Annotated in this window: 52 protein-coding genes (2 of these 52 running past the window's edge); 31 read left to right on the top strand and 21 right to left on the bottom strand. The window is 66.6% G+C overall.

From position 1 onward, the window contains the following. Positions 1–750, top strand: the 3' portion of a protein-coding gene (locus B5X90_RS04525; protein ID WP_079550276.1) for a polyphosphate kinase 2 family protein. Its footprint begins 105 nt before the window's first position; the window shows 750 of its 855 coding nt (coding positions 106–855); the start codon falls outside the window, past its left edge; it ends in the stop codon at positions 748–750. Positions 751–775: 25 nt separating this feature from the next. On the opposite strand, the gene B5X90_RS04530 is transcribed toward B5X90_RS04525, so the two are convergent. Together B5X90_RS04530 and xseA are read right to left on the bottom strand one after the other, a co-directional pair. Beyond that, complete coding sequence (locus tag B5X90_RS04530; protein ID WP_018773784.1) at positions 776–1,006, bottom strand: exodeoxyribonuclease VII small subunit; 231 nt, start codon at positions 1,004–1,006, stop codon at positions 776–778. A gap of 142 nt (positions 1,007–1,148) precedes the next feature. Continuing rightward, positions 1,149–2,435: an exodeoxyribonuclease VII large subunit gene (gene xseA, locus B5X90_RS04535; RefSeq protein WP_079550278.1), complete on the bottom strand. Its 1,287-nt coding sequence runs from the start codon at positions 2,433–2,435 to the stop codon at positions 1,149–1,151. Positions 2,436–2,692: 257 nt separating this feature from the next. Here xseA and B5X90_RS04540 point away from each other — a divergent pair, with 257 nt between their 5' ends. Together B5X90_RS04540 and B5X90_RS04545 are read left to right on the top strand one after the other, a co-directional pair. Further along, entirely contained in the window at positions 2,693–3,553 is an 861-nt protein-coding gene (locus B5X90_RS04540) for a hypothetical protein (RefSeq protein WP_079550280.1), read from the top strand. Positions 3,554–3,562: 9 nt separating this feature from the next. Continuing rightward, positions 3,563–4,651: a 4-hydroxy-3-methylbut-2-enyl diphosphate reductase gene (locus B5X90_RS04545; protein ID WP_079550282.1), complete on the top strand. Its 1,089-nt coding sequence runs from the start codon at positions 3,563–3,565 to the stop codon at positions 4,649–4,651. 91 nt (positions 4,652–4,742) lie between these two features. Here the strand turns inward: B5X90_RS04545 and B5X90_RS04550 are convergent, their stop codons facing one another. Next, the gene (locus B5X90_RS04550; protein WP_079550284.1) at positions 4,743–5,981 is read right to left on the bottom strand and encodes a DNA recombination protein RmuC; all 1,239 of its coding nucleotides are present in this window, start codon (positions 5,979–5,981) and stop codon (positions 4,743–4,745) included. A gap of 210 nt (positions 5,982–6,191) precedes the next feature. Between B5X90_RS04550 and ychF the strand changes: the two genes are divergently transcribed. The 4 genes from ychF (at position 6,192) to B5X90_RS04570 (ending at position 12,262) form a co-directional block, all read left to right on the top strand. Then, a complete protein-coding gene (ychF, locus tag B5X90_RS04555; RefSeq protein ID WP_079550553.1) occupies positions 6,192–7,277 on the top strand; it encodes a redox-regulated ATPase YchF in 1,086 nt (361 codons plus the stop codon). 337 nt (positions 7,278–7,614) lie between these two features. After that, positions 7,615–9,396: an ABC transporter family substrate-binding protein gene (locus B5X90_RS04560; RefSeq protein WP_079550286.1), complete on the top strand. Its 1,782-nt coding sequence runs from the start codon at positions 7,615–7,617 to the stop codon at positions 9,394–9,396. Positions 9,397–9,575: 179 nt separating this feature from the next. Next, entirely contained in the window at positions 9,576–11,117 is a 1,542-nt protein-coding gene (locus B5X90_RS04565) for an ABC transporter permease (RefSeq protein ID WP_079550288.1), read from the top strand. Between the two features lie 26 nt (positions 11,118–11,143). Further along, positions 11,144–12,262: an ABC transporter permease gene (locus B5X90_RS04570; protein WP_079550290.1), complete on the top strand. Its 1,119-nt coding sequence runs from the start codon at positions 11,144–11,146 to the stop codon at positions 12,260–12,262. A gap of 24 nt (positions 12,263–12,286) precedes the next feature. Here the strand turns inward: B5X90_RS04570 and B5X90_RS04575 are convergent, their stop codons facing one another. Next, on the bottom strand, positions 12,287–12,916 hold the full coding sequence (locus B5X90_RS04575; RefSeq protein ID WP_079550292.1) for a PH domain-containing protein: 630 nt from the start codon (positions 12,914–12,916) through the stop codon (positions 12,287–12,289). 78 nt (positions 12,917–12,994) lie between these two features. On the opposite strand from B5X90_RS04575, the gene B5X90_RS04580 reads away from it, so the two are divergent. The 5 genes from B5X90_RS04580 (at position 12,995) to B5X90_RS04600 (ending at position 20,640) form a co-directional block, all read left to right on the top strand. After that, positions 12,995–14,821, top strand: coding sequence for an ABC transporter ATP-binding protein (locus B5X90_RS04580; protein ID WP_079550294.1), 1,827 nt, complete (start codon positions 12,995–12,997; stop codon positions 14,819–14,821). Between the two features lie 305 nt (positions 14,822–15,126). Continuing rightward, positions 15,127–16,767 (top strand): peptide ABC transporter substrate-binding protein, encoded by a 1,641-nt coding sequence (locus B5X90_RS04585; RefSeq protein ID WP_079550296.1) that lies wholly within the window; start codon positions 15,127–15,129, stop codon positions 16,765–16,767. 222 nt (positions 16,768–16,989) lie between these two features. Then, a complete protein-coding gene (locus tag B5X90_RS04590) occupies positions 16,990–17,919 on the top strand; it encodes an ABC transporter permease (RefSeq protein WP_018773796.1) in 930 nt (309 codons plus the stop codon). Beyond that, positions 17,909–18,907: an ABC transporter permease gene (locus B5X90_RS04595; protein WP_079550298.1), complete on the top strand. Its 999-nt coding sequence runs from the start codon at positions 17,909–17,911 to the stop codon at positions 18,905–18,907. The genes B5X90_RS04590 and B5X90_RS04595 overlap by 11 nt, the downstream gene beginning before the upstream one ends. Before the next feature lie 11 nt (positions 18,908–18,918). Further along, positions 18,919–20,640, top strand: coding sequence for an ABC transporter ATP-binding protein (locus B5X90_RS04600; protein WP_179129051.1), 1,722 nt, complete (start codon positions 18,919–18,921; stop codon positions 20,638–20,640). A 191-nt stretch (positions 20,641–20,831) separates the two neighbouring features. Here B5X90_RS04600 and B5X90_RS04605 read toward each other — a convergent pair whose 3' ends face one another. Next, positions 20,832–21,749: an SGNH/GDSL hydrolase family protein gene (locus B5X90_RS04605; RefSeq protein WP_079550302.1), complete on the bottom strand. Its 918-nt coding sequence runs from the start codon at positions 21,747–21,749 to the stop codon at positions 20,832–20,834. 282 nt (positions 21,750–22,031) lie between these two features. Here B5X90_RS04605 and typA point away from each other — a divergent pair, with 282 nt between their 5' ends. The 3 genes from typA (at position 22,032) to B5X90_RS04620 (ending at position 25,453) form a co-directional block, all read left to right on the top strand. Beyond that, positions 22,032–23,960, top strand: coding sequence for a translational GTPase TypA (gene typA / locus B5X90_RS04610; RefSeq protein WP_079550304.1), 1,929 nt, complete (start codon positions 22,032–22,034; stop codon positions 23,958–23,960). 27 nt (positions 23,961–23,987) lie between these two features. Then, positions 23,988–24,374, top strand: coding sequence for a hypothetical protein (locus tag B5X90_RS04615; protein WP_256860047.1), 387 nt, complete (start codon positions 23,988–23,990; stop codon positions 24,372–24,374). A gap of 272 nt (positions 24,375–24,646) precedes the next feature. After that, a complete protein-coding gene (locus B5X90_RS04620) occupies positions 24,647–25,453 on the top strand; it encodes a type IV toxin-antitoxin system AbiEi family antitoxin domain-containing protein (RefSeq protein WP_079550308.1) in 807 nt (268 codons plus the stop codon). Between the two features lie 535 nt (positions 25,454–25,988). On the opposite strand, the gene B5X90_RS04625 is transcribed toward B5X90_RS04620, so the two are convergent. After that, positions 25,989–26,237 (bottom strand): putative acetyltransferase, encoded by a 249-nt coding sequence (locus B5X90_RS04625; RefSeq protein ID WP_079550310.1) that lies wholly within the window; start codon positions 26,235–26,237, stop codon positions 25,989–25,991. Between the two features lie 150 nt (positions 26,238–26,387). Here B5X90_RS04625 and fdxA point away from each other — a divergent pair, with 150 nt between their 5' ends. The 5 genes from fdxA to B5X90_RS04650 all read left to right on the top strand — a co-directional run bounded on the left by fdxA (position 26,388) and on the right by B5X90_RS04650 (position 30,898). Next, a complete protein-coding gene (gene fdxA, locus B5X90_RS04630; RefSeq protein WP_028275689.1) occupies positions 26,388–26,714 on the top strand; it encodes a ferredoxin in 327 nt (108 codons plus the stop codon). Positions 26,715–26,726: 12 nt separating this feature from the next. Next, complete coding sequence (dapC, locus tag B5X90_RS04635) at positions 26,727–27,875, top strand: succinyldiaminopimelate transaminase (RefSeq protein ID WP_079550313.1); 1,149 nt, start codon at positions 26,727–26,729, stop codon at positions 27,873–27,875. Positions 27,876–28,103: 228 nt separating this feature from the next. Then, the gene (locus tag B5X90_RS04640; protein WP_028275687.1) at positions 28,104–29,387 is read left to right on the top strand and encodes a citrate synthase; all 1,284 of its coding nucleotides are present in this window, start codon (positions 28,104–28,106) and stop codon (positions 29,385–29,387) included. A gap of 180 nt (positions 29,388–29,567) precedes the next feature. Next, positions 29,568–30,239, top strand: coding sequence for a TetR/AcrR family transcriptional regulator (locus tag B5X90_RS04645; RefSeq protein WP_079550315.1), 672 nt, complete (start codon positions 29,568–29,570; stop codon positions 30,237–30,239). Positions 30,240–30,286: 47 nt separating this feature from the next. After that, positions 30,287–30,898 carry a hypothetical protein gene (locus B5X90_RS04650; protein ID WP_079550317.1) on the top strand — a complete coding sequence of 204 codons (612 nt, stop codon included), beginning with the start codon at positions 30,287–30,289 and terminating at the stop codon, positions 30,896–30,898. A 31-nt stretch (positions 30,899–30,929) separates the two neighbouring features. On the opposite strand, the gene B5X90_RS04655 is transcribed toward B5X90_RS04650, so the two are convergent. After that, complete coding sequence (locus B5X90_RS04655) at positions 30,930–31,727, bottom strand: hypothetical protein (RefSeq protein WP_079550319.1); 798 nt, start codon at positions 31,725–31,727, stop codon at positions 30,930–30,932. A gap of 166 nt (positions 31,728–31,893) precedes the next feature. After that, a complete protein-coding gene (gene dapD, locus B5X90_RS04660; protein WP_079550321.1) occupies positions 31,894–32,904 on the bottom strand; it encodes a 2,3,4,5-tetrahydropyridine-2,6-dicarboxylate N-succinyltransferase in 1,011 nt (336 codons plus the stop codon). A 200-nt stretch (positions 32,905–33,104) separates the two neighbouring features. Between dapD and dapE the strand changes: the two genes are divergently transcribed. Continuing rightward, positions 33,105–34,211, top strand: a complete 1,107-nt coding sequence (gene dapE / locus B5X90_RS04665; RefSeq protein ID WP_079550555.1) for a succinyl-diaminopimelate desuccinylase — start codon at positions 33,105–33,107, stop codon at positions 34,209–34,211. 141 nt (positions 34,212–34,352) lie between these two features. On the opposite strand, the gene B5X90_RS04670 is transcribed toward dapE, so the two are convergent. The 4 genes from B5X90_RS04670 to B5X90_RS04685 all read right to left on the bottom strand — a co-directional run bounded on the left by B5X90_RS04670 (position 34,353) and on the right by B5X90_RS04685 (position 37,629). Then, entirely contained in the window at positions 34,353–35,189 is an 837-nt protein-coding gene (locus tag B5X90_RS04670) for an amino acid ABC transporter permease (protein WP_079550323.1), read from the bottom strand. Next, entirely contained in the window at positions 35,186–35,836 is a 651-nt protein-coding gene (locus B5X90_RS04675) for an amino acid ABC transporter permease (RefSeq protein WP_079550325.1), read from the bottom strand. The genes B5X90_RS04670 and B5X90_RS04675 overlap by 4 nt, the downstream gene beginning before the upstream one ends. 97 nt (positions 35,837–35,933) lie before the next feature. After that, positions 35,934–36,818: a glutamate ABC transporter substrate-binding protein gene (locus tag B5X90_RS04680; RefSeq protein ID WP_079550328.1), complete on the bottom strand. Its 885-nt coding sequence runs from the start codon at positions 36,816–36,818 to the stop codon at positions 35,934–35,936. Positions 36,819–36,873: 55 nt separating this feature from the next. Beyond that, positions 36,874–37,629, bottom strand: a complete 756-nt coding sequence (locus tag B5X90_RS04685; RefSeq protein ID WP_026266498.1) for an amino acid ABC transporter ATP-binding protein — start codon at positions 37,627–37,629, stop codon at positions 36,874–36,876. A 207-nt stretch (positions 37,630–37,836) separates the two neighbouring features. On the opposite strand from B5X90_RS04685, the gene B5X90_RS04690 reads away from it, so the two are divergent. The 4 genes from B5X90_RS04690 to B5X90_RS04705 all read left to right on the top strand — a co-directional run bounded on the left by B5X90_RS04690 (position 37,837) and on the right by B5X90_RS04705 (position 40,908). Beyond that, entirely contained in the window at positions 37,837–38,724 is an 888-nt protein-coding gene (locus B5X90_RS04690; RefSeq protein ID WP_256860048.1) for an LOG family protein, read from the top strand. A 48-nt stretch (positions 38,725–38,772) separates the two neighbouring features. Then, complete coding sequence (locus B5X90_RS04695; protein WP_079550330.1) at positions 38,773–39,129, top strand: DivIVA domain-containing protein; 357 nt, start codon at positions 38,773–38,775, stop codon at positions 39,127–39,129. 101 nt (positions 39,130–39,230) lie between these two features. Then, positions 39,231–40,487 (top strand): hypothetical protein, encoded by a 1,257-nt coding sequence (locus B5X90_RS04700; protein ID WP_256860060.1) that lies wholly within the window; start codon positions 39,231–39,233, stop codon positions 40,485–40,487. Positions 40,488–40,740: 253 nt separating this feature from the next. After that, positions 40,741–40,908 carry a DUF3117 domain-containing protein gene (locus B5X90_RS04705; protein ID WP_079550332.1) on the top strand — a complete coding sequence of 56 codons (168 nt, stop codon included), beginning with the start codon at positions 40,741–40,743 and terminating at the stop codon, positions 40,906–40,908. Between the two features lie 109 nt (positions 40,909–41,017). Here B5X90_RS04705 and B5X90_RS04710 read toward each other — a convergent pair whose 3' ends face one another. Beyond that, positions 41,018–41,650, bottom strand: a complete 633-nt coding sequence (locus B5X90_RS04710; RefSeq protein ID WP_018773821.1) for an O-methyltransferase — start codon at positions 41,648–41,650, stop codon at positions 41,018–41,020. 272 nt (positions 41,651–41,922) lie between these two features. On the opposite strand from B5X90_RS04710, the gene sigE reads away from it, so the two are divergent. From sigE to B5X90_RS04725, 3 genes are all read left to right on the top strand, one after another. Then, positions 41,923–42,576 carry an RNA polymerase sigma factor SigE gene (gene sigE, locus B5X90_RS04715; protein ID WP_079550334.1) on the top strand — a complete coding sequence of 218 codons (654 nt, stop codon included), beginning with the start codon at positions 41,923–41,925 and terminating at the stop codon, positions 42,574–42,576. Between the two features lie 104 nt (positions 42,577–42,680). Next, positions 42,681–43,964, top strand: coding sequence for a hypothetical protein (locus B5X90_RS21215; RefSeq protein ID WP_079550336.1), 1,284 nt, complete (start codon positions 42,681–42,683; stop codon positions 43,962–43,964). An 81-nt stretch (positions 43,965–44,045) separates the two neighbouring features. Continuing rightward, a complete protein-coding gene (locus B5X90_RS04725; RefSeq protein WP_079550338.1) occupies positions 44,046–44,444 on the top strand; it encodes a Sec-independent protein translocase TatB in 399 nt (132 codons plus the stop codon). 99 nt (positions 44,445–44,543) lie between these two features. Here the strand turns inward: B5X90_RS04725 and B5X90_RS04730 are convergent, their stop codons facing one another. The 3 genes from B5X90_RS04730 to B5X90_RS04740 are packed head-to-tail and all read right to left on the bottom strand — an operon-like array spanning position 44,544 to position 47,777. Further along, a complete protein-coding gene (locus tag B5X90_RS04730; RefSeq protein WP_079550340.1) occupies positions 44,544–45,671 on the bottom strand; it encodes an Mrp/NBP35 family ATP-binding protein in 1,128 nt (375 codons plus the stop codon). Positions 45,672–45,682: 11 nt separating this feature from the next. Beyond that, complete coding sequence (locus B5X90_RS04735; protein WP_079550342.1) at positions 45,683–46,513, bottom strand: DUF1003 domain-containing protein; 831 nt, start codon at positions 46,511–46,513, stop codon at positions 45,683–45,685. After that, a complete protein-coding gene (locus B5X90_RS04740; protein WP_079550344.1) occupies positions 46,494–47,777 on the bottom strand; it encodes a magnesium transporter MgtE N-terminal domain-containing protein in 1,284 nt (427 codons plus the stop codon). The genes B5X90_RS04735 and B5X90_RS04740 overlap by 20 nt, the downstream gene beginning before the upstream one ends. A gap of 77 nt (positions 47,778–47,854) precedes the next feature. Between B5X90_RS04740 and B5X90_RS04745 the strand changes: the two genes are divergently transcribed. Further along, a complete protein-coding gene (locus tag B5X90_RS04745) occupies positions 47,855–48,739 on the top strand; it encodes a general stress protein (RefSeq protein ID WP_079550347.1) in 885 nt (294 codons plus the stop codon). Between the two features lie 103 nt (positions 48,740–48,842). Here B5X90_RS04745 and B5X90_RS04750 read toward each other — a convergent pair whose 3' ends face one another. After that, positions 48,843–50,426 carry an aminopeptidase P family protein gene (locus B5X90_RS04750; RefSeq protein ID WP_079550349.1) on the bottom strand — a complete coding sequence of 528 codons (1,584 nt, stop codon included), beginning with the start codon at positions 50,424–50,426 and terminating at the stop codon, positions 48,843–48,845. Positions 50,427–50,560: 134 nt separating this feature from the next. Here B5X90_RS04750 and B5X90_RS04755 point away from each other — a divergent pair, with 134 nt between their 5' ends. Continuing rightward, complete coding sequence (locus B5X90_RS04755; RefSeq protein ID WP_079550351.1) at positions 50,561–51,406, top strand: PHP domain-containing protein; 846 nt, start codon at positions 50,561–50,563, stop codon at positions 51,404–51,406. Between the two features lie 125 nt (positions 51,407–51,531). Here the strand turns inward: B5X90_RS04755 and B5X90_RS04760 are convergent, their stop codons facing one another. From B5X90_RS04760 to B5X90_RS04770, 3 genes are all read right to left on the bottom strand, one after another. Then, positions 51,532–52,404, bottom strand: coding sequence for a DNA-methyltransferase (locus tag B5X90_RS04760; RefSeq protein ID WP_028278091.1), 873 nt, complete (start codon positions 52,402–52,404; stop codon positions 51,532–51,534). 8 nt (positions 52,405–52,412) lie between these two features. After that, complete coding sequence (locus tag B5X90_RS04765) at positions 52,413–54,200, bottom strand: DEAD/DEAH box helicase (RefSeq protein WP_079550353.1); 1,788 nt, start codon at positions 54,198–54,200, stop codon at positions 52,413–52,415. Positions 54,201–54,559: 359 nt separating this feature from the next. Continuing rightward, the gene (locus B5X90_RS04770; RefSeq protein WP_079550355.1) at positions 54,560–56,053 is read right to left on the bottom strand and encodes an RNB domain-containing ribonuclease; all 1,494 of its coding nucleotides are present in this window, start codon (positions 56,051–56,053) and stop codon (positions 54,560–54,562) included. Positions 56,054–56,091: 38 nt separating this feature from the next. Here B5X90_RS04770 and B5X90_RS04775 point away from each other — a divergent pair, with 38 nt between their 5' ends. Then, on the top strand, positions 56,092–56,766 hold the full coding sequence (locus B5X90_RS04775; RefSeq protein WP_079550357.1) for a ferritin-like fold-containing protein: 675 nt from the start codon (positions 56,092–56,094) through the stop codon (positions 56,764–56,766). A 37-nt stretch (positions 56,767–56,803) separates the two neighbouring features. On the opposite strand, the gene thiE is transcribed toward B5X90_RS04775, so the two are convergent. Continuing rightward, positions 56,804–57,052, bottom strand: the 3' portion of a protein-coding gene (gene thiE / locus B5X90_RS04780; RefSeq protein ID WP_079550359.1) for a thiamine phosphate synthase. The gene runs 450 nt beyond the window's last position; only the last 249 of its 699 coding nucleotides appear in the window; the start codon falls outside the window, past its right edge; its stop codon occupies positions 56,804–56,806.

Below are 57,052 nucleotides of genomic sequence, written 5' to 3' on the forward strand. Positions count from 1 at the left end.
GGCGACAAGGCCGACGGCGAGCAGCTGCTCGGCGAACTCGACGGCAAGCTCACGCGATTGCAGGAGCAGCTGTTCGCCGAGTCCAGGACCGGCGGCAAGAAACGCGTGCTGCTGGTCCTGCAGGCCATGGACACCGCGGGCAAGGGCGGCATCGTCAACCACGTGATGGGCCAGATGAATCCGCAGGGCGTGCAGCTGAAGTCGTTCAAGGCGCCCACGCCCGAGGAACAGTCCTACGACTTCCTCTGGCGGATCGAAAAGGAAGTGCCGGCGGCCGGCATGATGGGGGTCTTCGACCGTTCCCACTATGAGGACGTCCTGATCCACCGCGTCCACCGCTGGGTGGACGCCGAGGAACTGGAGCGCCGCTACCGGGCCATCAACGAGTTTGAGGCCCGGCAGGCAGCTGCCGGAACGAAGATCGTCAAGGTTATGCTGCATATCAGCCGCGACGAGCAGAAAGACCGGCTCCTGGCCCGGCTGGATGACCCCACTAAACAGTGGAAGTACAGCAGTGGAGACCTGAAGGAACGGGCTTTCTGGCCGGACTACATGGACGCATACCAGAAGGCCTTTGAGAAGACCAACACGGAGTTGGCGCCGTGGCATGTCGTGCCGGCAAATAAGAAGTGGTACGCGCGCATCGCGGTGCAGCAGCTCCTCCTGGAGGCCCTCGACAGCCTGGACCTCCAGTGGCCGGTTCCGGACGTGGACCTGGACCTGGAACGCGAGTTGGTGCAGCGGTCCTGACCGGCGGTCTTTGAAGGGCGGCTGCCTAGTTCTTGTCGGCAGCCTGGTCCCGGGCCGCGGCGAGCCGCTTGCGGGCCCCTTCCAGCCACTGTTCGCAGCGTTTGGCCAGTGCTTCCCCGCGTTCCCACAGAGCGAGCGATTCCTCCAGGCTTGCGCCGCCGGCCTCCAGCTTGCCCACCACGGCGACCAGCTGCTCGCGGGCGTCCTCGTAGCTGAGGGCCTCGATGTCGGCGTTCGGGTTGGGTTCTGCTGCCATGTGGGTGCTCCTTGGTTGTCGCGTGTTCTGCCGCGGTGACGCTGTCTGCGGTGCTGACGGGTGGCCGGGTTCTGTGGCACCGACGGGCGGTGCCTGTTCGGGGCGCTGACGTGTGGCCGTGTGGCCGTGTCTGTCCGCCGGGTTATTCTTCGGTCGGTTCCTGGCCGCCCGTGGATTGGGCGGTGAACCGGCCGCCGGCCACCCGAACCGTGAGATCCGTGCCGGCGGGCGCCTGGGAGGGATGGCGCACCACGTCCCGGTGCGCCGCTGGGGCCGTTCCGGCGCCGGCGAGCTGGACCACCGCGTAGCCGCGATCCAGTGTCTTTTGCGGCGAGAGTGCGCGCACCTGCGCCTTGAGGTGGACCAGTTGGTCCGCTGCCCGCACGACGGCGGCGCTGATCGCCGAGTGCGAGCGGACCTTGAGCCGTTCGACGTCCTCGTGGCGCTGGCTGATCATGACGTCGGGGGAGAGCAGCACGGGGCGCGAACGCAGGGAGGCCAGCCGGTCGCTCTCGCGTTCGACGAGCCGGGTGACCCCGCGACGGAGCTGGTCCCGGGCCTGCCGGACCCTGACAAGCTCCTCGGCGACGTCGGGAACTATCCTCTTCGCGGCGTCGGTGGGCGTGGATGCCCTGAGGTCGGCGACGTCATCGAGGATAGGCCGGTCCGCTTCGTGCCCGATCGCGCTCACCACGGGGGTGGACGCGTCCGCGACGGCCCGGATGAGCTCCTCGCTGCTGAACGGCAACAGGTCCTCGAGGGCGCCTCCGCCGCGGGCGATGACGATGACGTCGACCACGGGATGGGCGTCGAGCTCCCGCAAGGCCGCGATCATCTGGGTTACGGCGGTGTTCCCCTGGACCGCTACTTCGCGGATCTCGAATTCGACGGCCGGCCAGCGCAGGGCGGCGTTGCGCAGCACATCCTTCTTGGCGTCAGAGTCGCGGCCGGTGATCAAGCCGATCCGGTGCGGGAGCAGTGGAAGCCGCTTTTTGCGGGAATCGGCAAAGAGTCCTTCGGCGGCGAGGGCCTGGCGCAGCCGCTCGATCCTGGCCAGGAGGTCGCCGAGCCCTACAGGCCGAATGTCCTTCACGGACATGTTCAGCCGGCCTGTCTTGAGCCAAAATTCGGCCTTGATCAGGGCAACAACCCGGGAACCGCGTTCCAGCGGGGCGGCCTGGCGGTCCAGCACTGTGGTCCAGACCGATGCCGGCAGCGAGATTTCGGCGTCGATGTCCCGCAGGGTCAGGTAGGCGTTGCTGCCACGCCGGTTGAGCTCGATTACCTGCCCCTCAACCCATGCCGAGGGCGCGCGGTCGATATGCATCTTGAGCTTCTGGGACAGCAACTGCAGCGGCCAGGGGTTGTCCGGACTGGTTTGGGCCGCGGTGGCCGGTAGCGTGGTGGCCGCCGCCGCGTCCTCAGGCATGCGTGGGCTCCATGGCCGGAAGTGCCTGGTGGAGTGCCTTGTGCATATGCGTGCGTGTCCTTTGCTGCGTGCCCTTTACGGCATGTCCTTTGCCACCGCGACTGCCGGCGGCCCGCTCCCCGGCGGGTGGGCCCGCCGGCAGCCGGAAGTTGTCACTGTCAACTCTATCCATAGCATTACCACCGGGCTCCGACTTTATGGCCGCGCCCGGCCCCGCCCTAGGATGGGAGGGATGCCATCAACCTCCTAGGAATCCCTTGCGCACTTTTGTCTCTGCCGTCGCCGTCCTCGTCGGGCTCCTGATGGCAGCCGTCGCCGTTCCAGCCATGTGGGTGGACCAGAACATCGTCCAGGAAGAGGGCTTCGTTGCCCTGACCGCGCCCCTGGGCAAGGACCCGGCGTTCCAGCAGCGGCTGGCCGCGGCCGCCGTCGACGGCCTGGCCGCCAGCGCCGGCATTCCCGAAGCCTTCACGGAGCTGGCCCGGCCCGTCCTGGACAGCGCGGCGCGCTCGCTGACGGGACTGCCCGGTTACCCCGAGGCGTGGGCTGAAACCCTGCGCAAGAGCCACCGCCTCACGTTCGCCGACCCCAGCACACTGCCGCCGGAGGTGGACGGCACCTCCTCGCTCACCCTGGATGTCGCGCCGCTTGCCGGGCTGGTGGCCAAGCAGGTCACTGCGGCGACCACCCTTCCGCTGGAGGCGCCCGGCCAGGTGCTGATCCATATCGGGCAGTCAGACCAGCGCCAGATGATCGAACGCGTCACCGTCTACGCCCCGATGGGCTACGCCGTTGCCGTCGGCGCGGCCATCGCCTTCATTCTGGCCTTCGTTGCGGCCCGACGCCGGTGGACGGTGCTGGTCGGAATGGGCGTTGGAACGCTGGTACTCGCGGGGGTATGGAAGCTGGCCAGCGATGCCGCCGGCGCCGCGGTCGCCGGGACCTCGAGCGGCAACGACGTGGCGGAGCTGTTCAAGAACGAATTCGTCGCGGCGTGCTCTGCCAGCTTCGGCCAGTGGATCGTCGCTGCAGCCGTCGCGGGGGCAGCACTGGTGGCCACGGGAGTGGCTGTCCGGGTCGCCGGCGGCCGCAAACGGGGCACGATTGAACACCGGTAGCATGGGAGCATGACCACCACCGCTGTCTCCGTTCCGATGCCATCCGTTCCGCGCAGGCGGCGTTCACCGGAAGACGTCCTGGCCGCGGCCCGGGTCCCCGGCCCCAAAAAAGTCCTCCTGGCAGCCCCGCGCGGCTACTGTGCCGGCGTGGACCGTGCAGTCATCGCGGTGGAAAAAGCCCTGGAACACTACGGCCCGCCGGTCTACGTCCGCAAGCAGATCGTGCACAACGTCCACGTGGTCAGCTCCCTGGAGGAAAAGGGCGCCATCTTCGTCGATGAAACCGACGAGGTCCCGGAAGGCGCCCTCGTGATTTTCTCCGCGCACGGAGTCTCGCCCGCCGTCGTCCAGTCCGCCGAGGACCGCGGCCTGCGCACCATTGACGCGACCTGCCCGCTGGTCACCAAAGTGCACCGGGAAGCCGTCCGGTTCGCCAAGGATGACTTCGACATCCTGCTGATCGGCCACGACGGCCATGAGGAAGTCGAAGGCACCGCCGGCGAGGCCCCCGAACACATCCAGATCATCAACGGCCCGCACGAGGTCGACAAGGTCACGGTCCGCGACCCGGAAAAGGTCATTTGGCTCTCGCAGACCACCCTCAGCGTGGACGAGACCATGGAGACCGTGCGCCTGCTCAAGGAGCGGTTCCCCACCCTGCAGGACCCGCCCAGTGACGACATCTGCTACGCCACCACCAACCGCCAGGTCGCCATCAAGAAGATCTCGCCCCAGGCGGACCTGGTGATCGTGGTGGGCTCCGCCAACTCCTCAAACTCCGTCCGCCTCGTGGAGGTGGCGCTGGAATACGGCGCCAAGGCCTCCTACCGGGTCGACTTCGCCAATGAGGTTGACGAGACCTGGTTCGAGGGCGTCGCCACGGTGGGCGTGACGTCGGGGGCCTCTGTACCGGAAGTCCTCGTCAAGGACGTGCTGCGGCTGCTCGCCGACTACGGCTACGGATCGGTCGAGGAAGTCGTCACGGCCGAGGAAGACCTCCTGTTCTCCCTGCCGAAGGAGCTCCGGGCAACCCTGAAGCAGGCCGGCGACGTCACCCGCGCCCTCGGCGGCCGCGGCACCCGCCCCGAACAGTCTTAGGCGCCGGACAGTCCGGACCGATGGACAGTCCTGGAACTGAACACTCCTGGGACTGAACACTCCTGGGCGCGGTGACCTGAGCGCAGTACACCTAGGCCGCGGATTCTTCTGACTCCTCACGGGACTGAAGTTCCGGGGCTGCGACTGCCCGCGGTGTGACTTCGACGGCGGGGGGAGTGGCCAGTCCGGCGGCTTCCAGGGCGTTGAGTTTCCTCGCGGTGGGCAGGACGCGGGCCTCAAGGGTCCCGACCATGGAGTTGTACCGCTCCACCGAGGTCTTCAGCGAGGACCCCAGCTTGGTGACGTTCTCGCCCAGCGTGCCCATCCGGTCGTAGAGCTGCCGGGCGAGCTCAAAGAGTTCCCGGGCGCTGTCCGTCAACACGTCCTGCCGCCACGTGAACGCCACCGACTTCAGCACCGCCAGCAGGGTCCCGGGGGAGGCCAGGACCACGTTCTTGGCCAGTGCGTAGTCCAGCAGGGCCGGGTCGGCCGTGAGGGCGGCGGCCAGGATCGATTCCGCCGGCAGGAAACAGACCACCAGCTCCGGAGAGTTGCCTGGGATGTCCCAGTACTTCTTGCTGCCCAGCGCGTCCACATGGGCCTTCAGGGCCTTGGCATGGGCGGCGAGGTGCGCCTGCTGGCTGCCGGGCAGCTGCGAGGACTGCTGGCCTGCCTGGGCGGCGCCGAGGTCCTGGGCGGCAAGATACGACGCCAGCGGGACCTTTGCGTCGACCACCAGCTGCTTGTCGCCGGGCAGCTGTACCACGAGGTCGGGCCGGAGGCTGCCGTCCGTGCCGGAGCTGTGGGCCTGCCCGCTGTGGACCTGTTCGTGGAAGTCCACGTGCCGCAGCATGCCTGCCGCCTCGACCACCCGGCGCAACTGGACCTCGCCCCACTGTCCGCGGGCGCTGTTGGAGCGCAGGGCTGACTCCAGCGCATGCGTGGACCGCAGCAGCTGCTCATCGGACAGGCGGGCCTCCTGCAGCTGCTGGGCCAGCTGGCCGTACTGCTCCAGCCGGTCGCGCTCGAGCAGGGATACCTGCTGCTGCACGGCAGTGAGCTTTTCCGCCACGGGCGCCAGCGCACGAAGGACACTGCCGTCTTGGTTCCGGGACTCGCCGAGCTCGCGGTTCTGGGCCGCGAGCAGGCGCCTCTCGGCGTCGGCGGCGGCGAATTGGGCGCTGACGTCGGACAGCCGGGCTGACACGCCGTCGAAGTCCTGTTCCACGGCCAGATAGCGCCGGCGCAGCAGGACATAGACGACGGCGGCGCCCGTGACGGCGCCCGTGAGCAGCATGAGCAGGGCGAGAATCAGTGAAAAAGCTTCCATGCCTTCACTGTGGCATGCCCCTGTGACAGTTTTGGCTTCGACGCCCGGAACACCCCGGAACGCCCCGGGGTGTACCCGCCGCAGCGCCCCGACAACGCCCCGGGAACGCCCGCACAACGCCCTGCGCCAGCGCCGGCACCATGTCACCCCACAGGCGCAGCCGCAGGCCGCCGCAACGGCCGGCGGCTGGTGCGGGTAGAATATATGCTCGTGGCTCTTACTATTGGCATCGTCGGACTGCCCAACGTCGGCAAATCAACCCTTTTCAACGCACTGACCCGCAACCAGGTCCTCGCGGCGAACTATCCGTTCGCCACGATCGAGCCCAACATCGGCGTCGTGAACCTGCCGGATGCCCGGCTTGAAAAGCTGGCCGGCATCTTCGGCTCCGCGCGCCTGCTGCCCGCCGCCGTGTCCTTCGTGGACATCGCTGGCATCGTCAAGGGCGCCTCCGAGGGCGAGGGCCTCGGCAACCAGTTCCTGGCCAACATCCGCGAGGCCGAGGCCATCGCGCAGGTTGTCCGCGTGTTCGATGACCCTGACGTCATCCACGTCGACGGCAAGGTCGATCCCAGCTCCGACATGGAGACGATCAACACCGAGCTGATCCTGGCCGACCTGCAGACCATCGAAAAGGCCGTCCCCCGGATCGAAAAAGAAGTCAAGATCAAGAAGCGGGAAGCAGCCGAGCTGGCAGCCATCCTGGCGGCGCAGGCAGTGCTGGAACGCGGCGACACCATCTTCTCTTCCATCAAGAGCGACAAGCTGGAGATGGAGCACCTCAAGGAACTCGGCCTGCTCACCGCCAAGCCCTTCATCTATGTCTTCAACTCCGACGAGGGGATCCTCGGCAGCCCGGAGAAGCAGGCGGAACTGCGCGCCCTCGTGGCACCGGCCGACGCCATCTTCCTGGACGCCAAGCTCGAGTCCGACCTGGTGGAGCTCGACGAGGCCGAAGCCCGCGAAATGCTGGAAATGAACGGCCAGGATGAATCCGGGCTCGACCAGCTCGCCCGCGTCGGGTTCCACACCCTCGGACTGCAGACCTACCTGACGGCCGGCCCCAAGGAAACCCGCGCGTGGACCATCCGCCAGGGCGACACCGCCCCGCAGGCCGCCGGCGTGATCCACTCCGATTTCCAGCGCGGCTTCATCAAGGCCGAGGTCGTCTCCTTCGATGACCTGATCGAGGCCGGTTCCATGGCCGAGGCGAAGGCCCGCGGCAAGGTCCGGATCGAAGGCAAGGAATACATCATGGCCGACGGCGACGTGGTCGAATTCCGTTTCAACGTTTGACGTCCGCCGCCCGGCAGCGCGGTAATTCTGCCAAGTAATTAAGGATTAACTGGAGGAGCCCCGATTCTCGGATCGGGGCTTTTCCTGTGTGCGGCGCTTTTATCCTTTTGTTACGCCCCCGTCAACGTTTTGTGGGAAAGCTGGCCCTGCGGAACCTGCCCAATGTTGCAGCTCCATAACGAACTTTACGGTGAGTCAACTTTGGTGGCTCCGAACGGCCTTTGGGGTTACGCTTCATGCCATGTGAGACGGGCCACACTGCCGCTGGGGGAGTGTGGACGTCTGTCTGGCGCCTTCGGCGCCGGTCTCACCCACACCACAGAAACAAGGAGGCGGAATGCGCTTGGGTCGTATTTCCAAAGCAGTGGGCGTGGCGGCAGCAGCTGCCATCGCCCTCAGCGCCTGCGCGGGCAACAGCGGCGGGACAACCCCGACCACTGCGGCGGCAGCAAGCAAGCAAGGCGGATCGGCAACCGTAGTAGAGGTCAACGCGTTTAACACGTTCAACCCGAACACGGCCGATGGAAACACTGACATCAACTCAAAGGTCAGCTACGCCACGCACTCGGGCTTCTTCTACATCGACAACAAGCTCAACGTTGTCCGCAATGAGAAGTTCGGCAAGATGGAAAAGGTCTCTGACGATCCGCTGACGGTGAAGTACACCATCAACGACGGCGTGAAGTGGTCCGACGGCACTCCTGTTACCGCAGCCGACCTTGTGCTGCAGTGGGCCGCCTTCTCCGGTTACTACAACGACGCCGACGCGGAAGGTAAGACCGGAACGTCCTACTTCTCCTACGCCGGTGACCCCACCGGTATCGCCCTCACCGACTTCCCGGAACTCGGTGACGACGGCCGCAGCATGACGCTGAAGTACTCCAAGCCCTTCGCGGACTGGGAAATCGCCATCGGCGGCCCCGGCATCGACATCCCCGCCCACGTCCTGGCCAAGAAGGCAGGCCTGGCGGACACCAAGGCGTTCATTGACCTGCTGAAGGGCATGCCCCGCGGCGATTCCAAGGCCCCCAAGCCGGCGAACGCCCAGCTCAAGGCCATGGCGGACATGTGGAACACGGGCTTTGACACCAAGACCCTGCCGGCTGATCCAAGCCTGTACCTCTCCAATGGCCCGTTCCTCGTCAAGAGCATCAACCAGGACCAGTCCCTGACCATGGTCAAGAACAAGGACTACAACTGGGGACCGGAAGCCAATCTGGACGAAATCACCGTCCGCTACATCGGTGAGGCACCTGCCCAGGTCCAGGCTCTCAAGAACGGCGAGGCGGACATCATCGCCCCGCAGGCATCCGCGGACACCGTGGAGCAGCTCAAGGCACTCGAAAGCCAGGGCGTGACGGTCGACGTCGGCAACCAGCTCGCGTACGACCACATCGACCTGAACTACTCGGGCCCGTTTGCCGACAAGAACGTCCGCGAGGCGTTCATGAAGGCCGTCCCGCGTACGGACATCGTCGACAAGATCGTCAAGAAGCTTGATCCGAAGGCTGCACCGCTTGACTCCCAGCTCTTCGTTCCGGACCAGGCCCCGTACGCCGACTCGGCCAAGAACAATGGTTCCTCCTCCTACCAGGGTGTGGACATCGAGGGTGCCAAGAAGCTCCTCAACGGCGCCACCCCCGAAGTTCGCATCATGTACAACAAGGACAACCCCAACCGTGTTGACGCTTTCTCCCTGATCAGCGAGTCCGCCACCAAGGCCGGCTTCAAGATCGTCGACGGCGGCCTCGGTAAGTCTGACTGGGGCAAGGCCCTCGGTGACGGCAGCTACGATGCCACCATCTTTGGCTGGAGCAACTCGGGTGTCGGCGTCTCCGGCGTTCCGCAGATCTTCAAGTCCGGCAACGACTCCAACTTCAACAAGTTCAGTGACCCCGCAGCCGACAAGCTGATGGACGAACTGATTGTCACCACCGACAAGAGCAAGCAGGACGGCCTCGTTGCTCAGATCGACAAGATGATCTGGGATTCGGCCTACGGCCTGCCGCTGTTCCAGTCGGTTGGCGTGGACGCATACAGCGACCGCATCACCGGTGTGAAGTACATGCCGAACCAGACCGGCGTTTGGTGGAACTTCTGGGAATGGGCGCAGAAGTAGCCCGCGACCCCAAGTAACACTGCTGGAAAGGCGTCGGGACCACAGCTTCTTCGGTCCCGGCGCCTTTCTGGCGACATCCCTGACGATGCCGTGGTCCCGCCGCCACATCGGCGGGAACCGGCCAAACTCCGCGACCGGTCCGGGCAATCCCTGGGCCCGAATTCCGAGGTTCTATTCCAATGGTGACCTACATCTTCCGGCGGCTCGTGACTGCCGCCCTCATCCTTCTCGGTGCGTCCTACCTCGTATATCTCCTGACAGCGGCGTCCGGGGATCCCCTCGAGGAATTCCGCGCCAACCCCACGCCCCAGAAGCAGCAGCTCATGGACGCGAGGACCGAGCTCTTGCAGCTGGACACCCCGGCCCCGCTGCGGTACTTCAAATGGTTCGGCGGCGCTGTCCAGTGCCTCGTTCCGTTCGCCAACTCCTGTGACCTCGGGAAAAACATCGCCGGTCAGCCCATCACCGAAGCCCTCGGCTTCGCGCTCGTCCAGACCCTGACCCTCGTCACCGCGGCAACGGTGCTCGCCATCCTGATCGGCATCACCCTGGGCATCGTCACCGCCCTGCGGCAGTACAGCACCCTGGATTACGGCGTGACGTTCATGGCCTTCCTGTTCTTCTCCCTGCCGATCTTCTGGGTCGCCGTCCTGCTCAAGGAATTCGGCGCCATCGGCTTCAATGACTTCCTGCGGAACCCGAACGTGCCGCTGCCCGCGGCCCTCGGGATCGGCGTCGTCGTCGGCGCAGTGACAGCCGTCGCGGCGGGCGGGACCATGCGGCGCCGGCTGCTGGCCGGCGCCGTCGCCTTCGCCTTCGTGACCGCGGTGCTCATTTACTTCTCCGCCACCGAATGGTTCAAGACCCCGGGCCTGGGCCCCGTGGTCATCGCCATCGCCGGTGTCGGCATCGCGTTCGCCGTGACCCTGCTCTCCGCCGGGCTGAAAAACCGCAAGGCCCTGCAGTCGGCCCTCATCGCCGTCGGCGTCGGCGTCGTGCTCTACTTCCTCCTTCAGCCGCTGCTCAACGAGGCCACATTCCTGATGATCGTGGTCCTCGCGGTCGTCTTCGTCCTGATCGGCATGGGCATCGGCTACCTGGTGGGCGGGTACGACCGCGGGCAGTCCATGCGGGCGGCAGCCATCACCTCGTTCCTGGTCGGCTTCCTGATCCTGCTGGACCGGTACATGCAGGCATGGCCCAGCTACTTCAACAACAGCCGTGTGCGCGGCCGGCCGATCGCCACCATCGGTGCCAGCACGCCGAACATCCAGGGCGACTTCTGGGTCCTGAGCCTTGACTCCTTTACCCACCTGATCCTGCCCACCCTGGCCCTGATCCTCATTTCACTGGCCAGCTACACCCGCTTCACCCGGGCCTCGATGCTCGAAATCATGAACATGGACTACATCCGCACGGCCCGGGCCAAGGGCCTGAGCGAGCGGACCGTCATCATGCGCCACGCGTTCCGCAACGCCCTGATCCCGATCGCCACGATCGTGGCCTTCGACATTGGGGCGCTGATCGGCGGTGCCGTCATCACCGAAACCGTCTTCTCGGTCCGCGGCATGGGCTTCCTCTTCCTGGACGGGATCGCGCACACCGATCCCAACCCGGTCATGGGCGTCTTCATCTGCGTGGCCATCACGGCCATGGTCTTCAACCTCATCGCGGACCTCGCCTACTCCGCACTGGATCCGCGCGTAAGGGTAAAAGCATGAGCCAGCCAAGTCAGCAGGAAGTAATCATGGCCGAAGACGAAGCCTCGCGGATATCAGCCGCGGCCGGCGTTGAGCCGGTCCTTGAGGCCAAGGGGCTCAGTCAGGGCCAGATCGTCCGGAAGCGTTTCCTCGGACACTCCGGCGCCATTATCGGCCTCGTGGTGTTCGCTTTCATTTTCGTCCTGGCCTTCACCTCGGTGGGCTACCTGGGAATCCCCGGCTGGTGGAAGTACTCCCACACGCAGGTCTCGCCACTGGTCAACGGCGGCGCACCCACCTCATCACTGTGGCCCCTGGCCTGGGGCGAACATCCGTTCGGCCAGGACCGGATCGGCCGCGACCTCTTCGCCATGACCATGCGCGGCGCGCAGCAGTCCATCACCATCATGATCGTGATCGGCCTCATCGCCGGCCTGATCGGCGTCGTGGTCGGTGCCATCTCCGGCTACTTCCGCGGCTGGTCCGAGGCCATCCTGATGCGCCTGACCGACGTCATCATCATCATTCCGGCCCTGCTGCTGGCCGCCGTCATGGCCGCCCTCGCCGGCCGCCGGGACCAGGGGAGCTGGTTCGCCTCGTTCGCCAGCACCAACGGCGTGCTGGCACTCGGAATCTTCCTGGGCCTGATCAGCTGGGTCGCCCTGGCCCGACTGATGCGCGGCGAATTCCTGTCCCTGCGCGAACGCGAGTTCGTGGATGCGGCCCGGATTTCCGGCGCCAGCAACGCCAGGATCATCTTCAAGCACATCCTGCCCAACGCCGTCGGCGTGCTGATCGTCAACGTGACCCTGACCATGTCCGCCGCGATCCTCACCGAAACGGCGCTGAGCTACCTCGGCGTCGGCGTCAAGGCCCCGGACACGTCACTGGGCCTGCTCATCTCCCAGAACCAGCAGGCCTTCGCCACGCGGCCGTGGCTCTTCTGGTTCCCGGGCATGTTCATCGTGCTCATCTGCCTCAGCATCAACTTCATCGGCGACGGCCTGAGGGACGCCTTTGACCCGCGGCAGAAGAAGTTCAATGCCAAGAAGGCGGCCGATCATGGGGGTGCCGCGGTGCAGGCCGGTACCGTCACCGGACTGGGCACCCCGGCGCCTGAGGATCCCCGCAACGACGGGCCAGCTGACGGAACACGGGGCCAGTAGATGCTGGCCCCCTGCAGGACCGCTCTAACGGGCGGTAATCGCCAGGTAGCTCGCCGCCAGAAGCAGTACGACGGCGCCAATCGCCACCCAGCGGACGGTCACCGTTGCCGCGGTGCTGGCGGCGTCGCCGGCGGCGAGCTGCCCGCCTTCCACCAGGTCATGCCACCGGGCCCGCACCAGCATGGCAGCCTGGCCGGAGTCCGTGGTCTTCAGATCTCCCGGACGGACCGACTTGCCGGGACCGTAGGTGGTTGCCGGCAGGCCGTGGAGGTCCTCCGGGCGGGCATGGCGGCCGCCCCAGATACCGGGGGCGGGCGCAGCCCAGGAGGTGTAGCTCTTCCGGGCGGTGACCAGCGTCAATGCAAAACGGGTATCGACGTGCACCAGCGCGGCCCACGGCACCTCAATCGAGCGGAACGGATTCTCCAGGGTGACGCCGGCGTCGTGAACTACAACGGACGGCATCCAGAACAGCTGCCAGCCCATGAAGGCAATGAAGGCCAGCGGGGCGATGCCGCCCAGCGCCCCCGGACCCGCCATGACGACCGTAGCCACGACACCGAACGCGGCCACCGCCCAGGACAGCAAGGCGAACCACTTGTTGGTTCGTGCTTTGAAGACTTCAACATTCCCGGCGTGCGGCGTAGAGCTCATGCCCCCAATAATTCAGTATTCCGAGCCGCAGCACTAATCCCCGGTGCACCGGCGGCCCGGGCGGAAGGATAGCCCATCATGACTGACTTCATCACCCTCGATCCGCCGGCGTCACCCGTGCCTGGCAAAGGCGAAACTGTCCTGGAGGTCCGGGATCTCAGCGTGGATTTCGGCGTGGACAAGAAATGGGTCCCGGCCGCGATCGGCCTGAACTACGAGGTCCGGGCCGGCGAAGTACTAGCCATCGTGGGGGAGTCCGGCTCCGGAAAGAGCGCCAGTTCAATGGCGCTGCTCGGCCTGCTGCCCAGTAACAGCCGTGTTAGAGGAAGTGTCAAGCTCGCCGGCCGTGAGCTGTTGGGGAGCAATGAGGCCAATATCCGCGCGGTGCGCGGCAAGGACGTCGCGGTGATCTTCCAGGAGCCGATGACGGCCCTGAACCCGGTGTACACCGTGGGCTCGCAGATTGTCGAAACTGTGCGTCTGCACAATGAAGTTTCCCCGGAAGAAGCCCGGCTCCGGGCCCTGCGCATGCTGGAACTTGTCGAACTGCCCGATCCGGAGAAGGCCTTCCGGTCCTACCCGCACCAGCTTTCCGGCGGCCAGCGCCAGCGCGCCATGATCGCGCAGTCGCTCTCCTGCGACCCGAAGCTGCTCATTGCCGATGAGCCGACCACGGCCCTCGACGTGACGGTGCAGGCCGAAATCCTTGACCTCATGCGCAACCTGCGGAACAAACTGGACAGTGCCATTGTGCTCATCACCCACGACATGGGAGTGGTGGCCGACCTCGCCGACCGGATCGCCGTCATGCGCAAGGGCCTGATCGTGGAGACGGGCACGGCAGCACAGATCTTCCACAACCCGCAGCATGAGTACACCAAGGCGCTGCTGGCTGCGGTCCCACACCTGGGCCAGGGCGGCACGGATGCCACGGCGGACGTGGACGTCACCGCCGCCCTCGCCGCCGCGACCCACGTCGAGATCCTCTCCATTCCGGAAGACGAGCTGATCCGGCGCGAACGCGAAAACGCCGCCGCCCTGGCCGCGGCCGAAGCGGCGAAGCCGAAGGGCGAGCCGGTCCTGGAGCTCAGCGACGTCGCCATCGAGTACCCGAAGCAGGGCCGGGTGCCGGCCTTCCGTGCCGTGGAAGGGGCCAATCTGGTCATCTATCCCGGACAGGTGGTCGGTCTCGTCGGCGAATCGGGCTCCGGAAAGACCACCATCGGCCGGGCCGCCGTCGGCCTGCTGCCGGTGGCGGCAGGCACCATGCGGGTAGTCGGGCAGGACATTTCCGCCGCCAAGAGGAACGGCCGGCAGCTCCACGAGATGCGCCGGCATGTCGGCATGGTGTTCCAGGATCCGTCGTCGTCCCTGAACCCCAGGCTGCCCATCGGGGAGAGCATCGGGGAGCCGATGTTCCTCGCACGGGTCGCAAGGGGCGCCGACCTGCAGCGGCGGATTGAGGCGCTGCTGGACCAGGTCGAGCTGCCGCGCGACTACCGCAACCGCTACCCGCACGAGCTCTCCGGCGGGCAGAAGCAGCGCGTGGGGATCGCGCGGGCCCTCTCGCTCAAGCCCAAGCTGATGGTCGCCGACGAGCCCACCTCCGCCCTCGACGTCTCAGTCCAGGCCAAGGTGCTCGATCTGTTCCAGAACCTGCAGAAGGAACTGGGGTTCGCCTGCCTCTTCGTCACCCATGACCTCGCGGTGGTGGACGTGCTCGCGGACCGGATCTGTGTCATGCAGCGCGGCAGGATCGTGGAGCAGGGGACCCGCGACCAGATCCTCCGCAATCCCCAGGAGCCCTACACCCAGCGGCTTTTGGCGGCGGTTCCGCTGCCGGATCCGGACAAGCAGCGCGAGCGCCGCGAACTGCGCGCGCAGCTGCTGTCAGGGGCCAGCTGAGGCTTACCCGGAGGGGGTCGGAGCAGGGGCGAAAACCGGCAGATTCCAGTTAAGGACGAGTAACCCAGGTCACTCCGCGGCCGAATACTACCAGCCGGTAGCGTGTGACTTGAAATACACTCCACATGACGTTAGCCGTCATGAGATTGTCGGATCACGGTTTGGCAACAGAGTTCCAACATTTGGACGGTTTAGGGCTAGGCTACTTCCATATGTAGGCCACGTCACAGGGGATACCCCTGTGCCTGCTTACGGGGAAGCATAAGTTTTTCCCTCACGAACTCCCACAACTCATAGGAGGCGGAATGCGTTTTTCGCGCACTTCCAAAGCACTGGGCATGGTGGCTATCGCCGCCCTCGCCCTGACCGGATGCGGTGCCAGCGGCTCCGCAACCGGTAGCGGCAGTACCGGCGGCGACACCAGCAAAGTGATCCTCGCCGACGGCTCCGAACCCCAGCGTCCCCTCATGCCCGCCGACACCAACGAAGTCGGCGGTGGCAAGGTCATCGACATGATCTTCGCGGGCCTGGTCAGCTACGACCCCAGCGGCAAGCCGGTCAACGAACTCGCCGAGTCCATCGAGGGCAAGGACGGCCAGCACTTCACCATCAAGGTCAAGAAGGGCCAGAAGTTCACGAACGGCGAGGCCATCACGGCCAAGTCCTTCGTCGATTCCTGGAACTTCGGTGCCGCAGCCAAGAACGCCCAGCTCAGCGGTGGCTTCTTCGAAAGCATCAAGGGCTACGACGAAGCCAGCGCAGAAGGCTCCAAGGTTGAGACCATGTCCGGCCTGAAGGTCGTTGACGACCAGACGTTCACCGTCGAACTGAAGCAGCCGGAATCTGACTGGCCGCTTCGCCTTGGCTACACCGCGTTTGTTCCGGTTCCCTCCGGTGCCCTGAAGGACCCGAAGGGCTTCGGCGAGAAGCCGGTCGGCAACGGCCCGTACAAGCTCGCGGACGGCGGCTGGCAGCACAACGTGCAGATCCAGCTCGTTCCGAACCCGGACTACAACGGCCCGCGCAAGGCCAAGAACGCCGGCGTGACGTTCAAGATCTACCAGAACGACGACTCGGCGTACCAGGACCTGATGTCCAACAACCTGGACATCCTGCAGACCATCCCGACCAGCGCGCTGAAGAACTTCAAGTCTGACCTCGGCGACCGCACCATCAACAAGCCCTACGCCGGCAACCAGACCATCGCCATCCCGGAATACCTGCCGGAATGGAGCGGCGAGGCCGGCAAGCTCCGCCGCCAGGCGATCTCCATGGCGATCAACCGCGAAGAGATCACCAAGGTGATCTTCAACGGCGCACGCCAGCCTGCCAAGGACTTCACGGCCCCCGTGCTTGACGGCTACAGCGACTCGATCCCCGGAGCCGAGAACCTGACTTTCAACGCCGACAAGGCCAAGGAAGCCTGGGCCAAGGCCGACGCCATCCAGAAGTGGGACGCGAACAAGACGTTCACCATTGCCTACAACGCCGACAAGGGCGGACACAAGGCCTGGGTTGAGGCAGTAGTCAACCAGCTCAAGAACTCGCTCGGCATCAAGGTTGAAGGCAAGCCGTACGCCACCTTCAAGGAAGCCCGCAACGACGCCACCGCCAAGACCCTCACCGGCTCCATCCGTGCCGGCTGGCAGGCAGACTACCCGTCGCTGTACAACTTCCTCGGCCCGATCTACAAGACCGGTGCCGGCTCCAACGACGCCAGCTACGCCAACCCGACGTTCGACAAGGCCATCTCCGACGGCCTGAACGCCGCGTCGGTCAGCGACGGCAACAAGGCCATGAACAAGGCCCAGGAGATCCTCCTGACGGACCTGCCGGCCATCCCCCTGTGGTACCAGGTTGCCCAGGGCGGCTGGAGCGACAAGGTCACCAACGTCGACTACGGCTGGGACGGCGTCCCGCTGTACTACAACGTAACCGGTAAGTAACAACAAAACGACGGCGGGGGCCGCCCATACTGGGGCCTCCGCCGTCGTCGTGTTTCCCCTCCCTTTATTTTCTTGATGCCCGGCTCCTTCGGGCGAACTTTTCGCAGCCCTGCCGCCGTGACCAAACCGGCGCAGCCTGCATCCATAGTGAAAAGGTTCTTTGATGAACAACTCCGCCGCATCCCTGGACAGGGTGCCTGCCAACGAGGGTGTGACTCGCTGATGTCGACATACATCCTCAAGCGTTTCCTGCAACTGATTCCCGTCTTCCTGGGCGCAACACTCCTGGTCTATTTCCTGGTCTTCAGCCTGCCCGGTGACCCCATCGTGGCCCTGTTCGGCGACAAGCCGGTGAACGAGGCGGTCGCAGCCAAGCTGCGCATGCAGTACCACCTGGACCAGCCGTTCTGGATGCAATACCTGCTGTACCTCAAGAGCATCTTCACGTTTGACCTCGGCCAGGACTTCTCTGGACGCCCCATCGCCGCCGTGCTCGGCGAGGTCTTCCCCGTCACGGCGCGGCTGGCCATCATGGCGCTGATCTTCGAGGCCTTTTTCGGCATCGTCTTCGGCCTCATCGCCGGCCTGCGCAAGGGCAAGCTCTTTGACGCCACCGTCCTGGTCGCGTCCCTGGTCGTGATCGGCATCCCGATCTTCGTCCTGGGCTTCCTGCTGCAGTTCACCATCGGAGTCCAGCTCGGCTGGGCCAAGCCGACCGTCAGCTCCGCGGCGACCATCCCTGACCTCATCCTGCCGGCAATCGTGCTGGGACTGGGATCGTTCGCCTATGTCCTGCGCCTGACCCGCACGTCCGTCATCGAAAACATGAACGCCGACTACGTCCGCACCGCCACCGCCAAGGGTCTCTCCCGGTTCCAGGTGGTCCGCGTCCACATCCTGCGCAACTCCCTGATTCCCGTCATTACGTTCCTGGGCGCCGACCTCGGTGCCTTGATGGGCGGGGCAATCGTCACGGAAGGCATCTTCAACGTTCCGGGCGTGGGCAACCGGCTCTACCGGGCCGTGCTGTCCGGGGAAGGTCCCACGGTGGTCTCGATCGTCACCGTCCTGGTGCTGATCTACTGCCTCTCCAACCTGCTCGTTGACCTGCTTTACGGCTGGCTTGACCCGAGGATCCGTTATGACTCCTGATAACACCACCACCACCGCACGGCACTCCGATTCCCGCCGCCCGGCCCGCCGGACCGAGCACTTCGTGGCCGATGTCTCCGAGACCCCGCTCCAGGTAACGGACCGGGTCAAGGACGAAGCCGCACCGCTGAGCCTGTGGGGCGAGGCGTGGAAGAACCTGCGCAAGCAGCCGCTGTTCCTCATCTCCGCGTTCCTGATCCTGGTGGTCGTCGCGGTCTCCGTCTTCCCGGGGTTGTTCTCGCAGATCGACCCCACCTCGGAGGCCTGCCAGCTGGCCAACTCCGACGCGGGCCCCGCCGCGGGCCACCCGCTGGGCTTCACCCAGCAGGGCTGCGACGTCTACGCCCGTGTCATCTTCGGTACGCGGTCCTCGGTGACCGTGGGCCTCTTCACCACCATCGGAGTGCTGCTGATCGGCGGCATCCTGGGGGCCGTCGCCGGCTATTACGGCGGCTGGATCGACTCGGTCCTGGCCCGCATCAATGACATCTTCTTCGCCCTGCCCCTGATCCTGGGCGCGATCGTGATGATGCAGCTGCCGATGTTCCGGACGAACAAGACCGTGTGGACCCTGGTGCTCATCCTGGTCATCTTCGGCTGGCCGCAGATTGCCCGCATCACGCGCGGCGCCGTCATCGAGGTCCGGAACGCCGACTTCGTCACCGCCGCCCGGTCGCTGGGCGTCTCGAAGTTCGGCGCCCTTATGCGCCACGTGATGCCGAACTCGCTGGCCCCGATCATCGTCGTGGCCACCATCTCCCTGGGCACGTTCATCGTGGCCGAATCCACCCTGTCCTTCCTGGGCATTGGGCTGCCGCCCAGCGTCATGTCCTGGGGCAATGACATCCAGGCGGCGCAGGCCTCGCTCCGGTCAAACCCGATGCCGCTGCTCTACCCGGCCATCGCGCTGTCCATCACCGTCCTGAGCTTCATCATGCTGGGCGATGCCCTGCGTGATGCCCTCGATCCCAAAGCCCGCAAGCGATGAAAGGGGACACCATGAGCGCCTCTGTTGACTTCCAGGAAGCTGAGTACGCCACTGAGCGCCCGCTGCTTGAAATCAAGGACCTGGCCATCGGGTTCACCACCAGCAACGGCGAGGTCAACGCCGTCCGCAACGCCCACCTCACCGTCATGCCCGGCGAAACCGTCGCGATTGTGGGCGAGTCGGGTTCCGGCAAGTCCACCACCGCGCTGGCTGCTATCGGCCTGCTCCCGGGCAACGGGCGCGTCGCTGCAGGCCAGATCCTGTTTGATGGCGAGGACATCTCCAACGCCAGCGAAAAGCGGATGATCGAACTGCGCGGCAACAGCATCGGCATGGTCCCGCAGGACCCGATGTCCAACCTCAACCCGGTGTGGAAGATCGGCGACCAGGTCCGCGAGACGCTGAAGGCCAACGGACTCCCCAGCGGCCCCGACGACGTCGCCAAGGTCCTGTCCCAGGCCGGGCTGCCCGACGCCGGCAGCCGCGCCAAGCAGTACCCCCACGAGTTCTCCGGCGGCATGCGCCAGCGCGCGCTGATCGCGATCGGGCTCGCCTGCCAGCCGCGCCTGCTCATCGCGGACGAGCCGACGTCGGCGCTCGACGTGACAGTGCAGCGCCAGATCCTCGATCATCTGGACAAGATGACCACGGAGCTGGGCACCGCGGTGCTGCTGATCACGCACGACCTCGGCCTCGCCGCAGAGCGGGCCGACCAGGTGGTGGTCATGTACCGCGGCCAGGTTGTCGAATCCGGACCCTCGCTGGAGCTGCTGCAGAACCCGCAGCACCCGTACACCCAGCGGCTGGTCGCCTCGGCGCCGTCGCTGGCGTCCCGGCGCATCCAGGCGGCCAAGGAACTTGGCGTGGAAACCGACGACATGCTCGCCCCGGGCGAGACCGGCGTGGTTGAGCCGGCCAAGTCCGACGACGTCCTGCAGATCCAGAACCTCAGGAAGGTCTTCAAGCTGCGTTCGGGCCTGGGCAAGTCCACGGACTTCACCGCCGTCGACGACATCTCCTTCAACGTCAAGCGGGGAACCACGACGGCGATCGTGGGGGAGTCGGGTTCCGGCAAGTCCACGGTGGCGCAGATGGTCCTGAACCTCCTGACGCCGACCTCCGGCAAGATCATCTTCGACGGCGTGGACACCTCCACGCTGAACAGCAAAGAGCTGTTCGCCTTCAGGCGCCGGGTGCAGCCGATCTTCCAGGACCCATACGGTTCCCTGGACCCGATGTACAACATCTTCCGGACCATCGAGGAACCGCTGCGGACCCACAAGATCGGGGACAAGGCCAGCCGCGAGAAGAAGGTCCGGGAACTGCTGGACCAGGTGGCGCTGCCGCAGTCCACCATGCAGCGGTACCCCAACGAGCTCTCCGGCGGCCAGCGCCAGCGGGTCGCGATCGCCCGTGCCCTGGCCCTGGACCCCGAAGTGATCATCTGCGACGAGGCCGTCTCCGCACTGGATGTGCTGGTGCAGGCGCAGGTGCTGAACCTGCTCGCCGAACTGCAGTCCCGGCTGGGCCTGACCTACCTGTTCATCACCCACGACCTCGCGGTGGTCCGGCAGATCGCCGACCGCGTGTGCGTCATGGAGAAGGGCAAGCTGGTGGAAACAGGCTCGACGGACGACGTCTTCGAGTCGCCGCAGCAGGACTACACCCGGGCGCTGCTCAATGCCATCCCCGGCGCCGGCCTCATGCTGCCGCCGGAAATGGACGTGGCCTGAGCGGCCGCTTTCTGAGGGCTTGAAGAAGTCCGCCGCCAGCAGCACTCAGCAGCTGGCGGTACAGGAGCCGGTGTCCACCCTTCGGGGCGGACACCGGCTCCTTTGTTGTACTGTTGCCCGTCCTTCGCTGGCGGTGGATGCGCCGGCGGTCCCGGTGCGGGCGGTGGATGCGCCGGAGGGGCAAACCTGCGTTAGTGGTGCAATCCGGCGACCATGCCGGGGTCAGCGTAGTCAAACCCCATGGACTGCAGCCGCTGGCCTAAAACGGCGCCCAGGGTCGCGTGGCCCTGCCGGTTCAGGTGGACCCGGTCCGCCATCGAGCCCGTCAGGTTGTACCGGGTGAGCCAGTCGCCCGCGCTGACGAACGACAGCCCGTGACGGTCCGCCACCCGCCCCAAAAGCGCGTCCACCTCGCTCCGGCGTCCTCCGCCATAGTGGGCGCCGCGCCCGAGTGTGCCGACCATGAGTATCCGGGCAGCGGGGTAACGCTGCTGGATGCTGGCGATCAGCCGTTCCGCGTTGGAGACGATCTGTGCGTCGGAGGCGCCGCGTGCGGCATCGTTCCCGCCGCCTTCGATCACCACGAGGGGAGGAGTGCCGTAGGGGAGTTTCCAGTCGCCGCGCTGTAGCGCGTCGATGTAGTTGCCGGTCTTGCCGTTGGACGCCACGAAACCCGTGCCGCCGCGGCCACAAAAGAAGACTTTGTACCCGGCAGCGGCCAGACCTTGCCTGGGCCAGCCGTAGGAAGGTTCCGATTGTGAGTCGCCAATCAGCACGGCGACATTGCTGGTGTCCTTGACGATGATCTCGTTGCGGCCGTTGGCTGGATTGCGGTAGGTAGAGCCGCTCGGCAGAGCGGCGGGGTCGATGGTGGACCCAATGCGCGTCTTCGCCGCGGACCCGGCCGCGACCGGCGCCCCTGCTCCAACGGCCGCTCCGGCCCCGCTGCCGGTCAGTGGCGTCCCCACGGCTCCCGCTTCTGATGATCCGGCGTTGGAAGAGCCCGCGTCGGGCGCAGGTGAATAAGAGGTCTGTCCGCAGCCGCCAAGAACCACGCCGGTGGCGATCATCATTGCGACGAAGCGGGACAGGGCCGAGGCGTTTCGCATGAATGTCTCCGGGCTTGCTTGCTGCTATCAGAGCAATGATGGTGCATGGGCGCTGGAAAATCCAGTGACTTTACTCACACGTAATAGACCAGTTCCGTACGCCCGTCCTGCTCCGGCGACAGCGCGGACGCTGGTCGCCGATCCGCATTTTAGGCCAATAAATGACCTAGCGTTTAGAATGGTAGTAGGTGCCCTGTGCCAAAGGGACTGATCTGTCGTGCGTTCCGGTTGGAAATGTCGCGATACCACAGCTGACTTCACCACTGAATCGAGCAATAACGCATGTCTGAAACCACCACCAACACTGCGGTAGCCACTGCATCGCGCAGTGACCTGCGCAACGTCGCGATCGTGGCCCACGTTGACCACGGCAAGACCACGCTGGTCGACGCCATGCTCAAGCAGACCAACTCCTTTGCCGAGCACAACCACCTCGAAGACCGCGTCATGGACTCCGGTGACCTGGAACGCGAAAAGGGCATCACCATCCTGGCCAAGAACACCACGGTGGCGTACAACGGACCGTCCTCCAACGGCGAAACCATCACCATCAACGTCATCGACACCCCCGGCCACGCCGACTTCGGTGGCGAGGTGGAGCGCGGCCTGTCCATGGTCGACGGCGTCGTCCTCCTCGTCGATGCCTCTGAGGGCCCGCTGCCCCAGACCCGCTTCGTGCTGCGCAAGGCTCTCGCCGCGCACCTGCCGGTGATCCTCCTGGTCAACAAGACCGACCGCCCCGACGCGCGGATCGAAGAAGTTGTCCACGAATCCATGGACCTGCTCCTGGGCCTGGCCTCCGACCTCGCCGACGAAGTTCCGGACCTCGACCTGGACAAGATCCTGAACGTGCCGGTTGTTTACGCCGCCGCCAAGGTCGGCCGTGCCTCCCTCGAGCAGCCCGCCGACGGCAGCGCCCCGGAAAACGAAGACCTTGAGCCGCTCTTCCGGGCCATCATCGAGCACATTCCGGCCCCGACCTACAACCCGAACGGTGTCCTGCAGGCACACGTCACCAACCTGGACGCCTCACCGTTCCTGGGCCGCCTGGCGCTGCTGCGCATCTACAACGGCACCCTGCGCAAGGGCCAGACCGTGGCCTGGGCACGCGCCAATGGCGAGCTCAAGAACGTCAAGATCACCGAACTTCTCGCGACCAAGGCACTGGACCGCGTCCCGGCTGAGTCCGCTGGCCCGGGCGAGATCGTCGCCGTCGCCGGCATCGAGGAGATCACCATCGGTGAGACCCTGACCGACGCCGAGAACCCGCAGCCGCTGCCGCTGATCACCGTTGACGACCCGGCCATCTCCATGACCATCGGTATCAACACCTCGCCGCTGGCCGGCAAGGTCAAGGGCGCCAAGGTCACGGCCCGCCAGGTCAAGGACCGCCTCGACAAGGAACTGATCGGTAACGTCTCCATCAAGGTTCTCCCCACCGAGCGTCCCGACGCCTGGGAAGTCCAGGGCCGTGGCGAGCTTGCACTGGCCATCCTGGTCGAGCAGATGCGCCGCGAAGGCTTTGAGCTGACCGTCGGCAAGCCGCAGGTGGTTACCAAGACCGTCGACGGCAAGGTCCACGAGCCGATGGAACACATGACCATCGACGTGCCCGAAGAATACCTCGGCGCCGTCACCCAGCTGATGGCCGCCCGCAAGGGCCGCATGACCAACATGGCCAACCACGGCACCGGCTGGTGCCGCATGGAGTTCATCGTTCCGGCCCGAGGCCTGATCGGGTTCCGCACCAAGTTCCTCACGGACACCCGCGGCGCCGGCATCGCCGCCTCGATCTCCGAAGGCTACGAGCCGTGGGCCGGCCCCATCGAGTACCGCACCAACGGTTCGATGATCGCCGACCGCGCCGGTGTTGTGACCCCGTTCGCCATGATCAACCTGCAGGAACGTGGATCCTTCTTCGTCAAGCCCACCTCCGAGGTATACGAGGGCATGATCGTGGGAGAGAACTCCCGCGCCGACGACATGGACGTGAACATCACGAAGGAAAAGAAGCTCACCAATATGCGTGCAGCTTCCTCGGACACCTTCGAGAACCTGACGCCCCCGCGCGACCTGACCCTCGAAGAGTCCCTCGAATTCGCCCGCGAAGACGAGTGCGTTGAGGTTACCCCGGATTCAATCCGCATCCGCAAGGTCATCCTGGACACCAACGAGCGCGCCAAGGCCAACCGCGCCCGCGCCAAGGTCTGATCCCGGTCTCCGGGCTTCAGCCACAAGGTGATTAAGAGAGCTGCCGGTACGGCAGGCGGCATTGCCGCCGCCGTGCCGGCAGCTCTTTTTGTTGCCCTGGCCGGCACCGCACTGCACCGCCACGACCTGGTCCTGGGCGGGGTGGACGTCCCGTGGGGCGCCGTCGCCGCGCTCGTCCTGCTGGGCTCGGTTCAGCTGTGGCTGGGGGCGGCATTCCGTTCTGTCATCCCGACGGCGGCTTGCGGAGTCCTCTGTTACGCGCTGATTGGCTGGTGGTCCACCCTGGAAGCGGGCAAGCGCCTGGTCATCGGCGACGCCGCGGGCAATATCTGGGTCTTCGGCATCGCAGGAATCACCGTGGCCATGCTCGCCTGGTGCCGGCGCTACCGGAGGCCGGCCGGCCAGGACCGGTGACGACGGTCCGGGACCGGTGACGACGGGCCGGGGCGGGTGATGCCTGGCTGGGACCAGGCCCCATTGCCCCTGCTCCCCAAGCGGGACACGCCCATTTTTCGCTCGCTGGAGTGGGCACAATGGCGTTATGTCCGGCCCCGGTTTGGTGCGCGGGACATGCCCCGCCCTCATGGTCGGACCTGTCCCGCACCGCCCCCAGCCGGCTGGCGCAGTTTTCCACATAGTGCGAGATCCGACTTCCAGGGCACAGAGTGCGGCTCCACCATGGGTGAATGGCCAACATCATCGAGGTGCTCCCGTACGACGGCGTCGCCCGCGCCAAATACATTGCCGCCGCGGGGGTCTCCGATTTTCAGCTCAAGTCCGCGATGGCCTCGGGAGCGGTGTCCCGGGTGGCCCGCGGCGTTTATGCGTTGCCCGGTGCAGACGCGCAGCTGATCGCCATACGCTCGCTTCCGGCGGAACCGGCGTGCATCACAGCGGCACACTTCAGTGGGCTTTGGGTCCTTGAAGGGCCAGCCCAGCCGCACGTTGCCCTTACGCACAGCAGGAGCTATCAGGGCTTCGTCTGCCACCGGGCAACCGCGCCGCCGACACTCCTGGACACGGTCATTCAATGCTTGCGCTGCCTACCCGAACCTGACGGGCTGATCATCGCCGAATCTGCCGTCGTGCTGAAGGGACTCCCGCTGGGTTCGTTGCGTCAGCGGCTCGATGGCCGGAACGACTCCCGGGAGCGCCGGATCGTGTCGGCGATCGTCCCGCAGTCGCAGTCGCTCATTGAGTGCCTCGCCCGGTTCCTGCTGCGGCGGGCCGGCTTCCATGTTGAATCGCAGGTCAACGTTCCGGGAATGGGACACCTGGACCTTATGGTTGACGGCCGTCTCGGCATCGAGGCCGACGGGGCGGGATTCCACATGGACAGGGCCAGCTTCGAGGAAGACCGGCGGCGTTGGAACGTCACGACGCGCCGGGGAATCCCGACTCTTGTTGTGACGTACCCGCTGCTGAGGGACCACCCCGAGGACTTCATCACCATGGTCCGCGAAGCCCTGAACAGGCTGTCTGCCGCCGCCTAGAGCCAGGCTCCACGGCCAGCTTCGCGCGCCCTTGCGATGCTGTTCGGCACTGTGCTCCTGCACTCTGATCCTGCACTCTGATCCTGCACCGCGCCCAGCCACCGCTGAAATTGTCCTGTGCTCTTTCGATGCACCACTGGACATGTCTCTTATTCTGTTGGTCCACCACTGGACATGTCCCTTGTTCTTTTGGTCCACCACGGAACACGTCACTTGTTCTGTTGGTCCACCACGGGACATGTTCCTTGCTCCGTCGATTCACCATTGGACATGTCCCGCGTTGGGCGGCGGCGATGAGCATGACGCCGAAAAGTCCATCTCCAGCAGCAAAGGGAGGGCATGTCCACTGGCGGCCGGGGGTGGGGCTCGACATGTGCGTTGTTGGCCAGCAGGGGAGGGCATGTCCATTGCTGGCCGGGGTGGCGGCTGGGCATGCGCGTTGTTGGCGGCAAGGGGAGGGCATGTCCATCGGTCGGGGGTGCGGAGGGGATGTCCACTCGGCGCAACCACCGACGCGCCCACCCCGGCCAGCCCGTCAGGGCCCCTGCACCCGTGGGGCGCGGCGCGGCGGGGGCGGCGGGACTTCCTTGGCTGCCACGACAAGGGGGAGTGCAATGACGACGTCGGAGCTGCGGGTGCGGACGGTGCATACGCCGGCGGCGCGTTCCACGAGCTCGCCGAGGGCATCCGTCAGGCCGCCCTCGATCCTGTACCGGACCACAACGCGGGTGCCGAGCGGGGCTGAGGAGAGGAACTGCTGGGGCAAGGGCAAAGGCGAGCTCATCAGATCATCGTAAGACGCGGAGCATGTGTGACGTCCGGCTAGGTTCGCGGGAACAGGCTGGGAGATAATAGGCTCAGAAGTCAGCAGCCCGGCTCAGGGCCTGGAAATCATCCGGCCGGTCGCCGGAACCAACGTGGAGAGGCCAGGGACGTGACGTACGTAATCGCGCAGCCGTGTGTAGATGTCAAAGACAAGGCATGCATTGAGGAGTGCCCCGTCGATTGCATTTACGAGGGTGAGCGTTCCCTGTACATCCACCCCGACGAGTGCGTGGACTGCGGTGCCTGTGAGCCGGTCTGCCCCGTGGAGGCGATCTACTACGAGGACGACACCCCCGAAGAATGGGCCGACTACTACAAGGCCAACGTCGAGTTCTTCGACGAACTCGGGTCCCCGGGGGGCGCCGCGAAGGTTGGGAACACCCACACCGACCACCCCATGATCGCCGCCCTGCCGCCGCAGAACCAAGAAAACTAGGACGGCGCAACGGTGACCTCCGCGGTGCGCACCTTCGGCCTGAGCCTGCCCGACTACCCGTGGGAGGCCATGGCGCCGTATCTCGCCACGGCAGCCCGGCACCCGGCAGGAGCCGTCAACCTTTCCATCGGAACCCCGGTGGACGCGACGCCGGCACTCATCCAGGACGCGCTGCGCGCCGCCGCGGACGCCCCCGGCTATCCCACGGTGCACGGGACGCCGGCCCTGCGGGAAGCCATCGCCGGCTGGTTTGCGCGCCGGCGCGGCGTCCCCGGGCTCGACCCGCAGAATGTGATGCCAACGGTGGGTTCCAAGGAACTCGTCGCGTGGCTGCCGTTCCTGCTCGGCCTGAAGCCGGGCGACGTCGTCGTCCGACCCACGGTTGCATACCCCACCTATGACATCGGGGCCACCTTCGCCGGTGCGGAGCATGTCGCCGCGGACGACCTCGACGAACTCGACGCCGGCACCCGGGCCCGCGTGCGTCTGGTCTGGGTCAATTCCCCGGCCAACCCCACCGGCAGCGTCCGGGACATCGCGTCGCTGCGGCGGATCGTCCGGCAGGCCCGCGAGCTCGGCGCCGTCGTCGCGTCCGACGAATGCTACGCCGAGCTCGGCTGGGGGGAGTGGGACGTCCAGCGTGGCGGCGTCCCGGTCCCGAGTGTCCTGCATCCGCAGGTCGCAGAAGGCTCCCACGATGGCCTGCTCGCCGTCTATTCGCTGAGCAAACAGTCCAACGTGGCCGGCTACCGGGCGGCATTTGTCGCCGGCGATCCGGTGATCATGGCCAACCTGGTCAACAGCCGCAAGCACGCCGGGATGATTGTGCCCTATCCGGTCCAGGAAGCCATGCGCGTGGCCCTCGGCGACGACGCCCACGTCCAGGCCCAGAAGGACCTGTACCGGGGCCGGCGGGAACGGATCGTGCCCGCGCTGGAGGGTTTCGGCCTGACAATCCATGAATCGAGGGCGGGCCTTTATCTGTGGGCCACCGCCGGCGAGGCGACGTGGGACACCGTGCGCCGGCTCGCGGACCGCGGAATCGTCGTCGGCCCCGGGGTCTTCTACGGCGACGCCGGCAACGGGTTCATCCGGGTGGCGCTGACCGCCAGCGACGAAAGGATCGACGCCGCCGTCTCGCGGCTGTGCCCCGAAGCGTAACAATGCTGTGACGCGTGCCACATGTGGCCTGTTTTTGGCCTTTTGCGGGGCCCCCGGATTAGTGCCACCCGCGAAGTGAAGGTACTTTTTAACTGACGATCAATGGTGGCTTTCCACAAGAAGGCAGCGCAGCCTTTGGAAATCCTGTCCGCACAGGATCCGCGGGCAGCTTCACCAGATGTTGGACCAGCTTTCGACAGAGGCCCCGATGCCTCATGAGGAGACTCCATGACTGAAACCACCAGCGCAACCCTGCGCCATGCCGGCGGCGAACTCGAACTCCCGCGCATCAAGGTTGTAGAAGGGAACGAAGGCTACGACGTTTCCAAGCTGCTGAAGCAGACCGGCGCCGTCGCCTTCGACCCCGGTTTCATGAACACCGCGGCCACCACCTCGGCCATCACCTACATTGACGGTGATGCCGGCATCCTGCGCTACCGCGGCTACCCCATCGAGCAGCTGGCCCAGCACTCGAGCTTCCTGGAAGTCTCCTACCTGCTGATCTACGGCAACCTGCCGACCCCCACCGAGCTGGAGTCCTTCGACCAGCGGATCCGCCACCACACCCTGCTGCACGAGGAGCTCAAGGGCTTCTTCAGCGGCTTCCCCCGTGACGCCCACCCGATGCCGGTGCTGTCCTCGGCCGTCTCGGCGCTGTCGACGTTCTACCAGGACTCGCTGGATCCGTTCAACGCCGAGCAGGTGGAGGTCTCCACCATCCGCCTGATGGCCAAGATGCCGGTCATCGCCGCCTACGCCCACAAGAAGTCGATCGGGCAGCCCATGCTGTACCCGGACAACTCGATGAACCTGGTGGAGAACTTCCTGCGCCTGAGCTTTGGCCTGCCGGCCGAGCAGTACGAGGTGGACCCGGTCATCGCCAAGGCCCTGGACCTGCTCCTGATCCTGCACGCCGACCACGAGCAGAACTGTTCGACGTCGACCGTCCGCCTGGTCGGTTCCTCGAACGCGAACCTGTTCGCCTCCGTCTCTGCCGGCATCAACGCCCTCTTCGGCCCCGCCCACGGCGGTGCCAACGAGGCCGTCCTGAAGATGCTGCGCCAGATCCAGGCCGACGGCATCAAGCCCGAGGACTACATGGAGAAGGTCAAGAACAAGGAAGACGGCGTCCGCCTTATGGGCTTCGGGCACCGCGTCTACAAGAACTACGACCCGCGCGCCAAGATCATCAAGGCCACGGCCCACGAGGTCCTGAGCAAGCTCGGCGGAAACGACGAGCTCCTCGACATCGCCATGCGCCTTGAAGAGAAGGCCCTGGGCGATGACTACTTCATCCAGCGCAAGCTCTACCCCAACGTGGACTTCTACACCGGTCTGATCTACAAGGCCATGGGTTTCCCGGAGAAGATGTTCACCGTGCTGTTCGCCATCGGGCGCCTGCCGGGCTGGATCGCCCAGTGGCGCGAGATGATCAGCGACCCCAACACGAAGATCGGCCGCCCGCGCCAGCTCTACGTCGGCGAACCGGAACGCAACTACCCGTCGCTGTAGCCAGCCCGCCGGCCACGGCGCGCGCGATAGCCATTACGACGCCGGCCGCGCACCTTTTGCTGAGGTGCGCGGCCGGCGTCGTCCTTATGGGGGCATCGTGCCGCTGTGACCCGCGCCACGTCCCTGCCAGGACCGGTGTGCCCCCCGGCGGCTGCGGCACGTACGTGCTAAAAAAGACCAGTGCCTAAATTTGTCGACGCCGTAATCCGGCGCCAGGAAATAGTTGACGCAGTCTTCAGGATCATCGCCACGGATGGCCTCGAGCGGGCCTCGCTGCGGGAAGTCGCCGATGAAGCGCAGCTGGCCGTCGGATCGGTGCGGCACTATTTCGCCAGCAGCGACGAGCTGTTGACCCACTCGTTCGCCGTGGTGGTGGACCGAATCGTCGGCCGCCTCACTGACGCGGACTCCCGGCTGGGCGATACGCCGCCGGGGTCGGGGGAGCAGCGTGCGGCCGTCCTGGCACTGCTGGGTGAGTTTCTTCCGCTGGACGAGGAACGGGCGGTTGACGCCTGCGTCTGGATGGCCTTCAAGAATGCCGCCCGGACCAGGCCGTTCCTGGCCGCCGAGGCCGACCGCAGCCACCGGGCGGTGGCCGCCGTCGTGGGCGGGCTCATCCTGGGCCTGGCCGAGGCTGAAGGCGCTGACGCCGGCCACGCGGCCGGCCTCGACCAGCAGGTGCTCGTCACCGAAGCGGAACTGCTGCTGGCCGTTCTGGACGGTCTGACGATGCACGCCCTCCTGCAGCCCGAGTGGATGACGGCCCTGATGTGCAAGGATGTGCTCGAAGCCCATCTGGAGGGCCTGAACCGACGGCTGGCGGCCGGGCAGCCAGCCGTTAACGCCTCATAACAACAGGAATAGACTGAGATCGTACGTCTTGCCAAGGAGGCAATTGGATGCACCACACCGGCGGGCCTGGCTGGCGGATCACGATGGATACTTCTGGTCCCATGCTCATTGCCCTCTACGTTCGTGACGCCGCCGGCTTGGACACTGCGGGACACCCGGCGCTCTGCCATGCGGCACCGAAGATCCGCGCCTCGGACCACTCCCACCTAATCGCCGAGGTCGGCGGCCCGGCTGCGCTCAAGACCGAATGGGAGGCCTGGTGGGAACAGCTGCTGAAAGCCCACCCGGAAATGTCCCCCGAGCTCTCCCCGCCGGGCTTCCGTGCGTTCAGCAATTCGCCGGCCCTCCGGCGCGTGTTGCAGGCCCACTTCGGGGCCGCTTTGACGTGGTCCCGGGAACGCCTCGCGGAATACGGGGCCCTCGAGGCGGAGCGCGAAGCCAACGGCAACAACGAGCTGCTGGCCGACATGGTGGAGGACCGCCTGCTCGACGTGGGAAGGGCTTCAAAGGATTTCGGCCTGACGATCATCGAGCTCCCGCTTGCGGAGCCGCGGGCCTGGTATCTCGAGCCCGACAAGATCATCATGAGCCACGAGCTGCTGTCCCAGCCGGAACTGTTCCGCAGCTACGTGCAGCCGGTGGTCGATCTCCTCGTCTGAACCCGCCCGGTGGCGACAGACCCGGTGGCGGTCAGGTGCCGGGCGCGTCGGCGACAGTTACCCTGACCTGGCCGGCCGGAACCTGGGCCGGCTGCCAGCCGTCGCGGGACTGCCGGTTCCAGGCGCGGCCGTCGACCTCCACACTGGTGATTTCGAGCTCCTTGGCGTTGGCCACGGCCCACTGGCCCACAGCCCAGGCCTGGGTGCCTTCGGCCTCCACGAGCACGGTCCGGCCGTCGGTGGACGCCGTCACGTCCCCGAGCGCAGCGGTCAGCCCAGCAGAGACGGCGGCAGGATTCCCGGCGGCGTCGGGCGAGCGCAGCGAGCAGTCCAGGCCTGCGGGCGTCTGGCCGCTCAGTGCGGAGGCGAAGGCGCGGGCCATCACCTCATGCTGGGCGTAGGCCTCCGGGTACGCCGAGCGCTGGACGCGCTGGGCGGCCACGGTGATATCCAGCGACTCGTACCCGGAAACCTCGACGAGCGCATCGTAGAACGCATTGCTGGCGTGGTACGGGTCCATCACCTGGGCCGTGGTGCCCCAGCCCTGGGACGGCCGCTGCTGGAACAGCCCGCGGGAGTCGGGACCAGCCTGGTCGCCATGGCCGATGTTGCGCAGTTTGGATTCCTGCATCGAGGTGGCCAGCGCAATGCTGGCGGCCCGGGCGGGAAGCCCCCGCCGGACCGCGACGGCGGTGATGAGGGAGGCATTGGCCGCCTGGTCGGTGGCGAGGTCGTCGCCGCCGCTGCCCGTGGCCGTGCACCGTTCGGTGATCAACGTCTCCGACCGTTGCAGGAACGTCACTGCCGTGTAGATGCCGCCCGCGACCATCGCCAGGGTCAGCAGAAGGACAATCCGGCGCCGCCAGCTCCCTCGTCGTGCCACGAAAATACTCCCTCAGGCCCCAACGGGCTGCGTCATCGGCTTCTTCGTCGGGGCGGGTCGGCCCCGCCCGCGCGGTCTTCGCCGCCCGCCATACCGTACCAGCCGGTGGCGGTCAGTTGGCGTGCAGGTCCGCGTTGAGCTCCACGGTCTGGCCCTTGCGGGGGAGTGCCTCGACCGCGCCGGTGGCGGAATTGCGGCGGAAAAGCAGGTTGGGAACCCCGGAGAGCTCCAAAGCCTTGACCACCCGGCTGGTGTCTTCGCCTTCGGCGTCCCGCGGGCTGATGACACGGACGCGCGTGCCGGCCGTGACGTAAAGGCCTGCCTCCACCACCGAGTCGTCGCCAAGGCTGATGCCCACCCCGGAATTGGCGCCGAGCAGGACCCGCTCGCCGAGGGCGATCTTTTCCTTGCCGCCGCCGGAAAGGGTTCCCATGATCGAGGCCCCACCGCCGACGTCGGACCCGTCGCCGGTGACGACGCCGGCCGAGATCCGGCCCTCGACCATGGAGGTACCCAGGGTTCCGGCATTGAAGTTCACGAAGCCCTCGTGCATGACCGTGGTGCCTTCGGCCAGGTGCGCACCGAGCCGGACCCGGTCGGCGTCGGCAATCCGGACGCCGGAGGGAACGACGTAGTCCACCATGCGCGGGAACTTGTCCACGCCGAACACCGTGACGGTGCCGCGTTTGCGCAGGCGCGCCCGGGTCAGCTCGAAGTCCTCCACGGCTGCGGGGCCGAAGTTGGTCCACACCACGTTGGGAAGCTTGCCGAAGATGCCGTCAAGGTTGATGGTGTTTGGCTGGACCAGCCGGTGGGAGAGCAGGTGCAGGCGAAGGTAGGCGTCCGCAGTGTCCGCGGGCGCCGCGTCCAGGTTGATCTGGGCGAAGATAACTATCTGCTCGGTGCCGCGGTCCGGATCGATGCCGCTGGCGGCGATGTCGATCAGCGACTGGTCCGCGTTCTCCACGTCACGCAGGTGCTCCGTGGCGACTCCGAGCGCCGGGGCCGGAAACCACACGTCCAGCACGGTGGCGTCACCGTTGCGGGTGGACACGGTGGCCACCCCGTAGCCATAGGCGGAGCGGGCGTCGGCGGGCACAGCGGAAGCAGCAGTTTCAGTCATGGCCCAAGTCTAACGAGAGCCCCTCAGGCGCTGAAACTCATGACAACCCGCCTGACACGCTGCAGGTGCCTCTTGGCGCCCGGAAAACGGCCCCTCAGCGACTCAGGTGGGACGGGGAGGCAAACAGATAAGGTGGAACGGTGACCCCCAGTAACCCGCGCACCCCTGCCAGCGCCACCGCCAGCGTCCCTGTCCGTACACTGGTCCATTTGGACCTCCGCCAGGACGTTGCCCTGCTCACGGCCGCCCTGATCGACATCAACAGCGTCTCCGGCAACGAGGGGGTCCTGGCCGACGCCGTGGAGCATGCCCTCCGGCAACTGCCGCAGCTGGAGCTTGTCCGCGACGGCGATTCGATCATCGCCCGCACCAACCTGGGCCGGGCCGAACGCGTCATCCTTGCCGGCCACCTGGACACCGTGCCGTTGCCCACCACCGAGGGCTCGCTGGGGACCGTGCCGGCGTACTGGCCCTCCGGGGCCCCGGGCGAGGGGATCCTCTACGGCCGCGGCGCCACCGACATGAAAGGCGGCGTCGCAGTGCAGCTGGCGCTGGCGGCCGCCATGTTCGACGGCGGGGCGGAGCCAGGCAAGGACGTCACGTTCGTCTTCTACGACCACGAGGAAGTCGAGGCCGTGAAGAGCGGCTTGGGCCGTCTGGTGCGCAACCATGGCTCGCTGCTCGGCGGGGACTTCGCGATCCTGCTCGAGCCGACCGACGGGACGGTGGAGGGCGGCTGCAACGGCACCAGCCGCTTCGAGGTGACCACGAACGGCGAGGCTGCCCACTCGGCCCGGGCCTGGATGGGCAGCAATGCCATCCACGCCGCGGCCCCGATCCTGGCCCGGCTGGCGGCGTATGAGCCGCAGACCGTGACGGTTGACGGTCTGGACTACCGCGAAAGCCTCAACGCCGTGAAGATCCACGGCGGCACGGCCGGTAACGTCATTCCGGACAAATGCGTCGTGGAAATCAACTACCGCTTCGCGCCGGACAAGACCCCGGACGGAGCCGAGGCCGTCGTGCGCGAACTGCTCGTCGGATTCGACGTCGTGCGCACCGACAGTGCGGCCGGCGCGCGGCCGGGCCTGCACCACCCCGCGGCGGCGTCCTTCGTCGCCGCCGTCGGCGCGGAGCCGAAGCCCAAGTACGGCTGGACCGACGTCGCACGCTTCAGTGAGCTCGGCATCCCCGCGGTGAACTTTGGACCCGGCGATGCGCTGCTGGCGCACAAGGACAACGAGCACGTCGAGGCGGACGCCATCCGCGAATGCCTGCGGGCGCTGCGGACCTGGCTGGGCGCCTAGCAAGGGCCAGGAAGCAACGCCCGGGAAGCACCGCAGCAACGCCTACGGAGCGACACCCAGGACACAACAGGAAACAAGGCGCAACGCACAAAGGGTCCGGAACCTCCGAGAGGTTCCGGACCCTTTTGTGGGTGGGACGGCTTACTTGGCGGCCGGAATACCGGCGACCGGCACGTGCGCCACGCCGCCGGCGGCGCGCTTGGAGCCGCGGCGTTCGAGCCAGATAGCTAGGCGGGAGACCGCCAGGTCGATCGCGATGTAGATGGCCGCGGCCACGAAGAACACCGGGAACAGGTACTGCGGGCCCAGGAAGTCCGCCATGACCTGCACAGCCCGGAGCAGCTCGCCGTAGGCGACGATGTAGCCGAGCGACGTGTCCTTCAGCAGCACCACGAGCTGCGCGACCAGGGACGGCAGCATGCGCCGGATGGCCTGCGGCAGTTCGATGGTCAGCCGGGACTGGAAACTCGTCAGGCCGATCGCCAGGCCGGCCTCACGCTGGCCCTTGGGCAGCGACTGGACGCCGGCGCGGATGATCTCGGCGAAGATCGCCGAGTTGTAAAGGACCAGGCCGGCCACGACGGCGATGAACGAGCTGGTGGCAAAGACGAGCAGCACGAACAGCATCATGAGCACAACGGGCATGCCGCGCAGGAATTCCAGCACGATCCGGGTGGGCACCCTGATCCAGGCGTTGTCCGAGATGCGCATCAGGCACAGAAGCAGGCCCAGCGGGAAGGCAATCACCGCTGAGACAGCCGCGGCGGCGAGTGTGGCGCCGATGCCGGCGGCGATCAGGGCCCAGACCTCGGGCAGCTGGAAGACCGCCCAGCGTTTGGGGTCGAAGATTCCCTGCTGGGCGAGCGTCATGACGGCCAGGACGAGGAGGCCGCCGATCACGATCGCGCCGATGATGGAGCCGATCAGCGAAACCCGACGGGCTTTGGGGCCGGGGACGTCGTAGAGAACAGAGCTCATCGCGCGATTGCCACCTTTCGTTCAACAACGCTGGCGAGATAGCCCAGCGGGATGGTTATCAGCAGGTAGAAGAATGCGATGCCGACCAGAACCCACATGACGGCGTCGCCGTTGGCGTTGGCCAGCTGCTTGCCCTGGCCGAAGAGTTCCAGCACATAGAACGCGCCGGCCACGGACGAGTTCTTCACCAGGGCGATCAGGATGTTGATCAACGGGGGGATCACGGTGCGCAGAGCCTGCGGCAGGATGATCAAGCTGAGCACCTGGCTGAACTTCATGCCGATGCTGCGGGCGGCCTCCGCCTGGCCCACCGGGACACTGTTGACGCCGGAGCGCACGGCCTCGGCGATGAAGGCCGAGGTGTAGGCGCTCAGGGCGATGATGGCGGCGACCTCGAACTGCTGGAACGTGACGCCGAGGCGGGGCAGAACCACCGCGGCAAAGAAGAATGCGATGGTCAGCGGGGTGTTCCGGACGATCTCGACGTACACCATGCTGAAGCCGCGCAGCGCGGCGACGGGGGAGACACGGGCGGCAGCGAGAATGGTGCCGAAGACCAGGGCGATAATCCCCGAGACCAGGGAGAGGAAGAGGGTTCTGAGAAAACCGTCCCAATACTGGGGGAGGTTTTCAATGATGACGTCCATAAGTTCCTTCAGCTGCGTTGAGGGGATTCAAGCGAAAGACGGGCGTGGCGGCCGCCGGGCTGCGGAAGATCCGCGGCCCGGCAGCCGCCACAGCCGGCTAGTAGCGGTCGATCGTGGGAAGCGCAGGCGCAGTCTTGATGACAGTGCCGGCGGTGTCGTCCCAGGCCTTCTTGTAGGACCCGTCCTTGTCGAAGGCCTCCAGCTGGTCATTGATCCACATGCGGAAGGCGGTGTCGTCCTTCTTCAAACCGATGCCGTAGGGCTCCTTGGTGAAGGTCTGGTCCGATGCCAGCTTGAAGGCGTCCGGTTCCTTGGACACGAAACCGGCGAGGATGACGTTGTCGGTGGTGACGGCTTCAACCTGGTGGTTGCGCAGCGGTTCCAGGCAGGCGGAGTAGGTAGCGGCCGGAACCAGGACGGCTCCGTACTTCTCCACGATCGTCGCGGCCGGGGTGGAGCCGGTCACGGAGCAGACGTTCTTGCCCTTGACGTCCTCGGGCTTGGTGATGGAGTTGTTGTCCTTGTTCACCATGAGGGCCTGTCCGGCCTCGTAGTACGGGCCGGCGAAGTCGACTTCGGCCTTGCGCTTGTCGTTGATGGTGTAGGTGGCGACGATCATGTCCACCTTGCCCTGCTTGAGGAACTGCTCGCGGTTGGCGGAGACAGTTTCAACCCACTCGATCTTGTCGGCGGGGATGCCCAGCTTGGCGGCAATCAGCTTGCCAATTTCGACGTCGAAGCCGACCGGCTTGCCGTCGAGACCCTTTTGGCCGAAGAGCGGCTGGTCGAACTTGGTGCCGATGGTGATCTTGCCTGCGGAGGAAAGCTTGGCCATGGTGGAATCGGCGGCAAAGCTCGGCTTCTCGGCTACGGGCGGGTTGGTGGTAGTGGAGGAGCTGCCGCCACAGGCACTCAGGCTGAGTGCCAGTGCTGCGGATGCGGCAACCAGAAGGGATTTCCTTCGGGTCAAAAATGCCTTCATGACATTCCTTTCATTGGGCCGCCGTCAGGCGGCCGGGGTGCGAACTCGTAGTCGGTCAGTGTGTCAGCAGCTTGGACAGAAAATCCTTGGCCCTGCTGCTCTTGGGATTGGTGAAGAATTCCTCGGGGGTCGCGTCCTCGACGATCTGGCCGTCGGCCATGAACACGACGCGGTCGGCGGCCTTGCGGGCGAATCCCATCTCGTGGGTGACCACGATCATGGTCATGCCCTCCTTGGCGAGCTGGACCATGACGTCCAGGACCTCGTTGATCATTTCCGGGTCCAACGCCGAGGTGGGCTCATCGAAGAGCATCACCTTGGGCTTCATGGCCAGGGCGCGGGCGATGGCAACGCGCTGCTGCTGGCCGCCGGAGAGCTGGGCCGGAAGTTTGGGGGCCTGGTGCCCGACGCCGACGCGTTCCAGCAGCGCCATGGCATCCTTGTCGGCCTCGCCCTTGGCGACGCCCTTGACCTTGATCGGGCCAAGGGTGACGTTTTCCAGAATGGTCTTGTGGGCGAAGAGGTTGAAGGACTGGAAGACCATGCCGACGTCGGCGCGCAGCTTGGCCAGTTCCTTGCCCTCGGCGGGCAGTTCCTTGCCATCGATCTTGATGTCGCCGTCGTCGATGGTTTCGAGACGGTTGATGGCGCGGCAGAGCGTGGACTTGCCGGAACCCGAAGGGCCGATGACAACAACAACCTCACCCTTGCGGACGTTCAGGTTGATGTCCTTCAGGACGTGCAACTGGCCGTAGTGCTTGTTCACGGCCTTCAGGGAGACGAGAGCATCGCCGGGCACTTGAGTAGTCATAGAACGAATCTAGCGAAGATTGACGCAATATGACCGCAATCACTCTGTTTAGGGCAGATCGTGATTCAAGAGATACCTGCACGTCAGCGTCCCGTGCAGGCCCGCAGCGGGCCTCCTCTGCTGATTCACTCCGGGTCCCGGCCGCCTCTGGCCGCCGCTCCCGCGCCGACGCGCCGACGCGGCGGCGGCCGAGTTCCGCGCTAGCCTATGGGCATGAGTACCGATCCGCAGCAGGGCCCCAAGCAGAACGCCGAACAGAATCCCGCCGGAAAGCCGCCCCGCGAGGCCCGCAGCGCCCCGGCGCCCAACGGGATCCGCCACAAGGGTCCGCTTGAACTGCGCCGCAAGGCCGCCAAGGTCACGATGTCCGACCAGACCCTGCTGGACACAAAGGGGCCGGGACAGTTCGTCCACACCGACCCCTGGCGCGTGCTGCGGATCCAGAGCGAGTTCGTGGAAGGATTCGGCGCGCTGGCCGATCTCGGTCCGGCAGTCAGCGTCTTCGGTTCCGCCCGCACAGTGCCTGGCAGCGCGAACTACGAGCTCGGCGTCGAGGTCGGACGCCGGCTGGCCGAGGCCGGACTGGCCGTGATCACGGGCGGCGGCCCCGGCTCGATGGAAGCCGCCAACATGGGCGCCGTGCAGGGCAACGGCGTCTCCGTGGGGCTCGGAATCGAACTGCCCTTCGAGCAGGGCATGAACCAGTGGGTGGACCTGGGCATCAACTTCCGGTACTTCTTCGCCCGCAAGACCATGTTCGTCAAGTACGCCCAGGGCTTCATCGTGCTCCCCGGCGGCCTCGGCACCCTGGATGAGCTCTTCGAAGCCATGGTCCTGGTCCAAACCCGCAAGGTCACCTCCTTCCCGATCGTCCTGGTGGGAACCGCTTTCTGGAGCCCCATGCTCGAATGGGTCCGGGACACCCTCGTCGCGGAGGGTATGGTCTCGGCCGAGGACCTGGACCTCGTACAGGTGGTGGACGACCCCGCGCGGGCCGTCGAGCTGGTCGTGGAAGGCGCCGCCCGCCACCGGAACCCGAACGGCGGGTCCACGAACGGGACCGGCACGGCGAACATCAAGGGAACGCGGGGCTGATCCGTCCGCCTGAGCGCTCCGGCGTCCGGCTTCTGGCACGATGGTCTAGTGAGTCTCTTCCTGGTTTTCCTGGCGATTGTGCTGATCGGCGTCGCCGTCCTCCTGGGCACCGGCCTGGCACCGAAAATCTTCCGTCGCCGCCGGGACGGCGGTGCGGGCGGTTCCTTTGACGACGGGTTCGACGAGCCGGTCGCATCCCTGCCGCCGGTCCTGCTGCCCGAGCGCGCGGCCGCGGCGGACATTGACCGTCTGCGCTTCGCCGTCGGACTCCGCGGCTACCGGATGGACCAGGTGGATCAGGTCCTGGACGACCTGCGGGAGCAGATCATTGCCAAGGACCAGAAGATCGAGGCACTCGGGGAGGAACTGGAGCGCCTCCGTCCGCCGACCGAACAGCGTCCGTGAGCCGCGTGGAAGACCCGGAGACCGTGGCGGCGCCTGAGGCCCCGGAGCCCCAGGGGCTGAACGCGGCGCTGTGGAGCCGCATCGCCGCCGCGGGCGCCGGGATGGCGCGGTGGCCCTGGTGGGCGCAGGTGGCCGGCCTCTACATCGCTGCCAGGCTGGTCAGCGCGTGCATCTTCATGGCCGCCGCCCTGCACCAGGGCGTGAATCCGTGGTTTCCCGCCAAGCCGGACTATTGGAACTTCATCAACATCTGGGATGCCCGCTGGTACGCCCAAGCGCTGCAGGCGGGGTATCCGGCGCTTCTGCCGACCGACGACGCCGGCACGGTCCAGGAGAACACGTGGGCCTTCTACCCCCTGTTTCCCGTGCTGGGCCGGGTGGTGTCCGGGCTGACAGGCACGGGTCCGGCGTGGTCCCTGACGGCCATCGCCCTGGTCTCCGGACTGGGTGCAGCCCTCGTGGCGTACAGAATTTTCCGGCACCGGACAACGCACCGCACGGCGCTCTGGGGGACGGTGTTCCTGGCGGCTTTCCCGGTGGCGCCGGTGCTGCAGGTGCCCTACGCCGAATCCCTCAACCTGCTGCTCCTCGGCGGCGCGCTGCTGCTCGTCATGGAGCGCCGGTACTTGTGGGCCATGCCCGTTGTGGTCCTGATGTGCCTTTCCCGGCCCACCGGGGTTCCGTTTGCCGCGATGATGGGCCTGCTGCTGCTCTACCGTTTCTGGCAGCGCCTCACTGCGCAACACCCCGCGGCACAACACCTCACTGCGCAACACCCCGCGAATCAGAGCCCCGCGACACAGGGCGTCACAGTGCAGAGCCGGGAAACCGTCGCCGTCCCCGGCAAGGCCGAGCTGTGGTCACTGGGCGGGCTCACCGCCGTCAGCGGCATCGGCGCGCTGCTGTGGCCGGCCATCGCCTGGGCCGCGACCGGCGATCCGGGCGCCTACACCAAGACCGAAACCGCATGGCGTGGCGATGACCTGGTGCCGTTCAAGCCATGGTTCGACGCCGGCATCATGCTGTTCGGGCCGACGCTTGGCGTGCTGGCTCCCTTCGTGTTCGTTGCCGCGTTCACGCTGCTGATGATGTCCAGGCCGGTCGTCGCCCTGGGCACCGAGCTGAGGCTCTGGTGCTGCTGCTATATGGGCTACCTCCTGGTCTTCCTGCACCCCCAGACCAGCACGTTCAGGATGCTCCTGCCGCTGTTCCCGCTCGCCCTCAGCGCCGCCCTTCTCTCGCGTTCCCGCGCCTACCGCGGCACCGTGGTGGTCATGTTCATGCTGCTGCAGATCGTCTGGATTGTGTGGCTGTGGGCGTGGGCGCAACTGCCGGGCGGAGGGGACTACCCGCCGTGACGCACACCACCATTTCGCGGCGCCGGCCCGGCCTCGCGGGACGCGCTGGAAAGTCCAACGATTAGCTACGGGCGCATTGTTACGCGATAATAGAGGATAAGCAAGGACAAGAAGCACACAGTTTGTAAGCGCATTATTTGTGGGTTTGCCTGTCACGGCCGCCTTCTGGAGCGTTGCCGGGCGGGTTGATTGGCCAAGCGGACGCAGCCCGGCCGGGCTGGTATGTCAGGGACTAATAAAGGGGATATTCCTTATGGCGGCAATGAAACCACGCACCGGCGACGGCCCTATGGAAGTGACGAAAGAGGGACGCAGCCTGATCATGCGTGTTCCGCTCGAAGGCGGGGGGCGGCTTGTAGTCGAACTCAATGCCGCTGAGGCGACGAACCTCAAGGAATGCCTCGTCGGCGTCACCGAATAGCGTCACGCCAAGAGCTTCGCAAAAGGGCGGGGTCCCGGCCACCAGGCTGCGGACCCCGCCCTTTGCTGTCAGCGCCCGCCCCTGGACCCGGGCTATTGAATCCTGGCTGCTACTTCTTCACCGCGATCAGCAGGCCATCTCCGGTGGGCAGCATGGCGGAGGCGAGACGGTCGTCGTCGCGGATGGACTTGCCGATCTGTCGCAAAACCACGGTGGTGGCTTCGCGCGCGGCCGGGTTTGCGACCCGGTCCTTGTCGAGGGCATCGTTGACGATCAGCAGACCGCCGGATTTGAGCAGCCGCACGGCCTGTTCGACGTAGCTGGGGTAGTTCGGCTTGTCCGCGTCAATGAAGACGAGATCATAGGCGCCGTCCGTAAGCCTGGGCAGGACATCGCCGGCCCGGCCCGAAATGGTGCGGGTGCGGTTGGCGGGGCTGCCGGCCTCCTGGAACGCTTCGCGCGCTGCCTTGAGGTGTTCAACGTCGACGTCGATAGTGGTCAGGACAGCCTGCGGGCCCAGCCCGCGCAGGATGCACACGCCGGACACGCCCGCGCCGGTGCCGATCTCCACGGCGGTCTGTGCCTTGGACGCCGCCGCCAGCACCGTCAGCACGGCGCCCACGCCCGGGCCGATCGGGGTCACGCCAAGCTCGAAGGACCGTTCGCGCGCGTGCAACAGGACCTCATCCTCGGCAGGCAGATCTTCTGCGTAGGACCAGCTCGTGGACTTATCGGCGCTCATGGGATATCGCTTTCTGGGCGGCAGGGGAGTGTTCCCTACAGCGTACTGTGTCCGGCGGGACGGGACGCGGAGGCGGCAGCACCGTGGCCCCGGCCGGAGGGCGTCGTTCTGCCTTCGGCGGAAGACCGAGGTGGATCAGGAAATTCCCAGCTTATTTTGAAATGATGGGTATCCGCTCATCCGCGTGGTGATCGGCGTCGAATGAAGGGTGCAGGAACCTGCGCAAGCAGGCACAATTCAGGCGTAGGTACCATCCACGAGGGGAGTGGACGATGTCGATTCTGGCACCTGTCCCGGCAACTGAGGCAACAGATTCAACCGGCCAGTCCCGGACCGCGGCGGAAGCCGAATGGGTCCGGCCGACCTGGGAGGAAGTGGTGACGAACCACTCCGCCAAGGTCTACCGCCTTGCGTACCGGCTGACCGGAAACAAGTACGACGCCGAGGACCTCACCCAGGAGGTGTTCGTCCGGGTGTTCCGTTCACTTGAGAACTTCAAGCCCGGCACGCTCGATGGCTGGCTGCACCGGATCACCACCAACCTGTTCCTGGACCAGGCCCGGCGCAAGAGCCGGATCCGCTTTGATGCCTTGGCCGACGACGCCGAGTCGCGGCTGCCGGGCCGGGAGCCCGGGCCGGAGCAAAGCTTCGAATTCAACAATCTCGACGTCGATGTCCAGGCAGCGCTCGAGGAACTTCCGCCCGATTTCCGCGCCGCCGTCGTGCTGTGCGACCTCGAAGGGCTCTCCTACGACGAAGTCGCCGCCGCGCTGGACATCAAACTCGGGACCGTCCGGTCCCGGATTCACCGCGGCCGGACAATGCTCCGTGAAAAGCTCGCGCACCGCGACCCGCGCCCGGCGCAGCCGGCCAAGCAGTCCCTCAAGCCGCGGCTCAAGATGCCGCGCATCGCCGGCCTCCTCTGAACCGGTCAATGGGTCTTCTGAGACGTTTACTGGGAGCACCAGGCTGCAGGTTCTGGCGCCGGCCCGGGGCTACCCGGAAATGGGCCGCCGGCCACCACGACCATGTGGAAGCGTGTGCCGAATGCCGTGCCCGGCAACAGCGCGAACGCCAGTACCTCGAGAAGCTCCGCGGCGCTGCCGTGCCCGAGGCCAGTGAGGACCTGACCGCACGGCTCCTGGCACGGACCGGTCAGCTGGCCGCGGAACGGGCGGCGGCGGAACGGACGGCCGAAGCGGAACGCGAACCTGCAGCTCCGGCAGCTCCGGCACCCACAGCTACGGCACGCACGGCTCCGGAACCGGCCATGGCGGAACGCCCTGACCCGGCCGGCACAGCACATGTATTGGACACAGCGGAACGGCCGGACACAGCGGGACGGCCGGACGCGGATGCCGCCGGGGCCGGCCATCATCCGTGGCCCTCGGACCGGTTCCCGGAAGGACACCCCGCACCGGGTCGGTCAGGGACCGCCGGGCCGGCCGCCGTTCGCGCCGCCGCCGCGGGGCCACACGGCGCCCGCCGCCGCGGCCCGCGCCTGCCGGTGCTTGCCGTCGGCGGAGCCGTCGCCGCCCTGGCCCTCATGACCGGCACCGCTTACGTCATGGGAGGCGACGACGCAGTCCCCGCCGAGGGCGCAGATACTGCCACCCTCGCGCACTCGGATGCCCCCGGGCTGCCCGGCAGTGGTGAGCCGCTCGGTGCCAGGGAGCTGTTCGACGCCAGCGGATCCGGCGTCCCCGGCGCTGAGGAAACCGGGCCCCGTGTGGCGTTCGGCCTCGGCGGCGAGCCTGACTTCACCCCTGCCGGGACGCTGAACACCGGTGAGCTTGCCGCGTTCCGCTCGCAGGGATGGACATGTCCGGAACTGCGCGAGCTCGGATTCCACCTCATCTGGGCCCGTGCCGGCGTCGTCTCCGGGGATGAGGTCCTGGAACTTCGCCTCACGGATGGCCGGCACTTCGCCACGGTTCTCGAGCAGCACGCCTCGACGCGGGCCCCCGCCGCACCCGCTCCCGCACGGGCCGACGGTTCGCCCATCAACGTGCTGACCGGGCACGCCGCCGTCACTGACGGCTTCATCCCGGCCAAGGCCGGCACGCCGTCGGCCGCGCCCGAACCCGGGAATGGCTTTCTTTGGGTCAACCCCGCCCCGCCGTACCGGGCCATCTACCAGACGTCGGCGGCGACCTACACGTACATTTCGGACCTGCCGGCCGAGCAGGCCGACGACGGCGTTGCCGCGCTGACCCGGGTCAGCAGCGGTACCCCCGTGCCGGCCTCGCACAACGGAATTCCGGAACGGATCGAGCGTGGATTGAGCCGAATCCTGGAGCACCTGGCACCGTGAGGCGGGGACGGGCCGGACATAGCCGGTATTCGGACTTCGCGGAATCGTCGCCAGCCCGAGCGAGAGGGTAACCTTCCTAAAGTGCTTGGAATCAATGGACCGGAGTTCTTACTTCTGCTGATCATCGGCCTTCTGGTGATTGGTCCCAGCAGGCTGCCCGAATACACCCAAAAACTTGCCAATATTGTCAAGGAAGTGCGCCGGATGGCGTCCGGTGCGCGGGAACAGATCAAGGAAGAAGTCGGCATCGATATCGATGAGGTCGACTGGAAGAAGTACGACCCCCGCCAGTACGATCCCCGCCGGATTATCAAAGAAGCACTCCTTGACGATGACACCAAGCCGATGAGCGCCGGGGCACCCGCAGCAACGGTCTCCACGGCTGCTGCCGCGACTGCTGTCGCCGCGCACCGCCCCGAGCGGGTGCTCGAGCGGCTGCCCGAGGGCGAACCGGCGCCCTTCGACTCAGAGGCGACCTAGGACTTCCCGCGACCGACCTGCCGCAGTGCCTGCGCAGGGTGGCGGCCGGGCGCTGTCAGCGGGCATCTCTGTGTCGGCATCCGCCGGCACGGGGCCCTGTCAGCGGGGCTGCAGACCCAGCGGCATGCCCTTGAGGCCGCGGGGAACGGACGCCAGCCTGCCGGCGATCCCCGCCAGGGCCACGGCCGCAGGCGTCTCCGGACGGCCCAGCACCAGCGGCACTCCTGAATCCCCACCCTCACGCAGCAGGACTTCGAGCGGAATCTGGCCCAGTAGCGGCACGTCCTCACCCACGGTGGCCGAAAGGCGCTCGGCGAGCACGGCGCCGCCGCCGCTGCCGAACAGTTCCATCCTGCCGCCGTCGGGCATTTCAAGGTAGGACATGTTTTCCACGACGCCGGCCACGGTCTGGCCCGTCTGGGTGGCGATCGCACCCGCCCGCTCGGCGACATCCGCGGCGGCCGCCTGCGGGGTGGTCACAACAAGGATCTGTGCCTTGGGCAGCAGCTGGGCAACGGAGATCGCGATGTCGCCGGTGCCGGGGGGCAGGTCCAGGAAGAGGGCGTCGAGGTCGCCGAAGTAGACGTCGGTGAGGAACTGCTCCAGCGCCCGGTGCAGCATCGGGCCCCGCCACGCCACGGGCTGGTTCCCGGTGACGAACATGCCGATGGAGATGACTTTGACCCCGTAGGCCACGGGCGGAAGGATCATGTCGTCCACCCGCGTGGGGGCCTGTGTGATGCCCATCAGCGCTGGAACGGAGAAACCGTACACATCCGCGTCCACGATCCCCACACGGAGCCCCTGGGCGGCCAGGGCGCACGCCAGGTTGACCGTGACCGAAGACTTGCCCACGCCGCCCTTGCCGCTCGCGACGGCGTACACCTTGGTCAGCGAGCCCGGCGCGTTGAACGGGATGCCGCGTTGGCCGCCGGCGCCCCGCAACTGCTCCTTGAGGGCGTCGCGTTGCTCCTGCGTCATGACTTTCAGGTCTACGTCCACGCCGGTGACGCCCGGGACGGCGGACAGGGCAGCCGCGGTGTCCGCCGTGATGGTGCCGCGCAGCGGGCAGCCCGCGATGGTCAGCAGCACGGCGATCCGCACACGCCCGGCGTCGCCGATCTCCACGGACTCCACCATGCCGAGCTCGGTGATGGGACGGCGGAGCTCAGGGTCGATCACGGTGGCAAGTGCGCTGTGCACTGCCTGTTCCAGCGGGGTGCTCATGCGGGCGATGCTCAGCTTTCGGGGATGGTGCGGTGTGCGGGCTGGCGGGTGGGATCGGCCGCGGCCTCAGAGTGGTTCGCCGACGGGTTCGGCGGTTTCCCCGAAGGGTTCCCCGACGGGTCGTGCGAAGAGTCCTCCGCATGGTCCTTTCCCGGGTCATCGCGTTTGCCGCCGGCCTTGACCCGGGGGATCTGCTGGGTCCGGGGGCTGCGCTGCTTGTCGCGCCGCTCCTTCATCTTCTCCTTGACCTTTTCCCGCGGGGTCTCGTGGGCGCCGGCGGAAGGATCGTGGGTGCGCAGTTCCTCCTGGGCCTCCAGCATGTCCTCCAGCAGGCTGCGGAGCTCGGCGCGGACGTAATCGCGGGTGGCGACCTCGCGCAGCGCGATGCGCAGGGACGCAAGTTCCCGGGTCAGGTATTCGGTGTCGGAGAGATTGCGCTCGGCCCGCTGGCGGTCCTGCTGCAGCGAGACCTTGTCGCGGTCGTCCTGGCGGTTCTGGGCCAGCAGCAGCAGGGGCGCAGCGTAGGAGGCCTGCAGGGACAGCATGAGGGTCAGCAGCGTGAAGCCCAGCGCCCGGGAATCGAACTGCCATTCCTCCGGCGCCCACGTGTTCCAGCCCAGCCAGAACAAGCAGAACACCGTCATGTACATCAGGAACGCGGGGGTGCCCATGAAGCGGGCGAAGCCTTCCGTGGCATGGCCGAAGGCGTCCGGGTCGGGACGGAAGTTGGGCAGGATACGCTGCCGGCCGCTCAGGGGCGTGTCAAGGCCGCCGGTTGTCCTGCCGCCAGGGCGGACATTGGAGGTCCGTGGTGCTGTGGGATCAGCCAATGCGGCCTCCAAGCTTTCTTATCGGGGCGTCGTCCTCGTGGGCGCGCCAGTCGTCCGGCAACAGATGATCAAGCACGTCGTCAACAGTCACCGCCCCCACAAGCCGTCCGTCGTCGTTGACAACCGGAAGGGAGTTAAGGTTGTACGTTGCCAGCGCGCGGGCGACCTCGCTGATGTGGGCCTGATCGGAGACCGGCTCCAGGCTCTTGTCCACCAGATTGCCCAGCGGCTCCGGCGGCGGATAGCGCAAGAGTTGCTGGATATGGACGACGCCGAGGAAACGTCCCGTCGGCGTCTCCAACGGGGGCCGGGCGACGAAGATCGAGGACGCCAGGGCGGGGGAGAGTTCCTCCCGGCGTACGTGCGCGAGTGCCTCGGCGACGGTTGCTTCCGGGGGCAGGATCACCGGCACGGGCGTCATGAGCCCGCCGGCGGTGTCCTCGTCGTATTCGAGCAGGCGGCGGACGTCTTCGGCGCCTTCGGGTTCCATCAGCTGCAGGAGTTCTTCAGCCTGGGCACTGGGAAGTTCGGCGAGGAGGTCGGCGGCGTCGTCCGGATCCATCTCCTCGAGGACGTCGGCGGCGCGGTTGACGTCCAGGGCGGAGAGGATCTCCACCTGATCGCCTTCGCGCATCTCCTGCAGGACGTCCGCGAGCCGTTCGTCCTGGAGTTCGCTCGCAACCTCGAAGCGGCGCTTGTCGCTCATTTCCTGCAGCGCCTCGGCGAAGTCGGCGGGCTTGAGGTCCTCGTGCGTGGCCACGAACTGGGTCGCGGCCTGGGGCTCGGTCTTGGCGCCTTGCCGGGCATCGGCCCAGTCGATGATGAGGGTTTCATTGCGGCGCAGCCGGCTCAGGGGCGAGAGGGAGTGGCCGCGGCGGACGAAGAGCTTGCTGACGAACCAGTCGCCGGAGCGGTGCCGGTCCATGGCGATGTCCTCGATGGTCGCGTCGCCGCTGCCGTCCGCAAGGGTCACCCGGCGGTCGAACATTTCGGCCACCACGAGGGTTTCCGCGCCGCGCTGTTCGAAACGGCGAAGATTGACCAGTCCGGTGCAGATGACCTGGGTCTGGTCTATGGACGTAATCCGGGTCATCGGCACGAAGACGCGCTTCTTGCCGGGGACCTCGACGACGATGCCCACCACGTGCGGGGCTCCCCTGGTTCCGCGGGAGAGCACCACGACGTCGCGCAGTCGACCCAGACGGTCGCCCAATGGGTCGAAGACGTCCAGTCCGAGGAGGCGCGCGACAAACACTCGCGAAAGATTCGTGCTCACCCCTACAGGCTACCGAGTCTGCTCTCTTTTAGCTGAATTTCCAGCCGCACACCAGCCCGATGGGTGAGAATGGGCATATGTCAAACATTTTTGGTGCTCCCAGGGCCGGTGCCCCTAACGGCTCGGACGAGGCCCGCACCGTCCCGCGAGGCGACGTTGTCGGTTCCTACAACTCCTACCTGGATGCCCAGAAGGCGGTGGACTACCTGGCTGACCAGCAGTTCCCCGTGCAGATGGTGTCGATCGTGGGCAATGACCTGAAGATGGTCGAGCGGGTGACCGGCCGGCTCACCTACCCCCGCGTCGCCCTCTCCGGCGCCCTCAGCGGCATGTGGTTCGGCCTGTTCGTCGGCGTCATGCTGTCCTTCTTCTCCACAACCCCCGGTTATTTCTCGATTGTGACGTCAGTACTGATGGGTGCCGCGTTCTTCATGCTGTTTGGCATCGTCACGTACGCCATGCAGCGCGGCAAGCGTGACTTCACCTCAACCAGCCAGGTGGTGGCGACCAATTACGACGTCGTGGTCTCCTTCGAGGCCGCCGGCGAAGCGCGGCGCCTGCTCCACCAGCTGCCCATGACGGCGCATGACGCGTCCGGTGCCGCGGCCGGCGGTTTCGCGCAGCACGACTACCGCCATCAGGCACCGCAGCAGCCCGGCCCGCAGCAGCCGGGACAGCAGAGCCATGCGCCGCAGCGCCCCGCGGGCTGGAACGACCCGTACGGCCAGAGAACGCCGGAGACCGGCGGAGACCCGGCCGGACAGTACCAGGGCGGCGCACCCCAGCAGGAGGGCCCCGCAGGCCCCGCTCCGACGGCGCCGGCCGCGGTTGAGGAGGCCCGCCCGGCCGGCCGGGTTTCCGGGGTGAGCTATCCGGATCTCCCGGACGGCCGCCCGCAGTACGGGGTCAGGGTCACGGACAGCGAGAAGCCCGCGGCAGGCCAGGACGGCCAGCAGCACTGATCCGGGCAAAAAACAGCAGCAAAAAGGGAGGGTCCCGGCACCGGGGCCCTCCCTTTCTTGTTGCTGTTTGCTGCTATTTCCTGCTGTGTACTGCCTGGCCGACCTACGCTGTCTGGCCGTCCACTTCCAGGTAGATGCCCGCCATCCAGGACTCGACGTCGTCGGCCTTGCGCGGCAGTGCGGCGCTGAGGTTCACCGGGCCGTCGGCCGTCATGAGGATGTCGTCCTCGATCCGGACGCCGATGCCGCGGTATTCCTCGGGGATGCCGATGTCCTCGTTCTTGAAGTACAGACCGGGTTCGATCGTGAACACCATGCCGGGCGTCAGCACGCCGTCTAGGTAGAGTTCCCGCTTCGCCTGGGCGCAGTCGTGGACGTCGAGGCCGAGGTGGTGGCTCGTGCCGTGCGGCATCCACCGGCGGTGCTGCTGGCCCTCGGTGCTCACGGCTTCCTCGACGGAGACGGGCAGGAGGCCCCATTCGGCGAGCCGCTCGGCCAGGACCGTGGTGGCTGCCGTGTGGATATCCCGGAACTTCGTGCCGGGCTGGGCAGCGGCAAAGCCGGCGTCGGCGGCGTCGAGCACTGCCTCGTAGACCTTGCGCTGGACCTCGGAGAACTTGCCGTTGGCCGGCAGGGTGCGGGTGATGTCGGCGGTGTAAAGGGAATCGGCCTCGACTCCGGCGTCCAGGAGCAGCAGTTCCCCGGCGTTGATCTTGCCGGTGTTCCGGGTCCAGTGCAGCACGGTGGCGTTATTGCCGGAGGCGGCGATGGTGTCGTAGCCGAGCTCGTTGCCTTCCTCGCGGGCCCGGGCGAAGAACGCCCCTTCCACGACGCGCTCGCCGCGGTGGTGGGTCAGCGCCCGCGGGATCGCCTTGACCACCTCGGTGAAGCCGGCCACGGTGGCGGCGACGGCGATCTTCATCTGTTCGATTTCCCACTCGTCCTTGAGCAGGCGCAGTTCCGAGAGGGCCTCTGTGAGTTTCTCGTCCAGGGCATCGAGCACGCTCAGGTCGAGGTTGTCGGGGTCCTTGGCCGTGTTGTAGCGGGCAGTGTCGACGAGGGCGTCAATGTTCTCGTCAACCTTGCGGACCAGCCTGATAGAGATGCCGCCGATCTCCGGCGCACCGACATTCTTGGTGATGGCGAGTTCGAGTTCGGCGATGTCGGCCGTGTCCAGTCCGAGCTTGGCCTTGAACTCGGCCAGGGTCGGGCGTGCGCCGATCCAGAACTCCCCGGAGCGGGAGTCGGCGTAGAACTGCTCGGTGTCGCGGCCGGCCAACGGGCGGAAGTACAGCGTGGCGTGGTGGTTTCCGCCGTCGTCGCCGGTGCCCTCCGTGACCGGTTCCAGGATCAGGACCGCATCAGGTTCGTGGTCCAGGCCTAGGCCGGTGAGGTGCGCGAAGGCGGAGTGCGGCCGGAAGCGGTAGTCGCAGTCGTTCGAGCGGACCTTCAGCGGACCGGCGGGGATGACCAGGCGTTCACCTTTGAACTGGCCTGAGATGGAGCGGCGCCGGGCTGCGGCGTGGCCCGCGACGGCGTCCCGCTCGGGGAGCTGTTGCATGGCCGGCGCCCAGTTGCTGGCCATGAAGGCCTTGAAGGCGTCGGAGCTGGGCCGCTGCGAGCGGTTGTTGACGCGCTCTTCGAGGGGCTGGGAAGCGGAGACTAGGGTGTTATCTGCATCGTTCACCGTCCCATAGTCTCACCAGCGCCGCGGCTTAGGCCAACGGCGCGCTCGCGCTGCAGGGCCCCTGCAGGGCCCCGGCACGGCCTCGGCACGACGGGGCCGAGGCTTTGGATCCTGCCATCTACTAGGCTGGTGAGGTGAGGATCGACCTGCATGCGCACTCCAACGTTTCCGACGGCACCCAGGCGCCGGCCGACGTCATGGAGTCCGCCGCCGCCGCGGGCCTCGACGTCATCGCCCTGACCGATCACGATTCCACTGCCGGGTGGGCGGAGGCCGCCGTCGCCGCCCGGGAAGCCGGGGTGGCGCTGGTCCCGGGGATGGAGATCTCCTGCCGCACCGCGGAAGGCGTCAGCGTCCACCTGCTCAGCTACCTCCACGACCCCGCGCATCCTGGACTGCTTGAGGAAATCACCAAGTCCAAGGACGCCCGGCATACGAGGGCGCAGAAGATGGTCACCCTTTTGTCGGAGGACTACCCGCTGACATGGGACGACGTGATTCACCACGTAGCGCCGGGGGCCACCCTGGGCCGCCCGCACATCGCCGACGCGCTCGTAGCGGCCGGTGTGGTGGAAGACCGGGCCGAGGCTTTTGGTTCCATCCTCACAGCACGCTCGCGCTACTGGGTCCAGCACTATGCACCGGAGCCGGCGCTCGCCGTCGAACTGGTCCGTGCAGCCGGGGGCGTCCCGGTGTTCGCCCACCCCGTGGCATCCGCCCGCGGCCGGATCGTGGGGGAGGCGACCTACCGGGAGATGATCGACGCCGGCCTGGCAGGCCTGGAGATCTACCACCGGGACAACCCCGAGGAGGGCCGGACGTTCCTGCGCCGCATCGCCGAACGCTACGGCCTGCTGGTCACCGGGTCCTCCGATTACCACGGCATGGGAAAGCCGAACCTGCTCGGCGAGAACCTGACCTCCGCAGAAGTCTTTGCCCGGATCGAGGAACTGGGCACGGGCTCGTCCGTGGTGCGCTGAAACCCGCCCTGACCCGGGTTGCGCTATCACTTGGCGTCGACTTTGCCCGCCGGAATAGCGGCCACAAGTGCAACGGGCGGGAACGGCGGGGCAGGCGGGAACGGAGGGGCGTGGAGGGCGGCGGGTCAGACCGTCGGGAACGACGTGAACTGCGCCTGCGCGGCCAGGCGCTTGGCCATGACGTCGATGGCCGGCTGGTTCTGGTCCACGCACACGAACCTGCGGTCGAGTTTCGCGGCCACGGACCCGAGCGTGCCGGAACCGGCGAAGAAGTCCAGGCACCAGTCGCCCGGCCGGCTCGAGGCCGCAACCACGCGGCGGATCAGCCCCTCCGGCTTCTGCGTCGGATAGCCGGTTTTCTCCTTGCCGGTCGGCGAAACGATCGTGTGCCACCACACGTCCGTGGGCAACTTGCCGAGCTCGCGCTTGGCGGGGGTGACCAGTCCGGGCGCCATGTAGGGCTCGCGGTCCACCTCGGCGCTGTCGAAGTGGTACTTCGCCGGGTTCTTGACGTAGACGAGGATGTTGTCGTGCTTGGTGGGCCAGCGGTACTTGGCCCGTGCACCATAGTCGTACGCCCAGATGATCTCGTTGAGGAAGCATTCGCGGCCGAAGATCGCGTCCAGCATGACCTTTGCGTAGTGCACCTCGCGGTAGTCCAGGTGCAGGTACAGGGTGCCGTCGTCGGCCAGGAGCCGCCAGGCCTCCACGAGCCGGGGCTCGAGGAAGGACCAGTAGTCGCTGAACGCGTCGTCGTACTTGTGCAGCGCGCCCTTGATGGTGTCGTAGGACCGGCCCTTGAATCCGACGCGGTCACCCTCGCCGCCGGCGTTGAGTACCATCCTGGTTTCCTGGCGCCGCTGGACCCGGCCGGTGTTGAAGGGAGGGTCCACGTAAATCAGTGTGAAGGCGCCGTCCGGCAGCGTGGGGAGGTATTCCGCGTTGTCCGCGTGAACCACCAGATTGCTGCCGTCCGGCGCCCAGACGGTGTCAGTCATGGAGGGGATTAGGCCTCGGCGCCGCTCGGCTGTGCGTCGCCGCCGGCCACTACCTCGCCGTTGCGGCGGCGGGTGCGGGTCCGGCGCCGGGCACGGGTAGCCCGGTCCACCTCGGTGGGGGCCTTGGCCGGCGCGGCGGCAGCAACTTCCGGTCCCTGTCCGTTCGCGGTGGACGCCGTGGCGGCATCGGCCTCGGCGGGACGGCGACGGCGGTCGCCGGAGCGTCCGCCGGCTTCGGTGCCGCTGCGGCGCGAGTCACGGCCGCCGGTGCGGCTGCCTTCACGGGCGCCGTCACGGCTGCTCGTGCGGCTGCCTTCACGGGCGCCCTCACGGCCGCCGGTCCGGCTGCCATCGCGGGCGCCGTCCTTTGCACCGTCTCTTCCGCTGTCTTTTGCGCTGGTGCGCGAGTTCTTCTTGCCGGTCTCGCCGAGGTCTTCGAGGACCTCCGCGTCGACGCCGGCCAGTACACGCTTGTCGCGGGGCAGCCGGCCCTTGGTGCCAGCGGGGATGTCGAGTTCCTCGAACAGGTGGGGCGAGGACGAGTAGGTTTCGACGGGCTCGGGGTAGCTCAGGCCGAGGGCCTTGTTGATGAGCCCCCAGCGCGGCATGTCGTCCCAGTCAACAAAGGTCACCGCGGTGCCCTTGTTGCCGGCACGGCCGGTGCGGCCGACGCGGTGCAGGTAGATCTTCTCGTCTTCGACGCACTGGTAGTTGATCACGTGGGTGACGTCGTCGACGTCGATGCCGCGGGCGGCGACGTCGGTGGCAACGAGAACGTCCACCTTGTTGTTGCGGAAGGCGCGCAGCGCCTGCTCGCGGGCGCCCTGGCCGAGGTCACCGTGGATGGCGGCCGCAGCAAAACCGCGGTCCACCAGCTCCTCGGCCACCTTCGCGGCGGTGCGCTTGGTCTTGGTGAAGATGATGGTCCGGCCGCGTCCGCGGGCCTGCAGGATGCGGGCCACCACTTCCACCTTGTCCATGCTGTGGGCACGGTAGATCAGCTGGCGGATGTCGCGCTTGGTCAGGCCCTCGTCGTCCGGGTCCGCGGCGCGGATGTGGGTCGGCTGGGTCATGTAGCGGCGGGCCATGGCGATGACAGGGCCGGGCATCGTGGCGGAGAACAGGAGCGTCTGGCGGACCGCGGGCGTGCCGGCGATCAGGGTCTCGACGTCCGGCAGGAACCCGAGGTCCAGCATCTCGTCGGCCTCGTCGAGGATGACGATCTTGACGTTCTTCAGGCTCAGGTGCTTCTGCTTGAAGAGGTCGATCAAGCGGCCGGGGGTGCCGACGACAACCTCGACGCCGTTCTGCAGCGCCTCCACCTGCGGCTCGTAAGCACGACCACCGTAGATGGTGGCGATTCGGGCGTTGCGCTTCTTGGCGGCGTTTTCGAGGTCCTTGGCTACCTGGACGGCGAGCTCGCGGGTGGGCACGATTACCAGGGCCTGTGGGGCGCCGGGAACGGCCAGTTTGTCGAAACCGGCATCGTCACGGCCGACGACGCGCTGCAGCGCCGGGATGCCGAAGCCGAGGGTCTTGCCGGTACCGGTCTTGGCCTGGCCGATGATGTCATGCCCTGCAAGCGCGACCGGCAGGGTCATGGCCTGGATCGGGAAGGGGTGGGTGATGCCGGCGTCGGCCAGGGACTCCACGATGTCCGCGCGGACATTGAAGTCGGCAAAGGTCTTCTCGGCAATCTCGTGCGGCTTTTCGTCCGAGATGATGGTCTCTTCGGGCTCGATGGTCTCCGTGCCGGACTCATCGGTCAGAAGCTGGTGCGTGTGCAATTCACTCACAGGGGAGTTTCCTTATTCATTTTGGGCTGCGCTGCTTGCTCAACGGGGCCGGCCGCAGTGGCCGTTCCGGAGCACGCTCAGGCGCGCAAGCAATTCCAGTGGAAGCCGATCGCGGGCTATCTAAATGCTGGCACTGGGGACCAGCGGGTGTATCTCAAGATCGCGTAGGGGCGGGCTTGTTGAATTCGAAAATCATGGAAATCAACGACCGGGCATCCATTTCTACCTCTTCAGTCTAGCTGTACAAGGCGCGGATCCTCGACTGGGCGGCTGATTGCGCCTCGGGAGGGTGCCGGGAGCGCTGGCTGGGGACGGCCTGCGGACGGCCTGGGGGACGTCAACGGACCGCCAGCGGGCCGTCAGCCCACGAGCTCCAACTGGATTTCCCGAGTGGCGATGTCCGAGGACACCACCCGGACCCGGACTTTGGTGCCCGGTTCCAGTTCGCCGGGGCATCGTGCGGTCACGGCGGGCTCGGCGATCTGGACGATCCCGGACGGGCCGTTTCCGTTACCGTTGGTCTTCCCGCCGTTCCCGTTGCTGCTGCCGTTGGTGCCCTTGGCCGGCTTGGGTCCGGAGATGACAACGGCGTCGAATTCCTGGCCGACGTGGTTGACGAGCAGCGCCGCCTCAACGGTGTCCAGCGACAGCCGCTCCAATTTCGCGGCCAGCTGGTCCGACGTGCCCATAATGGCAGGGAGGGACGGCAGCGCCTCCCTGGCCCAGGTAGGAACCTCGGTGCCGTTGCTCAGGGCCTCGCAGATTACCAGCACGAAGCGGTCCACCAGCCGCCGCAACGGTGCCGTGGAATGGGCGTAGGCGGCGCCGATGGCGGACTGGACGGCGGCGTCGGGCACCGTGCCGTCGAAGGGTGTGTATCCGGCACCGCGGAAGAGCATCCCGGCCGAATGCACAATGGCCAGCTGCCGGGGGTCCGTCGGGTCAAGGGTCCGCAGGTACTCGCCGTAGCGCATTTCCCCGTCCCAGGGCTTCCCGAGGGCGTGGGTCTGCCGGTGGAAGTGCCGCAGTGACGCCTCATCCGGGGCGGGCATGGTGCGGAGGATGCCGACTTTGCCTTGGATCATGAGCGCCGCCGCGGCCATCCCGGTCATAAGTGAAATCTGGGCGTTCCAGTCCTCCACCGGCAGCGGCGGGGCCGCCACGATCCGGTAGCCGCCGTCGGGCAGCTGCTGGATCTCCTGTTCCGGCATGTTCAGGCTCGCGCCGCCGCGCAGGCGTTCCAGTTCCACGCGTTTGAGGCCTACTTCTTTCAGCAGCTGCAGCACGGGCGCCGCGGTGCCGGCGTCGAGCTCGGCCTGGACGCCTTTGTAGTTGAGCTTCGCGCGGCTGCGGACCTGAGCCCGGCGCACGAGGACCGAGGCGACCTCTGCCGCGGCGTCGAGTTCGAACTCCCAGACGAACGCCGCGCACAGCTGCCCGGCGAGCAGGCTGCCGGCGGCCTCGCTGATGATCTCCGGATGCAGCGGAATCCGGCCGTCCGGGGTATAGAAAGTCTGGCCGCGGCGCCGGGTCTCGGCGTCCAGCGCCCCGCCCGGGGCAACAAAGGAGGGGACGTCGGCGATGGCGTAGAAGACCTTGTAGCCGCCGTCGCTCCGTTCGATAAACAGTGCCTGGTCCAGGTCGGTGGACGACGCCGGATCGATGGTCACGAACTCGACGTGCGTGAGGTCAAGGTCCGGGAGCTTGTGCTCGGCCACCGCCGCCGCCGCGTCGCGCAGCACATCCTCGGGGAACGGGCCGGGCAGTTCCAGCGTGGTGCGCAACGCCTTGAGGGCCCCGGCAAGCTGGTTCTGCTGCTCGTGGACACTGGGGGTCAGACGATGATGGGACACGAAAATCAGGGTAGCCCGATTTCCGCTATTAGTCTTGGATGATGAGCGCAACTGCGGACGATCCTGCCCTCTACAACAGCTTCGTTGCCGACCTGCTGGGAGTCCTGGCGTACGGCGAGCTTTCCGCCTTCGAGCGGCTGTCCTCGAGTGCCCGGTATTCGCCCACGCTGCATGACCGGGCGGTGCTGGGCAGGATGGCGGTGGTCGAGTTCCAGCATTACGAACTCGTCCGGACCCGGCTCGAGCACATGGGCCTGGATACGGAGGCCGCCATGCTGCCGTTCCAGCCCTCTGTGGACCACTTCCACGAACGCACGCGCCCGTCGGACTGGTACGAAGCCCTCATGAAGGCCTACGTGATCGACACGGTCGCCGCGGACTTTTACGGCGTCGTCGGCCGGTACGTCGACGACGCGACCCGTGAGTTGATCGGGCAGGTCCGCTCCACCGGGGAGTCCACGGCCGTGCTGCAGGAGCGCCTCAAGGCGGCCCTGGCCGATGACCCCCGGCTGGCGTCGCGCCTGGCGTTGTGGGCCAGACGCCTGCTGGGGGAGGTCCTGAACCACGCCCAGCGTGTCAGCGCTGAGCACGCCTTCCTCGGCGGACTCTCGGGGCTGGACGACGCCGGCGCCCGGGCGCTGGTCAACGGCCTGGCGGCCGAACTCGCAGCGAACCACGCGCGCCGGATGACGGAGCTGGGTCTCACCGGATAGTTTCCGTGCCGGCCGGCATTACAGGCTACTGACCTGCTTAAGATGCTGCGGCGTCCAGCGCCGCCAGCAAGGCTGCGGCGGCGTGGGCGGGATCAGTGGCGTCGGTGATCGCCCGGACCACGACGATCCGCCGGGCACCGGCGTCGACTACCTGTTCCACGTTACTGAGGTCGATCCCGCCGATCGCGAACCACGGCAGCAGGCTTTCGTTGCCCTTGCCGGTTCCCTCCGCGTCCGCCCCGCCGATCGCCTGGGCGGCGTAGCGCACCAGATCGAGGCCGACGGC

Source organism: Arthrobacter sp. 49Tsu3.1M3 (assembly GCF_900168135.1).
Taxonomy (GTDB): domain Bacteria; phylum Actinomycetota; class Actinomycetes; order Actinomycetales; family Micrococcaceae; genus Arthrobacter.

Bases quoted from the DNA above. Each gene is read 5' to 3' on its own strand.
- B5X90_RS04545 (WP_079550282.1), top strand. From the start codon at position 3,563: ATGACCACCACCGCTGTCTCCGTTCCGATGCCATCCGTTCCGCGCAGG.
- sigE (WP_079550334.1), top strand. From the start codon at position 41,923: ATGTCGATTCTGGCACCTGTCCCGGCAACTGAGGCAACAGATTCAACC.
- B5X90_RS04700 (WP_256860060.1), top strand. From the start codon at position 39,231: ATGGCGCGGTGGCCCTGGTGGGCGCAGGTGGCCGGCCTCTACATCGCT.
- B5X90_RS04605 (WP_079550302.1), bottom strand. From the start codon at position 21,749: ATGCGAAACGCCTCGGCCCTGTCCCGCTTCGTCGCAATGATGATCGCC.
- B5X90_RS04685 (WP_026266498.1), bottom strand. From the start codon at position 37,629: ATGACTACTCAAGTGCCCGGCGATGCTCTCGTCTCCCTGAAGGCCGTG.
- typA (WP_079550304.1), top strand. From the start codon at position 22,032: ATGTCTGAAACCACCACCAACACTGCGGTAGCCACTGCATCGCGCAGT.
- B5X90_RS04680 (WP_079550328.1), bottom strand. From the start codon at position 36,818: ATGAAGGCATTTTTGACCCGAAGGAAATCCCTTCTGGTTGCCGCATCC.
- B5X90_RS04600 (WP_179129051.1), top strand. From the start codon at position 18,919: ATGAGCGCCTCTGTTGACTTCCAGGAAGCTGAGTACGCCACTGAGCGC.
- B5X90_RS04620 (WP_079550308.1), top strand. From the start codon at position 24,647: ATGGCCAACATCATCGAGGTGCTCCCGTACGACGGCGTCGCCCGCGCC.
- B5X90_RS04675 (WP_079550325.1), bottom strand. From the start codon at position 35,836: ATGGACGTCATCATTGAAAACCTCCCCCAGTATTGGGACGGTTTTCTC.
- B5X90_RS04745 (WP_079550347.1), top strand. From the start codon at position 47,855: ATGTCAAACATTTTTGGTGCTCCCAGGGCCGGTGCCCCTAACGGCTCG.
- B5X90_RS04550 (WP_079550284.1), bottom strand. From the start codon at position 5,981: ATGGAAGCTTTTTCACTGATTCTCGCCCTGCTCATGCTGCTCACGGGC.
- B5X90_RS04670 (WP_079550323.1), bottom strand. From the start codon at position 35,189: ATGAGCTCTGTTCTCTACGACGTCCCCGGCCCCAAAGCCCGTCGGGTT.
- B5X90_RS04560 (WP_079550286.1), top strand. From the start codon at position 7,615: ATGCGCTTGGGTCGTATTTCCAAAGCAGTGGGCGTGGCGGCAGCAGCT.
- B5X90_RS04570 (WP_079550290.1), top strand. From the start codon at position 11,144: ATGGCCGAAGACGAAGCCTCGCGGATATCAGCCGCGGCCGGCGTTGAG.
- B5X90_RS04580 (WP_079550294.1), top strand. From the start codon at position 12,995: ATGACTGACTTCATCACCCTCGATCCGCCGGCGTCACCCGTGCCTGGC.
- B5X90_RS04575 (WP_079550292.1), bottom strand. From the start codon at position 12,916: ATGAGCTCTACGCCGCACGCCGGGAATGTTGAAGTCTTCAAAGCACGA.
- B5X90_RS04690 (WP_256860048.1), top strand. From the start codon at position 37,837: ATGGGCATGAGTACCGATCCGCAGCAGGGCCCCAAGCAGAACGCCGAA.
- B5X90_RS04530 (WP_018773784.1), bottom strand. From the start codon at position 1,006: ATGGCAGCAGAACCCAACCCGAACGCCGACATCGAGGCCCTCAGCTAC.
- B5X90_RS04775 (WP_079550357.1), top strand. From the start codon at position 56,092: ATGATGAGCGCAACTGCGGACGATCCTGCCCTCTACAACAGCTTCGTT.
- xseA (WP_079550278.1), bottom strand. From the start codon at position 2,435: ATGCCTGAGGACGCGGCGGCGGCCACCACGCTACCGGCCACCGCGGCC.
- B5X90_RS04650 (WP_079550317.1), top strand. From the start codon at position 30,287: ATGCACCACACCGGCGGGCCTGGCTGGCGGATCACGATGGATACTTCT.
- B5X90_RS04705 (WP_079550332.1), top strand. From the start codon at position 40,741: ATGGCGGCAATGAAACCACGCACCGGCGACGGCCCTATGGAAGTGACG.
- B5X90_RS04655 (WP_079550319.1), bottom strand. From the start codon at position 31,727: ATGGTCGCGGGCGGCATCTACACGGCAGTGACGTTCCTGCAACGGTCG.
- B5X90_RS04730 (WP_079550340.1), bottom strand. From the start codon at position 45,671: ATGAGCACCCCGCTGGAACAGGCAGTGCACAGCGCACTTGCCACCGTG.
- B5X90_RS04760 (WP_028278091.1), bottom strand. From the start codon at position 52,404: ATGACTGACACCGTCTGGGCGCCGGACGGCAGCAATCTGGTGGTTCAC.
- dapD (WP_079550321.1), bottom strand. From the start codon at position 32,904: ATGACTGAAACTGCTGCTTCCGCTGTGCCCGCCGACGCCCGCTCCGCC.
- B5X90_RS04585 (WP_079550296.1), top strand. From the start codon at position 15,127: ATGCGTTTTTCGCGCACTTCCAAAGCACTGGGCATGGTGGCTATCGCC.
- B5X90_RS04590 (WP_018773796.1), top strand. From the start codon at position 16,990: ATGTCGACATACATCCTCAAGCGTTTCCTGCAACTGATTCCCGTCTTC.
- B5X90_RS04625 (WP_079550310.1), bottom strand. From the start codon at position 26,237: ATGAGCTCGCCTTTGCCCTTGCCCCAGCAGTTCCTCTCCTCAGCCCCG.
- B5X90_RS04640 (WP_028275687.1), top strand. From the start codon at position 28,104: ATGACTGAAACCACCAGCGCAACCCTGCGCCATGCCGGCGGCGAACTC.
- B5X90_RS04710 (WP_018773821.1), bottom strand. From the start codon at position 41,650: ATGAGCGCCGATAAGTCCACGAGCTGGTCCTACGCAGAAGATCTGCCT.
- B5X90_RS04565 (WP_079550288.1), top strand. From the start codon at position 9,576: ATGGTGACCTACATCTTCCGGCGGCTCGTGACTGCCGCCCTCATCCTT.
- B5X90_RS04595 (WP_079550298.1), top strand. From the start codon at position 17,909: ATGACTCCTGATAACACCACCACCACCGCACGGCACTCCGATTCCCGC.